Below are 57,671 nucleotides of genomic sequence, written 5' to 3'. Positions count from 1 at the left end.
TTGGCGTGGGTGGCCCGCCCGGCCTCGGTCGCGGTGTCGGTGAGCCGCTTGGCCTCCTGGAGCGCCTTGGCGTGCACCTCCTTGGCGGCATCGCGCAGATCGCTGGCCTCCTGCCGGGCGTTGGCCAGCGTCTCGCGGGCCGTCTCGCGCAGCTTGGTGGCCTCCTGCTGGGCCCGGGTGTGGATCTCCTTGGCGGAATCCCGCAGCTGGGTGGCCTCCTGCTGGGCCTTCGCCAGCGCGTCCTGCGCGGCCTTGCGCAACTGCGCCGACTCGTCCTTGGCCGACCGCAGGGCCGCGTCCGCCTCGGCCCGCTGGGCGGCGCTGTGCCGCTCCTCCTCCGCGCGTCTGGCGGCGAGGGCGATCTCGAAGTCCTTCAGAGCCCGCGCGGCCTGCTCGCGGGCCTCCTCGATGATGTGCTCGGCCGCGGCGCGACGGGCCTCGATCTCCCCGTTCGCGTCGGCGAGGATCTGCTCGGCCTGCTCCTCGGCGAGAGTGAGGATCGACTCGACCCGTGGGCCAAGGTGCCGGAACGACGCCCGGTCGACCACGTTCATCTGCTTGCGCACCTGGGTCAGGTCGCGCTGGAGAACCTCGACCTGGCCGGCGAGCTTGTGGATCTGTGTGTACGCCTGTTCCCGTTCGGAGGCGAGGGTCGCGATCTCGTGCTCAGCACGTGCGACATAACGGTCGACCTGTTTCTTCTCGTACCCCCGCAGAGCGGACTCGAAGCTGGGCTCCGTCGTCACGTCCCCGCCGAGAGCGAACAGTTCCTCGCCGTGCGACATGCCCCCATCCTCACACGCAACGGGCCCTGCTGGGGCGATACGGACGGGCCTTGTGGGAGCTACTTCACTCCGTTGCGGTCAGCGAATACCAGGGGTTAGGAAACGCATACGGCGCGAGGTGGCACCGGTTACCCGGTGTCACCTCGCGCCGTCGATGCCCCGACCTGACGCCTCGCGTCAGCCGGCGGTCTCCGCGGGAACCCGCTCCTGACCGCCATCGGTCTTCTTTGCTGCTTCCGGCTTGGCAGCCGGAGCGGCCTGCGCCGGCATTCCCGGAACGATGCCGGCGAGGCCGGAGAGCATCTGACCCAGCTGCGACGTGACAGCGTCCTTCTGCCGGGTGAGGTCCTCGACCTCGCGGCGGGCGGCCTGCGTGGTCAGCTCCGCCTCGGTGCGGGCCTCGGTGAGCAGGCGCTGCGACTCGGCCTTCGCCTCGTTGAGGGTCTTCTCCGAGTGGGCCTTGGCCTTGTCGACAGTCTCGGCGGCGTTGCGCTCCGACTCGACCCGCCGCGCCTCGGCGCGCTGCTCGATCTCCTTGGCCCGCTCCTGCGCGGCCCGGGCACGCTGCTCGGCCTCGCTGACCATCTTCTGGGTCTGCGCGACCTGGGCGGCGTGCCGCTCGGACTCCTCGCGCTCGGCCTTCTCCCGCCGCTCGGCCAGCTGGAGCTCCAGGGCCTGCAGGTCCTTGTCGCGCTTGTCGCGCGCATCGGTGAGCAGCTTGGTCGCCTCGGCGCGCTTCTCCTCAGCCTCGCGGGCGGCCTTCGCCCGCTGCTGGGTGATCTCCCGCTCGGCGGTGGCCCGCAGGGTGGCGACCTCGCGCTCGACAGTCGACTTCAGCTCGGCCACCTCGTGCGCGGTGACCGTACGCAGCTGCTTGGTCTCCCGGTCGGCGTCGGCGCGCAGCGTGTCGGCCTCGCGGCGAGCCTGCACCCGGACCTCGGCGGCCTCGCGCTCGGCGGCCGTACGCAGGTTGCCCGCCTCGCGCTCGGCGCTCGCCTTCATGGCGGCGGCCTCGGCGCGGGCCTTGTCGGTGATCTCGCGAGCCTCGAGGCGGGCGGCGGAGAGGATGCCCTCCGACTCGCGCTTGGCCTCGTTGCGGTGGTCGTTGGCCTGCTCCTCGGCGAGCCGGAGGATCTGCTCAACGCGCGTGCCGAGCCCGGAGAGGGTGGGTCGGCTGTTCTCTTCGAGCTGCTTGTTCGTGTCGGTGAGCTTCTGCTCCAGCGCACTCATGCGCTGCTCGGCCTGGCGGAGCCGACGCTGGGCGTCGTTCATCCGCTGCTCGGCCTCGGCACGGGCCTGCTCGGACTGGGTCAGCGCGGCGGTCATCCGGCCGAGGAAGTCGTCGACCTGATGAGTGTTGTATCCGCGCAGGCCAACGGTGAAATCTGGCTGCGAGTTCGCGTTATCGAAGAACGCGAGAGGGGAGGACTGCTGCTGGGGCATTGGGACATACTGGCAGACGCCCCAGGGTGCTTCGCAAGAGCGGTGCGAAGCTTTCGTGCCCTCTTTACATGGTCAACTCCCGCGATCGGCCAGGTTGGACCAATCGGCGATCTTGGCAGGTCCCGGCGGGTCGGACGCCACGCAGCGTGACGCGGAAAAGGGCCCCGGGGTTACCCCGAGGCCCTTTGTTCGATCCGGGTGGCTTATCCGCTAATGGGGGCGGAAGAACAATGAGCGATCAGCGCAATGGTCATCCGGCGTTCCACCGTCCGGCCGGGACCCGCCTCGGCGCTCCGGACGCCGGTCGGTGCCTCCGAGGGCCGGCGGCGCCGGTCAGTGACCCCGGGCCGGCGGCGCCGGTCAGTGACCCCGGGCCGGCGGCGCCGGTCAGTGACCCCGGGCCGGCGGCGCCGGTCAGTGACCCTGGGCCGGCGGCGCCGGTCAGTGACCCTGGGCCGGCGGCGCCGCTCAGTGACCCCGGAACCGGTTGATCGCGTCCTCGTGCCGGGCCCGCAACTCCCCGTCACGTACGCCCAGCCCGTCGGTCGGTGCGAGGCAGCGCACGCCGACCTTGCCCTGGTGGGCGTTGCGGTGCACCTCGTACGCGGCCTGGCCGGTCTGCTCCAGCGGGTAGGTGCGGGACACCGTCGGGTGCACCTTGCCGAGCGCGACCAGGCGATTGGCCTGCCAGGCCTCGTGGTAGTTGGCGAAGTGGCTGCCCACGATCCGCTTGAGGTGCATCCACAGGTAGCGGTTGTCGTACTGGTGCAGGAAGCCGCTGGTGGAGGCGCAGGTGACGATGGTCCCACCGCGCCGGGCCACGTAGACGCTGGCGCCGAACGTTTCCCGACCCGGGTGCTCGAACACGATGTCCGGGTCCTCGCCGCCGGTCAGCTCGCGAATCCGTTCGCCGAAGCGCCGCCACTCGTCCGGGTCCTGGGTCTCCTCGTCCTTCCAGAAGCGGAAACCCTCCGCGGCCCGGTCGATGACCAGCTCGGCGCCCATCTTGCGGCACAGCTCGGCCTTCTCCGGCGAGGACACCACGCAGACCGGAATCGCGCCGCCGTTGAGCGCCATCTGGGTGGCGTACCCGCCGAGGCCGCCGGACGCGCCCCAGATCAGCACGACGTCGCCCTGCTTCATGTTCGCGCCGTGGTGCGAGACGAGCTGCCGGTACGCGGTGGAGTTGACCAGCCCGGGACTGGCCGCCTCCTCCCAGCTCAGGTGCCGCGGCTTGGGCATCAGCTGGTTGGCCTTGACCACCGCCAGCTCGGCCAGCCCGCCGAAGTTGGTCTCGAAGCCCCAGATCCGCTGTTGCGGGTCGAGCATGGTGTCGTCGTGCCCGGCCGCGTCCTCCAGCTCGACGGAGAGGCAGTGCGCGACCACCTCGTCGCCGGGCGCCCAGCGGGTCACCCCGGCGCCGACGCGCAGCACCACGCCCGCCGCGTCCGAGCCGACCACGTGGTACGGCAGGTCGTGCCGGCGGGTCAGCTCGGAGACCCGACCGTAGCGCTCCAGGAACTTGAAGGTGGAAACCGGCTCGAAGATGCTGGTCCACACCGTGTTGTAGTTGATCGCGCTGGCCATCACCGCGACCAGCGCCTCGCCCGGCGCCAACTCCGGCGTCGGCACCTCCTGCACGTGCAGCGCCTTGCGCGGGTCCTTGTCCCGGCTGGCCATGCCGTCGAACATCCGGGCCTCCTCGGCGCGGACCACCACGCCTCGGTAGCTCTCCGGTACGGGCAGTCCGGCGAGGCCGGCGAGTTCGCGGTCCGGGTCGTTCGATTCCTCCGCCGCCATGATCGCTTCGAGGATGTCCTGCACGGTGACCTCCGGTTCATCCGCACCCGCACGGGCCCGGGTGCTGCCATCGTCGGCGCCGGTGGGCACGACCGCCATGTCGGCATTCGACACATCCGGCACCGGTCGCGCTCCTGTGGGGCCGGACGTTACTGAACGGTAGCTAGGCCGGGAAGTCCTCTGTGAAAAACTGCATCCGCCGATGCGTGAAGGTGTCCAACCGCCCCGCCAACCGCGCACTGACGTGCGCGCACCGGGCCTCCAACCGGCCACCACCCCTGTTGATCAAGAGCTTTCGGTCATCTGTGCGGCGCAGGATGACGCAAACCTCTTGATCAACGAGGGGTGGGGTGGGGTCGGGGGGTCAGTGGGGGGTGGGGGCGGGTTGGACCAGTTCGACGAGGACACCACCGGCGTCCTTGGGGTGGACGAAGTTGATCCGGCTGTCCGCGGTGCCACGCCTCGGAGCGTCGTAGAGCAGGCGCATGCCGCGCTCACGTAGCGCCGCGCAGGCCACGTCGATGTCCACCACGGTGTACGCGACCTGCTGCACGCCCGGCCCGTTGCGGTCCAGGAACTTCGCGATCGTCGACTCCGGGGTGAGCGGGGCCAGTAGCTGCACGCAGCCACCCTCGGTGGTCGGCCCGACGGCCAGCATCGCTTCCCGTACGCCCTGCTCGGTGTTGGTCTCCACGTGTACGCAGCGCATCCCGAACGTCCGCTGGTAGAAGTCGATCGCGGCGTCCAGGTCGGCCACGGCGATCCCGACGTGGTCAATCTTGCGAAGCCCGATGTCTGTGACGTAGTCCGCACCGGGCTCGACGGGGGAGTTCTCTGCCATGGCGCTAGTCTGGCCGAACAATCGTTAAGGCGTACAGCTCGGCACCCCTTCGGAGGCAGGCATGGCTTCGGTGATCGTCAGCGGCGCGCGGACCCCGATGGGCCGGCTGCTGGGCAACCTCAAGGACCTCCCGGCCACGAAGCTCGGCGGGATCGCCATCAAGGCGGCGCTGGAGCGTGCCGGCGTCAGCCCGGACCAGGTCCAGTACGTGATCATGGGGCAGGTGTTGCAGGCCGGCACCGGTCAGATCCCGGCTCGGCAGGCGGCGGTCGAGGCCGGCGTGCCGATGTCCGTGCCGGCGCTGACCATCAACAAGGTCTGCCTCTCCGGCCTGGACGCGATCGCCCTGGCCGACCAGCTGATCCGGGCCGGCGAGTTCGACATCGTGGTGGCCGGCGGCATGGAGTCCATGACCAACGCCCCGCACCTGCTGATGGGCCAGCGCACCGGCTACAAGTACGGCGACGTGGTGGTCAAGGACCACATGGCACACGACGGCCTCAGCGACGCCTGGGACTGCTGCTCGATGGGCGAGTCGACCGAGCGGCTCGGTGCCAGGCACGGCATCTCCCGCGCGGAGCAGGACGCCTTCGCCGCCGCCAGCCACCAGCGGGCCGCCGCAGCGCAGAAGAACGGCCACTTCGCCGACGAGATCGCCCCGGTGGTCATCCCGCAGCGCAAGGGTGACCCGCTGGTGATCACCGAGGACGAGGGCATCCGCCCGGACACCACGGTCGAGTCGCTGGCCAAGCTGCGCCCCGCCTTCGCCAAGGACGGCACCATCACCGCCGGCAGCTCGTCGCCGATCTCCGACGGCGCCGCCGCCGTGCTCGTGATGAGCAAGGCCAAGGCGAAGGAGCTGGGGCTGACCTGGCTGGCCGAGATCGGCGCGCACGGCAACGTGGCGGGCCCGGACAACTCCCTGCACTCGCAGCCGTCCAACGCCATCAACCACGCCCTGAAGAAGGGCGGCCTGAGCGTTGCGGACCTGGACCTCATCGAGATCAACGAGGCGTTCGCGCAGGTCGGTGTCCAGTCCACCCGGGACCTCGGGATCAGCCCGGACAAGGTCAACGTCAACGGCGGCGCGATCGCGCTGGGGCACCCGATCGGCATGTCCGGCGCGCGTCTCGTACTCACCCTCGCCCTGGAGCTGAAGCGGCGCGGCGGTGGCACCGGCGCGGCCGCGCTGTGTGGCGGCGGTGGCCAGGGCGACGCGCTGATCATCCACGTGCCGGGCAAGGCCGAGACCAGCCAGTGAGCGCGAGGAGTGAGCGGGTCCTGCGAGCCCCGCAGTCGCGAACAGGGATGACGCAGTGAGCGAGGCTGAGCACGTTCCGGCAGCGGGCACCACGTCGGTGCGCCGCAGCCGGGACGTACCGCTGCTGGTCGAGCGGTCCCGCGCGGGCGACCCCCGCGCGGTGGCTCGCCTGATCACGTTGGTGGAGAACGGTGACGCGCTGTTGCCGGAGATCGCCGCGGCGCTGGCGCCGTACGCCGGGCAGGCCCAGGTGGTCGGGCTGACCGGGTCACCCGGGGTGGGCAAGTCGACCACCACGAACGAGCTGGTCCGCGCGCTGCGGGCGCGCGGGCACCGGGTGGGCGTGCTGGCGGTCGACCCGTCCAGCCCGTTCACCGGCGGAGCGATCCTCGGTGACCGGGTGCGGATGCAGGACCACGCCACCGACCCGGGCGTCTACATCCGGTCGATGTCCAGCCGGGGGCACCTCGGCGGGCTGGCCGCGGCCACGCCGCAGGCGGTCCGGGTGCTGGAGGGCGCCGGCTGCGACGTGGTGCTGGTCGAGACTGTCGGCGTCGGGCAGGCCGAGGTGGAGGTCGCCTCGCTCGCCGACACGACGCTGGTGCTGCTCGCACCCGGGATGGGCGACGCGATCCAGGCGGTCAAGGCCGGCATCCTGGAGATCGCCGACGTGTTCGTGGTCAACAAGGCGGACCGGGACGGCGTCGACGCCACCGTCCGCGACATCCAGGGCATGATCGCGCTCGGTGAGCGCGGGCCGGGGCAGTGGCGGCCCCAGGTGGTCCGTTCGGTCGCCGCGCGGGGCGAGGGCATCGACGAGATCGCCGCCGCCATCGACAAGCACCGGGGCTGGCTGGTCGAGCACGGCGAGCTGCGCCGCCGCCAGGAGGCGCGGGCCGCCGCCGAGATCGAGGCGATCGCGCTCGGCATCCTCCGCGCCCGGATCGGCTCACTGCGCGACGGTACGGAGCTGGCCACGCTCGCCACCAAGGTTGCCGAGGGCGCGACCGACCCGTACACGGCGGCGGACGAGTTGCTCGCCCAGCTCGCGCGCTGACCCGGCGAACCGCCGACCGGCACGTCCACCCGGAGGAACCCGATCGGCACTGTCCGGTGCGGACCGACGCCGTCGCTCGTGCGCGCCGCACGCCCGCAAGCGAAGGCAGCTCTGGTTTTAGTAGGCTCGCCGCGCGTGGCCGCAAGCGGGGCTTTCGCGGAGCGGGCTGACGAGCCGGTCGGTCCACATTGCACCGGGACCAGGGGAGATGTGATCATGACGGACGCGGTGGAGAACGCTGGCGCAGTGCAGCCCGCGACGGGCGCGGCCCGGGGTGTCACGTCGGTTTCCGACGAGGTCGTGGAGAAGATCGCCGGTGCGGCCGCTCGTGCCGTCCCCGGTGTCGCCGATCTCGGCGGTGATGTCTCCCGGTTCTTCAACAGCGTGCTGGACAAGGTCGGCCTGGACGAGGTGGGCGACGCTCGGCGGGGCGTGTCGGCCGACGTGAAGGGCAGCTCGGCCGTCATCAACGTGGTCCTGGTGATCGACGCCGGGCACGTCGTGGCCGACGTGACCGAGGCGGTGCGGGCCGCGGTGATCGAGGCGGTGGAGAAGTACGGCCTGACGGTCACCCAGGTCAACGTCACTGTGGACGACATCGAGCTGAACCAGCCGGGGGCGGCAGCCGGAGCCTGAGGCGTAGCCGCCCGACGGCCTGACGACTGTCGGACCGCCCGCTTACCGTTCGCCAGGAACATCCCGGGACGCATCGTCCCAGTAGGCTCGCACCGCCCCATCTTCACCGGGGGCCGGACGTGCCCAGACGCGGTGGTACGAGGAGCAGGGAGCGACTGTGGACCTGGAAGCAACGCGGGAGCTGACCAGGGCGTCGGTGCCGGCTGGCGGGACGACCCAGGTCGCCGACGAGGTGATCGAGAAGATCGCCGTCGCGGCGGCCCGCGCGGTGCCCGGCGTGGCCGACCTGGGCGGGGACGTCGCCCGGTTCTTCAACGCGGTCCTCGACCGGGTCGGGCTGGACCAGGTGGGTGACGCCCGGCGGGGTTGCTCGGCCCACGTGACCGGGGACGCCGCCGTGGTCAACCTGGTGTTGGTGATCGAGGCGGGTCGGCCGGTACCGGAGATCACCAGTCAGGTACGCGCCCAGGTGACGGAGACGATCGAGGCGTTCGGGCTGCGGGTCGACGAGGTCAATATTCGGGTCGACGACGTGGCGATAGGTGGGCCGACCCCGTAGCGCGCGGCGGGCGTCCAGATCGCACGTTACTCGCCGGTACGGCCTGACTTAGCGATCGTTCAGGTAGGGGCCTTACACTCGACGTGCAGTCGAGGACCCGAGGAGGAGCCCTGCTCATGGACGCCGACGAGATCGACGCCGGACGGGCGCGCTGGCAGGCCCGGTACGACGCCGCGCGCAAGCGGGACGCGGACTTCACCACGCTCTCCGGGATGCCGGTGGAGCCGGTGTACGGGCCGCCGGAGGGCGCCACCTATCCGGGGTTCGAACGGATTGGTTGGCCGGGCGAGTATCCGTACACCCGGGGTCTGTATCCCACCGGTTACCGCGGTCGGACCTGGACGATCCGGCAGTTCGCCGGCTTCGGCAACGCCCAGCAGACCAACGAGCGCTACAAGATGATCCTCGGCGCCGGCGGCGGCGGGCTCTCGGTGGCGTTCGACATGCCGACGCTGATGGGCCGCGACTCGGACGACCCGCAGGCGCTCGGCGAGGTCGGCCACTGCGGCGTGGCCATCGACACCGCCACCGACATGCAGGCGCTCTTCGACGGCATCGACCTGGCCGGCGTGACCACCTCGATGACCATCTCCGGTCCGGCAGTGCCGGTGTTCTGCATGTACCTGGTCGCCGCCGAGCGGCAGGGCGCCGACCTGTCCAAGCTGGACGGCACCCTGCAGACCGACATCTTCAAGGAGTACATCGCGCAGAAGGAGTGGCTCTTCGACCCGGAGCCGCACCTGCGCCTGATCGGCGACCTGATGGAGTACTGCGCCCGGGAGATCCCGCGCTACAAGCCGCTGTCGGTCTCCGGCTACCACATCCGCGAGGCCGGCTCGACCGCTGCGCAGGAGCTGGCGTACACCCTGGCGGACGGCTTCGGCTACGTCGAGCTGGGTCTCTCGCGTGGGCTGGACGTGAACGTCTTCGCGCCGGGGCTGAGCTTCTTCTTCGACTCGCACCTCGACTTCTTCGAGGAGATCGCCAAGTTCCGCGCCGCCCGCCGGATCTGGGCCCGTTGGCTGCGCGACGTCTACGGCGCGACCAGCGAGAAGGCCCTGTGGCTGCGGTTCCACACCCAGACCGCCGGGGTGTCGCTGACCGCACAGCAGCCGGTCAACAACGTCGTACGCACCGCCGTCGAGGCGCTCGCGGCGGTGCTCGGCGGCACGAACTCGCTGCACACCAACGCGCTGGACGAGACCCTGGCGCTGCCCACCGACGAGTCGGCCGAGATCGCCCTGCGTACCCAGCAGGTGTTGATGGAGGAGACCGGTGTGGTCAACGTGGCCGACCCGCTCGGCGGCTCCTGGTACGTCGAGGCGCTGACCGACAAGATCGAGGCCGAGGCGGAGGAGATCTTCGCCCGGATCCGGCAGCTCGGCGGGGACGGGCCACACCAGATCGGCCCGATGACCTCGGGCATCCTGCGCGGCATCGAGGACGGCTGGTTCACCGGGCACATCGCCGAGTCGGCCTTCGTCTACCAGCAGGCCCTCGAAAAGGGCGACAAGAAGATCGTCGGGGTCAACTGCCACACCGGCACGGTCGCCAAGGAGCTCGAGATCCTGCGCATCTCGCACGAGGTGGAGCTGGAGCAGCGCCGGGTGCTCGCCGAGCGCAAGAGCGCGCGGGACGAGTCGGCGGTCCGCGCGGCGGTGACCCGGATGATCGAGGCGAGCCGTACCGACGAGAACATGATCCCCGCCATGCTCGACGCGGTCCGCGCCGAGGCGACCCTGGGCGAGATCTGCGACGCCCTGCGCGCCGAGTGGGGCACCTACCGAGAGCCAGCCCGCTTCTAACCCCAACCCCTCCGCGATCTTGCAGTTTCGGTGCCGACATAAGGCATGAATGCGGCGTACCGGCAACAGAATGTGCAAGATCGCGGGGGGTGGGGACCGGGCGTGAGAGTTGCAACGTCGGGGTTGCGGGTGACCTGAGATCCGGGGCTCACGTGCGAGACTAGGTAACCATGAGCGACCCACGGATCACCTCGTCGATCTTCACCCGCGGCGCGGTCGACCTCAGCACGCTGCGTGGCCCCGCACCAGCAAGTACCCGCCCCGGCACGCCCCCGCAGGGCGGCCCGTCCAACGGCGCCCCCGGCGCGCCCACCGCCGGCGGTGACACCGCCATCGTGGACGTCACCGAGGCGACCATCCAGTCCGACGTGCTCGAACGCTCGATGGCCACGCCCGTCGTCGTGTTCTTCGGCGCGGCCGGCTTCCCGGAGAGCGACGAGTTCGCCCCGGTCCTGGAGCGGCTGAACGCCGAGGGTGCCGGCACCTGGGTGCTGGCCCGGGTCGACGTGCAGGAAAATCCCCGAATCGCCCAGATGTTCCGGGTGCAGGGCATCCCCATGGTCTACGCGGTCGTCGGCGGCCAGCCGGTCGACGCCTTCTCCGGAGTGGTTCCCGAGGCGCAGCTGCGGCAGTGGATCCAGGCCGTACTCAAGGCCGGTGGCGTGACCGTCGCCGAGCCGGAGGACCCCCGCCTCGACGAGGCGGACGACGCGCTGATGAGCGGCGATCTGGACGCCGCCGAGCAGGCGTACCGGAAGATCCTCGCCGACGCCCCGGCGGACGCCGCGGCCACGGCGGGGTTGGCCCAGGTCGGGGTGGCCCGCCGGGTGGCCGGTGCCGACCCGTCCGCCGCGCTGGCCGCCGCCGAGAGCGCCCCCGACGACGTCGCCGCCCAACTGCTGGCCGCCGACATCGAGGTGCTCAGCGGCCTGGCCGAGCAGGCGTACGCCCGGCTCGTCGGTCTGGTCCGGCGCACCGCCGGTGAGGACCGTGAGACGGTTCGCCAGCACCTGGTCTCGCTCTTCTCCATCGCCGGCCCGGACGATCCGGCGGTCGCCTCGGCGCGTCGAGCCCTGGCCAGCGCCCTGTTCTGAGTTCGTAGCACGCCAGCGCGGGCCGGCGTTCCGGCCGGCCCGCCCGACCACCGAGGACGGGAGCTCATGATGCGCCGGATCGCCGTCCTCGACGCGCCGACAAATCTCGGTCTACGGCCGCCGACGCCCACGTCGGTCCCGGGTTGCGCCAAGGCGCCCGGGGCGCTGCGCGACCACGATCTGCTGGCCCGGCTCCGCGCCCGCGACGCCGGCTGCGTCACCCCTGCCCGGTACGACCCGGGCGACTGGCGGCCCGGCGACGGGGTGTGCCACGCCCGGGAGATCGCCGACTACTCGTTGGCCCTCGCCGAACGCATCGGCTCGATCATCGACCGGGGTGAGTTCCCGGTGGTGCTCGGCGGCGACTGCTCCGTGCTCCTCGGCTCGGCCCTGGCCATGCACCGCCTCGGCGAGGCCGTCGGCGGGCGGATCGGGCTGGTCTTCGTCGACGGACACTCCGACTTCCGGCACCCCGGCAACGCCTCCTACGTCGGCGCGGCCGCCGGTGAGGACCTGGCCCTGGTCACCGGGCGAGGGCAGGCCGACCTGGCCGCGCTGGAGGGCCGCCGGCCCTACTTCCGCGACATCGACGTGGTGGTGCTCGGCATCCGCGCCCAGGACGAATACCGGCTCGACCTCCAGGCCGCCGGGATCACCACCCGACCGGTGCCGGCTCTGCGCGCCGAAGGAGCCGCCCGGACGGCCCAGTGGGCGCACGAGCAACTCGCCGACTGCGCGGGCTACTGGGTGCACATTGACGTGGACGTGCTCGACCCGGCGGTGATGCCCGCCGTGGACGCCCCCGACCCGGGTGGAATCGCCTTCGCCGAGCTGGAGATCCTGCTCGCCGGCCTGGTCGATACCCCGCACTGCCTCGGCGTGGAGCTGACCGTCTTCGACCCCGACTACGACCCGGACGGCTCGTACGCGGCCGAGATCGTCAACACGGTGGTCGCCGGTCTGGCACCGGTGACCGCCCCGGAAGCCGTGCCGCCCCGACTGCTGTCGGCCCGGCCCACGCCCTCCCCGCGGCGCGGCAACGGCCGGGGCGCGACCGCCACCGAGCGGCTCGACCGTGCCGAGCGTCCCAACCGTGCCGAGCGGCTCGACGGGCTGGTTCGGCTTGACGGGCTCGACGGTGCTGAGCGGGTCGCGGGGCTTGAATTCCCCGCTGACATCGACGCCGCTGACATCGACCCCGCCGATGTCGGGCCTGCTGGGCTCGGGTCTGCCGATGTCGGGTCGGCCGATGTCGGGCCTGCCGGCGTCGGTTCGCCGGTGAGCGCGGTGCCGTACGACATCCCGGCCGAGGGGGAGTCGCCCGGCGCGGGCGGACGGGCCCACTCCGAGCCATCGGGCGTCGCGGGCAGTGTCGCGCCCCTGGTCGAGCGCGAACCGGTCGGCCCGCCGGCGTCGGCCGGCCCAGGGCTCCTGCGACGCACCGCCCCGTCGAGCCAGAACCCGCCGGAAAGGCACGAAGCCGACACCGCCTGACCCGGCCCTCGGCCCGCGCGCTCCGGCGGGGCCGCGGGTGGTGGGGTCAGGGGGTTGGGAGGGCGCGGAGGAAGCGCTCGGCCATCGGGACGGCCGAGGCGGTGCTGGCCCCGCCCTTCTCCACGAAGACGGCGAACGCCACGTCGCCCCGCCAGCCGACGAACCAGGCGTGGGTGTGCGCCGGGTTGTCGTCGTACTCGGCGGTGCCGGTCTTGCCGTACACCTCGCCCGGCACATCCTTGAGCGCGCTGCCAGTGCCGGCGGTGACCACCTCGCGCATCATCGTGCGCAGCGCCTTGACGGACTCTGGCTTGAGCTGCTCGCCTGCCGGGGCCGGCTTGGCCGGCGCCGGGTCGATCAGCAGCTTCGGCTGCTCGAAGCGGCCGCGGGCGACGGCGGCGGTGGCGCCGGCCATGGCGAGCGGGCTGACCAGCGTGGTGCCCTGCCCGAACGACGCGGCGGCCTGCTCGGCCAGGCTGCCGCCCGTCGAGACCTTGCCGGTGAAGGCGTCCGTGCCGAGGTCCCACTGACCCTCGAGGCCCAGCGAGCGACCGGCGGCGGCCAGCCCGTCGCCGCCGAGCTTCGGGGCCAGCGCGGCGAAGGCCGTGTTGCAGGACTTGGCGAAGTCGGTACGGAACGGCACTGAGCCGAGCTCGAAGTTGTCCGAGTTCTTGAAGGACCGGCCGTCCACCGTGAAGGTCTTCTTGCAGTCCACCGGCCCGTCCAGCGTGACCGCACCCCGGTCCAGCAGGCCCAGCGTGCTGACCATCTTGAACGTGGAGCCCGGAGGCACCTGGGCGTCGAAGGCCAGATTCTCCCCGGCCGGACCGGGGCCGTTCGCCGCGGCGAGCACGGCGCCGTCGCTGATCCGGATCGCCACCAGGGCGGACCGGCGCGGCTCGGCGCGCAGTGCCCCGTCGGCCGCGTTCTGAACGGCGACGTCCAGCGTCGTCTTCAGCGCCTGCCCGGGCTGCGGCTCCCGGCGGAACAGCTCGGCGCCGGTGGGTTCGAGTTTGCCGCCCTCGGCTGGACGCTCGACCACCACGGTCAGCCCGGGGCCGCCGCGCAGTCGTTCGTCGTAGCGGCCCTGTAGCCCGCCGTGCCCGACGAGATCGCCGACGACGTACCGGTCGGGGTGCGCGGCGAGGTCGTCGGCCTGCGCCTGGTCGACACTGCCGAGCAGTGCCCGGGCGAACTCGCGGGTGGGCGCCAGGTCGATCTTGTCGGAGATGAACTTGGTGCCGGGCAGGTCGTAGATCCGGGGCTTGATCTGCCGGTACGCCTCCTCGCGGAGCGACACCACCTCGACGAATGCGCCCGGCTCGGCCTTGGCCACCCGGTCGGGCAGGTCGGCCAGGTCGACGCCGGGGACCAGCGCCGGGCGGATGGCCTTGAACGCCGCGTCGAGGTCCTTGACGAGCTTCTTGAGGTCGGTGACGGCGTTGGGCTGCACGCCCACCCGGACCACCGGGCGCGGGGTCACCAGCGGCTTTCCGGCGTTGTCCAGCACGGCGGCGCGGGCACCGGGGTCGCGCCGCAGCGCCAACCGGTCGCCCTTGGTGAGCTGCTCGTGCACCACCTTCGGCTCCCAGATCACCTGCCACTGGTCGTCGTCGCCGTGGGCGAGCCGCACCTCCCGGTCGTACGCCCAGCGGGTCTGACCGGGCAGGGCCCACTCCACCTGGACGGTCGTGGTGGCGATGTCCTTCGTGATCTTCGGCTCGCCGTGACGCGTCAGCTTGGGCGGGGTGGCCGCCAGCTCACCGGAGAGGTCCTTGATCTCGCGCGCCACGTCGGCCGACGGCAGTTTCGAGCCGAGCGGGTCGATCAGACCGACCGCCTGGAGGTCACCGCTGCGCCAGCCCGCCAGGAAGGCGTCGACGGTGCGCTGCGGCCCGTCGTCACCGGAACAACCGACCAGGACACCCGCCGCGAGCAGCGCCGTGGTGACGGCGGCGGCGAGCCGGCGGGCGGGGTTCGGCCGGTGGGGCCGGGGGTACGACAAGGGCATGAAGCTGGTCCTTCCGATCTCGGACTGCCCTCGCACGGTAGTACGGGAACGCCGTCCCCAACGTCCCCCAGGTGCTCGGCCGCGCTCAAAGACGGGCCGCGCCCGTGTGATGAACATCGCGTGGCGGGGTATCCCGCAGCCGGCCAACCTCGGACCCGCAACGGGTGAAAGGACAAAGTCCCGATCCGGACGTCTGGCCAGTGGTCCGCCGACGAAGGCGCAGAGCGGCAGGGCCTAGGCTGGGCGGCAGAGTGACCCACAACGCGGTGGGTCGAGGGGAGTGGCACCGATGGACCGGCGTCCGGCGATCAAACCGGAACCCGACCTCCGGCAGGATGACTCCGGCCGGGACGATGACAGCTTCGATTCGGCGACCGACGGGGACGGCTACGGCCGACTCGACACGGGAGTCACCGGGCTGACCGGGTCGAGCATCGACACCATCTACGATCTGGGTCTGCCAGCCGAGGCGCTGGCCGACGACGTGGAGGACGCCGAGCTCGACGAACCCGTCCCCAACGCGGAGCGCCTGGTGGCCCAGGCCGTCGCGCTCGCGGGGGACGACCACGACGCGGCGACACTTGTCGGCCGTTTCTGGCGGTTCGCACCGGACGAGGAGCTGGTCGGCTTCACGGCGGAAGAGATGCTCGACGCGGCCCGGGCACACCGGGATCTCGCCCAGCAGCGGGTGCCGGGCGAGTTGAAGCTGCGGATCCACGAACCGCACGCCGACCAGCACCACACGGTCGTCGAGATTGTCACGGACGACATGCCGTTCCTGGTCGACTCGGTGACGGCGCTGCTCAACTCGTACCACCTCGACGTGCACCTGCTGGTACACCCGCTGGTGGTGGTGCGGCGGGAGCCGCTGGGCCGGCTCACCGAGGTCTCCGCGGATGTGGAACCGGACGACGCGATCGCCGGCGACATCATCGAGAGCTGGATGCGGGTCGAGATCGACCCGGTCCGGGACGCGGCCGAACGGGACCGGTTGCGCCGCGAGTTGCAGCGGGTGCTCACCGACGTGCGGGAGGCGGTGGAGGACTGGCCGAAGATGCGTCAGCGTGCCCTCGCGCTCGCCGACGAGCTGGCGTCCGCCCGCACCTCCGACAACCGCCCACCGGTGCCGGAAAAGGACATCACCGACTCGGTGGAGCTGCTGCGCTGGCTGGCCCAGGACCACTTCACCTTCCTCGGTTACCGCGAGTACCGGTTGGTGGACGCCGACGGCGGCGACGCCGCCGACCCGGTCGACGGCAAGGCGTTGGAGGCGGTGCTCGGCACCGGTCTGGGCATTCTGCGCTCCGATTCGCCGGACGCCCGGTCGCTGGCCTCGATGACGCCCGAGGCGCACGAGAAGGTGCTGGAGAAGCGCCTGCTGATCATCACCAAGGCCAACTCGCGTGCCACAGTGCACCGCTCGGCGTACCTGGACTACATCGGCTTCAAGATCTTCAACTCCGACGGTGACGTGATCGGTGAGCGGCGCTTCCTGGGCCTGTTCTCGACGGCCGCCTACCGGACCAGCGTCCGCGAGCTGCCGGTGGTACGCCGCAAGGTGGCCGAGGTGCTGGACCGCTCCGGCCTGAGCCAGCGCAGCCACTCGGGCAAGGACCTGATCCAGATCCTGGAGACCTACCCGCGCGACGAGCTGTTCCAGATCAAGACCGACGACCTGTACCACGCGGTGGTCGGCGTGCTGCGGATGGCGGGCCGCCGGCAGCTGCGGGTCTTCCTGCGGCGGGACGCGTACGGGCGGTTCATCTCCTGCCTGATCTACCTGCCCCGGGACCGGTTCACCACCCAGAACCGGCTGCGCATGCAGGACATCCTGCTGCGTGAGCTGAACGGTGTCGGGGTGGACTACACCACCCGGGTCACCGAGTCGATGCTGGCTCGGGTGCACTTCATCGTCCGTACCGACCCGACGCGGCCACCCGGCGACATCGACGCCGACCTGCTCGCTGAGGAGTTGGCCGACGCCACCCGGCTCTGGGACGACGACTACCGGTTGGTGCTGGAGCGCAAGCTCGGCGACGAGCAGGCCAAGCACCTGTTCACCCGGTACGCCGACGCGTTCCCGGAAGGCTACAAGGACGGGCACACGCCGTACGAGGCGATGAAGGACCTGGCGAAGCTGGAGCTGCTGGAGGAGCCCGGCCAGCTGGAGATGCACCTGTTCCGCAAGCAGTTGGCGCCCCGGCCGGGCACCCGGGTACCGGGAGCCGACCTGGCCGAGGCGATGGACATCCGGTTCAAGGTCTACCGGTACGGCGAGCCGATGATGCTCTCCGCGGTGCTGCCGGTGCTGCACTCGCTCGGCGTGCGGGTGGTCGACGAGCACCCGTACGAGGTGGACCGGATCGACGGTCGGGTCTACCTGTACGACTTCGGCCTCATGCTGCCCGAGGGGCATCACGAGCTGGCCGAGGTGCGCCCGCACGTGGAGAACGCCTTCGCGGCTGCCTGGCGCGGCGAGGCCGAGGTGGACCGGTTCAACGAGCTGGTGCTGCGCGGCGGGCTGACCTGGCGGCAGGTGGTGGTGCTGCGGGCGTACGCGAAGTACCTGCGGCAGGCCGGCACGGTCTTCTCGCAGGACTACATGGAGCAGACCTTCATCGCGTACCCGAAGCTCGCCGCGTTGCTGGTGGAGCTCTTCGAGACCCGGTTCGCGCCGGGCGAGTTGAGCACCGAGCAGCGGCAGCAGCGCAGCGGTGAGCTGGTGGAGACGATCCGGGGCGCGCTGGACGACGTGGCGAGCCTCGACCAGGATCGGATCCTGCGCTCGTACCTGACGCTGATCGAGGCGACCCTGCGGACCAGCTTCTACCAGAAGCGCGCCGACGGGCGGCCGAAGGCGTACGTGGCGTTCAAGCTCGACCCGCAGGCCATTCCGGACCTGCCCGCGCCGCGACCGAAGTTCGAGATCTTCGTCTACTCGCCGCGCTTCGAGGGTGTGCACCTGCGGTTCGGGCCGGTGGCCCGGGGCGGGTTGCGGTGGTCCGACCGTCGGGAGGACTTCCGCACCGAGGTGCTGGGCCTGGTCAAGGCGCAGATGGTGAAGAACACCGTGATCGTGCCGGTCGGCGCCAAGGGCGGCTTCGTGTTGAAGCAGAAGCCGGGCGACCGGGACGAGGCGGTCGCCTGCTACCAGGAGTTCGTCGGCGCGATGCTGGACGTCACCGACAACATCGTCAGCGGGCAGATCGTGCCGCCCGAGGACGTGGTCCGGCACGACGGTGACGATCCGTACCTGGTCGTGGCGGCCGACAAGGGCACCGCGACGTTCTCCGACATCGCCAACGAGATCTCCAAGAACCACAACTTCTGGATGGGCGACGCGTTCGCGTCCGGCGGTTCCGCCGGCTACGACCACAAGAAGATGGGCATCACCGCCCGGGGCGCCTGGGAGTCGGTCAAGCGGCACTTCCGTGAGCTGGGCCTGGACACCCAGACCCAGGACTTCACAGTGGTCGGCGTCGGCGACATGTCCGGCGACGTGTTCGGCAACGGAATGCTGCTCTCCGAGCACATCCGGCTGGTGGCCGCCTTCGACCACCGGCACATCTTCCTCGACCCGGAGCCGGACGCCGCCACCTCGTACGCGGAGCGTCGACGGCTGTTCGACCTGTCCCGTTCCTCCTGGGAGGACTACAACCCGGAGCTGATCTCGGCAGGTGGCGGCATCTTCCCGCGTACCGCGAAGTCCATCCCGATCACGCCGCAGGTCCGGGCGGCGATCGGCCTGGACGACGACGTCACGCAGTTGTCGCCGCAGGACCTGATGAAGGCGATCGTCACCGCCCCGGTGGACCTGTTCTGGAACGGCGGCATCGGCACCTACGTCAAGGCCTCCACCCAGACCAACGCCGAGGTGGGTGACAAGTCCAACGACGCGATCCGGGTGGACGGGCGCAACCTGCGCTGCCGGGTGGCGGGCGAGGGCGGCAACCTGGGCTGGACCCAGCTAGGCCGGATCGAGTACGCGTTGACCGGTGGCCGGATCTACACGGACTTCATCGACAACGCGGCCGGGGTGGACACCTCCGACCACGAGGTGAACATCAAGATCCTGCTCAACACGGCAGTGGCCGACGGTGAGCTGACCACGGCCGACCGGGACGAGCTGCTGGCCGGGATGACCAACGAGGTCGCGGAGCTGGTGCTGCGGGACAACTACGACCAGGCTCGGGCGATCAACAACGCTCAGGCCCAGGCCGCCTCGCTGCTCCCGGTGCACCGTCGGATGATCAACGAACTGGAGCGTTCGGGCGGGTTGGACCGCGCGCTGGAGGCGCTGCCGCCGGACGAGGAACTGGCGGTCCGCAGCGAGTCCGGGCTGACCGCGCCGGAGTTCGCCGTGCTGCTCGCGTACGTGAAGATCGTCCTGGAGCGGGAGATCCTCACCGAGGGGCTGGCCGACGAGGAGTGGACGACCGACGTCCTGGTCAACTACTTCCCGACGCCGATGCGCGAACGGTTCGCCGACCGGATGGGCCGGCACCGGCTGCGCCGGGACATCGTCACCACCGTGCTGGTCAACGAGGCGATCAACCGGGGTGGCATCTCGTTCATCTTCCGGGTGGTCGAGGAGACGGCGGCCAGCGCGGCCGACGTGATCCGGGCGTACGTGGTGGTCAGCGAGGTGTTCGGCCTGCGCGACCTGTGGGACGCGGTCGAGGCGCTGGACAACAAGGTGGCGCCGGAGCTGCAGACCAGCGTCTACCTGGACACCCGTCGGCTGCTCGACCGGGCGGTGCGGTGGCTGGTCTCCAATCGGCGTTCGCCGATCGACGTGCCGGGCGAGATCGCGCGGCTGCGTGACGGGGTCACCCGACTGCTGCCGGGGCTCGAGGAGCTGTTCTACGGCAACGAGCGCCAGGGCATCGCCGCGCACATGGACTCGATGACCGAGCGTGGGCTGCCCCGTGAGCTGGCGGAGCGGGCGACCCGGCTGATGTACAGCTTCGGTCTGATGGACGTGGTGGAGACCGCGAACGCCAGCGGGCGGGACGTGAGCGAGGTGGCCTCGGTCTACTTCGTGCTGTCCGACCTGTTCCGGGTGGACTCGCTGCTGTCGAAGATCTCCCTGCTGCCGCGGGAGGACCGCTGGCAGACGCTGGCCCGGATGGCGCTGCGGTACGACCTGTACGCCGCGCTGGCCGCGCTCACCGCGGAGGTACTCGACTCCACCCCGGGCGACCTGCCGCCGCACGAGCGGGTGCAGCAGTGGGAGCAGTCGAACGCCACCTCGATCCACCGGGCGCGGAGGGCGATGGGGGAGTTCGACGAGTCGCGGGCGGACCTTGCCGCCCTGTCGGTGCTGCTGCGTCAGATCCGCACCCTGGTGCGGACCTCCGCAGCCGCCTGATTCAGGTACGCCGGACGCGGTCCGGCCGGTCGGGGGTGACCCCGACCGGCCGGACCGCGTTTCGTTCGTCGTGGGTCACGCCGCCAGGGTGGCGAAGACGACGATGTTGTCCGGGTAGCTCTTCGCGGCCTGGTCGAACTGACCGCCGCAGGTGACCACCCGCAGGCTGGGCCGGTCACTCGGTCCGTAGACCAACTCGGTGGGGAAGGCAGTCTTCGGGTACGACTTCACCGAGTCGACAGTGAAGGTGGCCGGCACTCCGTCGGCGCGGCGCACGGTGACGGTGTCGCCGGAGACGAGAGCGCCGAGGTCGAAGAAGACGGCCGGGCCGAGCACCGCCGAGTCCACGTGCCCGACGATGACTGCGTTACCCGTCTCGCCCGGGCTCGCACCGGGCTCGTACCACCCGGCCTGGTCGGCCTTGTCCAGCGGAGGGACCTGGACGGTGCCGTCCGGGTTGGTGCCCAACGACATGATCGTCGCGTCGACACCGATCCGGGGGATCTCGATGCTGGTCGGTGCCGAACGGGCCAAGCCGGCCGCCGCCTGACCGGCCGGCTGCCCGCCGATCAGCGGGGCATCGTCGGCGGTGCTCGCCGGCGCCGTGGCCTCGGGGCCGGCCTGGGCCAGCGGCTGCGGCGGTCGCGGAGTGGGCGTGGTCTTCAGGGAGGCGCCGATCATGCCGGCACCGATCATGGCCAGGGTGACGACGACGGCCGTGCCGGCGGCACGCCACGGTTTCCCGTGGCGGCCGCCGGCCGGTGTCGCCGTCACGTCAGACGAGCGAACCATCGGTCCGCCGACGACGCATCAGCACGATCCCGCCCAGCGCGGCAGCGCCGAGCAGGCCCGCCCCGCCGGTAGCCAGACCCCGGTCGGTGCCGGTGCTGACGCCGCCGTCACCACCGTCGACACCGCCGTGCGGCAGCACGACGAGCTCGCCCTCGCCGCAGGAGCCCTTGAGCTCGTAGCGACCCGGCTTGGCGTCCTTGTCGACCTTGGCTTCGCCGTAGTAGACGAACTCGCGCTCCTCGTGCCGGCCACGCTCGTCCGAGCCACGCTCGTCCGAGCCGCGCTCGTCCTTGCCGTAACCGCCGCGCTCGTCGGAGCCGCGCTCGTCCTTGCCGTAACCGCCGCGCTCGTCCGAGCCGTACTCGGAGCCGTGCTCGTCCTTGGACTCCCAGCCGTTGTCCGAGCCGTATTCGGAGCCGTGCTCGTCCTTGTTCTCCCAGCCGTTGTCCGAGCCGTACTCGGAGCCGTGCTCGTCCTTGTTCTCCCAGCCGTTGTCCGAGCCGTACTCGGAGCCGTGGTCGTCCTTGGACTCCCGGCCCTTGTCCGAGCCGTAGTCCGAGCCGTGCTCGTCCTTGGACTCCCAGTCCTTCTTGTCTTCGTCCTTGGAGTCCCAGTCCTTCTTGTCACGGCCCTCTTCGGCGTCCTGGCCGTGCTCCTCGCCCTTCCAGTCCTTGCTGCCCTCGTCGCCGTAGGCGTCGGCGGCAGCGCCGCCACCCTGGCCACCCTTGCCGTTGTCGTCCTTGCCCTTGTCGTCCTTGCCGTGCTCGTCCTTGCCGTTCTCGTCCTTGCCTTCGTGGTCCTTGCCCTTGTCGTCCTTGCCGTGCTCGTCCTTGCCGTTCTCGTCCTTGCCTTCGTGGTCCTTGCCGTTGTCGTCCTTGCCGTGCTCGTCCTTGCCCTTGTCGTGGTCGGAGGAGTTCTCCTCCTCGCGCCACTCGCGGTCCTCACCCCGGTCTTCATGCGCCGGCTTGAGCTTGACCTTGCCGGTGACCTTGGACCACACGTACGCGTGCTCCTGCCGATCCGGGCAGATCTCGAGGAGCTTGACCTCGTCGCCAGCCTTGACGACGTGCGGCTTGGCGTAGACCTTGCCGTCGTCGTGGCCGTCGGCGAACGCGATCCCCGGTGCGAACACCAGGAGCGACGCGCCGCCGAGCGCGGCGCCCGCAACGACCTTCCCGAGCATCTTCTTAGCCATGACCTGCGTCACTCCATCCCTGTTGTCCTGAGCTCGGCGACAACCGAGCTAAGACCGACGTTAGACCGTTTCATGACTTATGAAGTGAAAGATTCGCGTTTTGACCTTTGATCGGAGTAAGAGGCGAAGGGGTGCTACGCGGCTTTCGCCGCGCCGAGCGCCGTGTCGGGCGTCGCGGGACCTTGTGGGTGCCGCACGGCGTTCCGCGCTCCCTGCGCCCGCCCTGCCCCGCTCATCGGGTTGCGACGGGCCCGGACCACCCGTGCCGGTCTGGCCCACCGCAGGTATCGTCCGAAACGGCTCCGGCAACGCATCGAGCCATTGCCATGGAAGCGCTCCCATGCAAGAATCGGCGAACGCGGTTCAGAGAGCCACACCGTGCAGGCAGGGGAGTCGAGGGCACCCGGGTAACCGGGCGACACACCCGCCGCCGATCGACCGGCCGACGCATCGGTCGGGCACCACCACCACCATCGCCCGTCCGGGTCGGGCGCCCCCCAAAGAATCCCGTGGCGCCGACGGCCGTCCGTGCAGGACGCCCATCGGGCCGTCCCGCCGGGCCGTACGTGGGCCCGGTCTCGCCCAAGGAGATCAGTGGCATGAATGTGTGGAGAAGGCTATCCGGCCCACGCCGGGCCCTCGCGCTCGCCGGCGCGGGTGCCCTGGTCGCCGGTGGGCTCGTAACGATTCCGGTTACCGCGGCGCAGGCCGCGACGCAGTGCGATATCGCGTACACGAGCAACGAATGGCCCGGTGGTTTCACCGCGAGCGTCACCATCAAGAACGTCGGCGACCCGCTGAACGGCTGGACGCTGGGCTGGACCTTCCCCAACTCCGGCCAGCGGGTGCAGCAGGGCTGGTCGGCCACGTTCACCCAGTCCGGCAGCCAGGTCACCGCCCGGAGCCTGTCCTACAACGGCACCCTGGCCACCGGCGCGTCGACGAGCATCGGCTTCAACGGCGCGTGGAGCGGCAGCAACCCGAAGCCGACCTCGTTCACCCTGAACGGCGTGGTCTGCAACGGTGGCACCACCCCGCCGACCACGCCCCCGCCGACCGACCCGCCGCCCACCACGCCTCCGCCCACCGACCCGCCGCCGACCACGCCGCCGCCCGGCACCAAGGTCGACAACCCGTACGCCGGGGTGCGCGGCTACGTGAACCCGGAGTGGAAGGCCAAGGCGGACGCCGAGACCGGCGGAAGCCGGGTCTCCAACAACCCCACCGCCGTCTGGCTGGACCGGATCGCCGCGATCAACGGCACGCCGGACAGCAGCTCCAACGGTGCCTTCGGGGTCCGTCAGCACCTGGACGAGGCGCTGCGCCAGGGTGCCGGCTACATCCAGTTCGTGATCTACAACCTGCCCGGTCGGGACTGCTCCGCGCTCGCCTCCAACGGTGAGCTGGGCCCGGACGAGCTGCCGAAGTACAAGGCCCAGTACATCGACCCGATCGCCGCGATCCAGGGTGAGTCGAAGTACAGCAGCCTGCGGATCATCAACATCATCGAGATCGACTCCCTGCCGAACCTGGTCACCAACACGTCCGATCAGGCCGGCGGCACGGTCATGTGCGACACGGTCAAGGCCAACGGCGCGTACGTCAACGGCGTCGGCTACGCCCTCGCCAAGCTGGGCGCTATCGGCAACGTCTACAACTACATCGACGCCGGCCACCACGGCTGGCTCGGCTGGGACTCCAACTTCGTCCCGACCTCCAACATCCTGAAGACCGCCGCGGTGGCCTCGGGCAGCACTGTCAACAACGTGCACGGCTTCATCACCAACACCGCGAACTACTCGGCGCTGACTGAGCCGTACTTCAAGGTCACGGACAACGTGAACGGCCAGACGGTGCGGCAGTCCAAGTGGGTCGACTGGAACTTCTACGTCGACGAGCTGTCGTTCGCCCAGGCGTTCCGCAACCAGCTGGTCTCGGTCGGCTTCAACTCCAACATCGGCATGCTGATCGACACGTCCCGCAACGGTTGGGGTGGCTCCGCGCGGCCCACCGGTCCGGGCGCCACGACCAGCGTCGACACGTACGTCAACGGGGGTCGCATCGACCGCCGGGCCCACCTCGGCAACTGGTGCAACCAGGCCGGCGCCGGCCTCGGCGAGCGGCCGCGGGCCAACCCGGCGACGGGCATCGACGCCTACGTCTGGGTGAAGCCGCCGGGTGAGTCGGACGGCTCCAGCAAGGAGATCCCGAACAACGAGGGCAAGGGCTTCGACCGGATGTGCGACCCGACGTACGGCGGCAACGCCCGAAACGGCAACAACCCGTCCGGAGCGCTGGCCAACGCACCGATCTCCGGTGCCTGGTTCTCCGCCCAGTTCCAGGAGCTCATGCGCAACGCCTACCCGGCGCTCTGATCGGGTAGCTCACGCACCAACCCGCTGCCAGTGGTTGGTGAGGCACTGTTGGCAGCAGGTTCCCCCCGGGTCCCCGGCTCGACCGTCACAGGTCGGGCCGGGGACCCCCCTTCGGCCCCGATCAGGGCACGGTGCGTTCGATCGCCGCCCGGCCCTGCTCGGCCAGGTCCCGGCGGGCCTTCTCCAGGTTCTCCGGTGTCAGATCCTGCCCGCGGGCCATCACCAGGTCCTCCGGCTCCCAGGGCTGTTCGCCCCCGGTGCGGATGTTGTCCCCGCCAGCGCCGGTGCCCGTCCCGGTCGCCCCGGTGCCGGCGGCGTAGGGGTCACCGATCAGCTCGTCGGTGTCCGGTGCGAGGTCGTCCGGTCGGCTGCGAGGCTCGGCGAAGCCCGGTGTGTCCCGGTCCGGGCCACCTCCGGTCCGCAACTGCGGCACGGTGGCGTCATCGTCCACCGCCGAGGCCACCTCGGGGCTGTCCTCCAGCGGCGGTTGGCGATCGCGATCGGTCATGGTGCTGCCTCCTGTGTCCGACACGGTGCCTGATTTCCCCCACGTACCCCTTCGTGCCGCGCTCATGCCGCACGGCCCGGCGGTCGGGCCGGGCAGTGCTCGTGCGTGCGGTCGGGGGCAGGTGGTCGGGCGGTCAGGCGTCGGGCTGCTGCTCGTTCGGGGCCGGCGCTTCCGCTGGGCGCCACCACTGCCAGAGCAGCATGAGCAGGCCGAACACGAGCATCGCCAGCCCGGCCCACAGGTTGATCCGTACGCCTTCGGCCTTGTCGATCTCGGCGCGGCTGTCGAAGATGCCGATCAGGGTCACGATGACCCCGTACGCGACGAAGAGGCCACCGATCACCCGGCGGATGTCGAACAGCCGGGCCGCGGCGGAACGCCGCTGCTCCGCCTGCGCCTTGTCGATCAGCGGGTCCTGTGCCGGCTGGCCATCGTTGCTCATCTGCCGACCCCTTTCCTTAGAAGACCGGGATGTAGAAGAGGGCGGCCAGCGCGACCGCGATCAGACCGAGCAGCACCGGGGAGCGGTACCAGGCGGCGTCCCCGACGAGCACGTCGCCCTTGAGGTCGACGCCGCCCATGCCGTACACCAACCCGCGCAGTTCCTCGTCCCGCTTGGGTGAGGTGAGCGGAGTGACGATCGCGGCGACCACCACCGCCGTGACGAACGCCAGACCGGCGCCCCAGAAGCTCTCCTCCAGGTCGGAGTTGAAATCGACCACCCCGCCCTTGTAGAGCAGGTAGAGGCTCAGCGACACCAGGGTGCCCAGCAGCAGCGACCAGAAGCCGGCCAGCGCGCTCATCCGCTTCCAGAACATGCCGATGATGAAGGTGGCGAACAGCGGCGCGTTGAAGACGGAGAAGAGCGCCTGGATGTAGTTCATGATGTTGCTGAACCCGGCCGCGATGAACGCGGTGCCGATCCCGATCACCACGGCGGCGACCGTCGCCCACCGGCCGACCCGCAGGTAGTACTCGTCCGACCGGTCGCGGCGGATGTACGCCTGCCAGATGTCGTAGGTGAAGACGGTGTTGAAGCCGCTCACGTTGGCCGCCATACCGGCCATGAACGAGGCGAGCAGGCCGGTGACCGCCACCCCGAGCACGCCGTTCGGGAGCAGGTCGCGCATCAGCAGCGGGATGGCGTTGTTGTACTGCAGGTCGCCGCTCTCGGCGCCGAGGCCCTTCACCGTCACCAGGGCCACCAGGCCGGGGATGACAGTGACCAGGGGGATGAACAGCTTCGGGTACGCGGCGATGATCGGCGTACGCCGGGCGGCGCTCATGTTCTTGGCCGAGAGGGCCCGCTGCACCTCGGCGAAGTTCGTCGTCCAGTAGCCGAACGACAGCACGAAGCCGAGGCCGAAGACGATGCCGATCCAGTGCGCGCCCAGCGGGTTGGCGGTGCTGCCGGTGTCCTGCCACGCGTGCAGGCCGGCCTCGCCGAGTTTGGTGTCGCCGACCGCGTCCATCAGGCCGTTCCACCCGCCGACCTTGACCAGGCCGATCACGGTGACCGGGATGAGGCCGGCCAGGATGACGAAGAACTGGAGCACCTCGTTGTAGATCGCCCCGGACAGGCCGCCGATGGTGATGTACGCCAGCACGATCGCCGCGCCGACCACGATCGCCGTCCAGAGCGGCCAGCCGAGCAGCGCCTGCATGACGAGGGCCAGCGCGTACAGGTTCACGCCGGCGATCAGCACCTGGGCGACGGCGAAGCTGATCGCGTTGAGCAGGTGGGTGGGTCGGTTGAACCGCAGCCGCAGGTACTCCGGCACGCTGCGGACCTTGGAACCGTAGTAGAAGGGCATCATGACGATGCCCAGGAAGACCATCGCCGGGACCGCGCCGATCCAGTAGTAGTGGACCGTCATCACGCCGTACTGGGCCCCGTTGGCGGCCATCCCGATGATCTCCAACGCGCCCAGGTTCGCCGAGACGAAGGCGAGACCGGTCACCCAGGCCGGCAGGGAACGGCCGGAGAGGAAGAAGTCGACGCTGGTCCGGATGGCCCGGCGCGCGGCGAAGCCGACCCCGAGGACGGTGACGAAGTACAGCGCCAGGATCAGGTAGTCCAGGCCGTTCATGTTGAGCCGAAGACCTTCGCCGTCCATCCCGCCACCCCTCGTCCCGACGTCCGCGCTGGTTGGTGCGCGCGCCCTATTACCCCGTCCGAGCGGTTTCACTCCTGGAGGTCGGGACCGCCGTGTTCGGGCCCTTCGGGCGGTCTGGGGGGCTCCGCGACGATCGGCACGCAAGACGGCGCCCCGGCCGTTTCGGCCGGGGCGCCAGTGTTGGTCGGGTGACTCAGCGACCGAGGACGCGGTCCAGGAAGTCCCGGTAGTTGCGGACCGCCATCCGCAGTTGCTCGGTGTCGGCCGAGCCGGCGTCCTGCCACCCGCCCAGCGTGTTCTTCTGAGCGGCCAGCGCCGAGGAGAGGGCCTGGATGGCCTCCTCCACCAGCGACTGCGCCTCGCCGGCAGCCGCCTGCGGGTCGTCGACGAAACGCAGCTGCACGTCCCGCCAGCGGTCCCGGAAGCCCTGCGCGGTGTCCGTGTCGAGGAGCGTGGCCGGCTCGGCGGCGACCGTCGACCCGGCGGGTCGGGATGTTCCGGCGGACTCCAGCGTGGGGCTGGTGTCGTCGCCGGGGACCGGTTCGCCGTCCGCATCCGGGTCGACCATCTCCGGTGTCGCGCTGCCGTAGCCGGCCGCGCCCGCTGCGGCGGCGTCCCGGTCGCCGGTCAGATCGCCGCGCCGCTCCGGGTCGCCGTCCGTGCTCCCCGGCGGGACGACGGTCCGCGCGGAGGTGTCCGCGTCGGCTCGGTCGTCCAGGTCGGCGGGGTCGTCGACGTCCGCGCTGTCGTCGACGTACGCGTCGCGGCGGTGCAGCTCCGCGGTGGGGTCGGCGCGCAGACCCTCCCGCTCACCGTCCTCGGCGCCGTCGCCCGGCTGGGCGGTCCGCTCGGCCCTCGGGTCCGGCTGATCCTGTGGGTGCGGGCTGGCCAGCGCGGAGGCGGCCACCGCGTCGGCCACCGTGGTGGCGCCGAATGTCGTCGGCAGCGGCCCCGGCTCGTGGAAACCGCCCTCGTCGGTGGACCGGTCGTCGCGCCGGTGGCGCGGGTCGGAGTCGTCGGTCAGCTCGTCGTCGGCCGGGTCGTACGCGGCGTCCCGGTCGGTGTCGTCGGCCCGCTCATGGACGGCGGCCCGGTCGTCGAAGGTGCCCCGGTCGTCGAGGGCGTCCTCCGGAACGTCGGAGCGGCCGGACCGGTCGCCGGCCGGGGGTACCGGCACGGGCTCGGACCGGACGGCCTCCGGGTGGTCGTTGCTCACCTGCTGCTCTTCCTGGCGCATCGGTGGCCTCCTCAGCGGCTCGTGGCGTCGTGGTCCGGGTGGTGGCGCTGTTCGGGCGTGCGTTGGCCGACCGGCTCCTCGCCCAGCAGGTCGGCGAAGAGTGCGCGGTAGTGCACGACCGCCTGCCGCAGCTCCTCGGTGCTGGCCTCGCCCCGGGAGTTGCGCAGGTGGATCTCGTGCGCGTCCCGGTAGTTGGTCAGCGTGCGGGCGTGCTCGACGGAGAGGTGGGCGATCTGGTCGGAGAAGTCACCGGTCGGGTAGCCCTGCTCCTCGATGAGCCGGGTGACCAGTTCGTCTGCGTCGCCCACGGTCTCGCCGGGGGAGTCGATGAAGCGGACCTGGAGTTCCTCCCAGGCGGCGGCGTACCGGGCCCGGGACTCCGGGGTGAGTGGGGTGAGCGTGAGCTCGGCATGCCGGCGTTCCCGGTCGCGCAGTTCGCGCTCCGCGGCGGACCGGCTGTCCTGTTCCGCCACCACCCGGTCGTACTCCGGTCCGAACCGGTTGCGCAGGGCCCGGCGGTTGTTGAGCGAGCGGGCGGCAACGGCCAGCACCGCGGCGATCACCAGCACGACGAGCACGATGACGACTATCTGCGTGGGCGACATGGGCTCCTCCTTCGTCATCTGGTATTCCCTCCGCGCAGTGATCGCCAATCCCGATCCGAGGCACTTTCCTGACGAGGGGCCCAACTACTCACCGGCCAAGACCTGATTCATGCCAGAAGAGGCGCTTGGGGCGGGGAAGACACGGTGAAGACACGGGCGGTAGTGAAACAGCCTCCGATTACGTATCCTGCCCAAGGCGCCCGCGCCGGTGCCCGGCGACGCGGCCGGGCGCGCAGCCGGCAGGCGCGGTGCCCGGCGGTGCCGGCACCCCTCCTGCCACCCTGTACGGGCGAGGTCTGATGAAAACCCGCGACTGGCCGATCCGCTCGAAGCTGACCGCGTTGGTCGTCGCGCCGGTGACCGCGCTCCTGGCGCTGTGGATCTTCGCGACCACGCTGACCTTCGGTCCCGCCCTGAACCTGCTCTCCGCCCGCACCCTGTTGTACGACCTGGGTCGCCCCGGCGAGACCGTGGTCACCGAGCTGCAACGGGAACGCCGACTCTCGGTGGTGCAGCTCGCCGGCAATACCGAGCTGCCCGCACTCGCCGAGCAGCGCGGACGCACCGATCGGGCGGTCGCCGAGCTGCGCCGCCGGGTGGACGGGGAACCGCTGCGCGACGCCGCGGACGACCTGCTGGAAACCCGGGTCGACCAGTTGGTCACCGCCCTGTCGGCGCTGCCCAACGGGCGGAAGTTCATCGACGAGCGCAAGGTGGACCGGGCCGGCGCGATCGGCCTGTACAGCGGCATGGTCTCCGCGGCCTTCCAGGCGTTCGCCGGTATGGCGACCCTGACCGACCCGGACATCAACCGGCAGGCCCTGGCGCTCACCGCGCTGGGTCGCTCCCGGGAACTGCTCGGCCAGAGCGACGCGCTGCTGGCCGGCGCGCTGACCGCCGGACGGTTCGCCGAGGGGGAGCACACCCAGCTCGTACAGGCCATCGGCAACCAACGGTGGCTCACCGAGAGCGCCGTGGCCGACCTGCCCGAGAGCAGCCGGGTCGCGTACCAACGGTTGACCGAGAGCGAGGCGTTCACCCGGCTGCGCAGCATGCAGGACGCGCTGGTCGTACCCAACCGGTCCGGCCGACCGACGGTCGACGCGGCGTCCTGGCAGGCCAGCCAGGACGCGGTGCAGCAGCAGTTGCGGGACTTCGAACTGTCCGAGGCCGACGCTCTCACCGACCGTTCGGTGCCCATGGCGGTCCGCATCCTGGTGCGGCTGGCCGCCGCCGGCGTACTCGGGCTCGTCGCAGTGGTCGTCTCGGTGCTGGTGGCGTTGCGGGTCGGCCGCACCCTGGTCCGTCGGCTCAGCGGCGTCCGCACCGCCGCGCTGGAGCTGGCCGAGCACCGGCTGCCCGACGTGGTGGCCCGGCTGCGCCGTGGCGAGCAGGTCGACGTCGCCCGGGAGGCGCCACCGCTGGAGTACGGCCACGACGAGATCGGCGAGGTCGGGCGCGCCTTCACCGAGGTGCAGCGCACCGCCGTCCAGGCCGCGGTGGACGAGGTCACCCTGCGTCGCGGGCTCAACGAGGTCTTCCTGAATATCGCCCGACGGAGCCAGAGCCTGGTGCACCGTCAGCTGCACCTGCTGGACCGGATGGAGCGGCGCAGCGAGGACCCGGACGAGCTGGCCGAGCTGTTCCAGGTCGACCACCTGGCCACCCGGCTGCGCCGGCACGCCGAGGATCTGGTCATCCTCGCCGGCTCCGCGCCGGGCCGGGGTTGGCGGAACCCGGTCGCGATGGTCGACCTGATCCGCGGCGCGATCTCCGAGGTCGAGGCGTACGAACGGGTGGACGTCAAGGCCGTGCACCCGGCCGGCGTGCTGGGGCGGTCGGTCGGCGACATCATCCACCTGCTCGCCGAGCTGGTCGAGAACGCCACCGCCTTCTCCCCGCCGGACACCCGGGTCACCGTCACCGGGGCGCAGGTGGCCAACGGGTACGCCCTGGAGATCACCGATCAGGGGCTGGGCATGTCCGAGGCGGCCCTGGAGAGCGCCAACATCCGACTGGCCAGCTCGCCCGAGTTCGACCCGGCGCAGAGCGCCCGACTCGGCCTGTTCGTGGTGGCCCGGCTGGCTGCCCGGCACGGCGTACGGGTGCGGTTGCGCCCATCCGGGAAGGGTGGCGTGACGGCCGTGGTGCTGATCCCCGGCGACCTGGTCACCACCGAGCCGCCGGCCGGCCCCGACCCCGCCACGCTCGGTACCGCGTCGGCCGACCCGAGCCGGCGGCTGGCTCGGACGGCGCGCCGGGGTGCCGTGACCCGCCCCCGGACCCGCCCGCCGACGGCCCCGTCCGCCAGCACAGCCCCGCCCGCCCCACCCACCGGAGCGCCGACCTCGGCCATCCCGCCCGCCAATGGGCGCGACGAGGGGTCGGCGACCTCCGACGAGCCGGACGATGAGCTGGATGGCCTGCCCCGCCGGGTGCGCCGTCGTACCCCCACCGCCCAGCCTCGATCGACCGTCACCGACACACCCTCGCCCCGCTCGCCGGAGGAGGTCCGCCAGGTGATGGCGGCGCTCCAGGCCGGCACGGCGCGCGGACGCGCCACCGCAATCACCCCGACGGCGCCAACCGGCCCGACGGCGCCAACCGGCCCGACGGCGCCGACAGGCCCGACGGCGCCAACAGGCCCGGCGGTCCAGGCGGCGCCCACCGACCCGCCGACGACCCCCGAACCCCCGACCGTGACTGAGAGGGACGCCTAGTGCGGCATTCGACGAAGCAGAGCGCCGGCCTGGACTGGCTGCTCGACGAACTGGTGCAACGGGTACCGGCCGCCCGCGAGGCGGTGGTGCTCTCCGCCGACGGCCTGCTGCTCGGCTACTCGGCCGAGCTGGAGCGCTCCGACGCCGAGCATCTCTGTGCGCTGGCCGCCGGCTTCTCCAGCCTCGCCCGAGGCGCCAGCCGGCACGTGGACGGCGGCCCGGTCCGGCAGACCGTGGTGGAGATGGAGGCGGCGTACCTCTTCGTCACCGCCGCCGGGCAGGGTGCCTGCCTGGCCGTGGTGAGTGACGCCGACGCGGACATCGGGCTGGTCGCGTACGAGATGGCGATGCTGGTGATCCGGGTGGGGGAGAGCCTGGCCGCGCCGGCCCGATCGGCAGCGGGTGCCGGAGATGCGGACTGAGCCGCCCGGGCCGCAGCACGAGTGGCTGGACGGTGAAGCCGGCCCGGTGATGCGCCCGTACACGCTCACCGGAGGCCGGGTACGCTCCGCCGTCGACGATTTCAACCTGGTCGCGTTCGTGTTGGCCGGTTCGGACGTCGATACGACAAGCCATTCCCATCTGCTGCCGGAGCATCGACGGCTGGTCACGTTGGCCCACCGGCCGGTGTCGGTGGCCGAACTGGCAGCCGAGCTGGACCTCGCGGTCGGCGTGGTCCGGGTACTGCTCGGTGATCTCCTCGCCGAGGGCCTGGTAGCGGTGCACGAGCCGCCGGCCGCCGGCATCCTTCCCGACGACGACATCCTCAAGGCGGTGGTCAGTGGACTCCGTGCGCTATGACCAGGTGGGCACCAGCACCACCATCCCGCTGGCACTGAAGATCCTCATCGCGGGAGGCTTCGGGGCTGGCAAGACGACCTTGGTGAGCGCCCTGAGCGAGGTCCGTCCGTTGCAGACCGAGGAGGTGCTCACCGGTGCCGGGATCGGCACCGACGACATCTCCGGCGTGGAGGGCAAGTCCACCACCACGGTGGCGATGGACTTCGGCCGAATCACCATCAACGACGACCTTCAGGTCTACCTGTTCGGCACGCCGGGCCAGGACCGGTTCTGGTTCCTCTGGGACGAGCTGGCCTTCGGCGCGCTCGGCGCGGTGGTGCTCGCCGACACCCGGCGGTTGGCCGACTGCTTCCCCTCCATCGACTACTTCGAGCAGCGGGGAATCCCGTTCGTGGTGGGCGTGAACTGTTTCGACGACTCCCGCCGGTTCAACCTGGAGACCGTACGCCGAGCGCTCGACCTGGACCCGGACGTGCCGATGGTGCTCTGCGACGCCCGGGACCGGCAGTCCGGAAAGATGGTGTTGATCTCTCTGGTGGAGCACGTCGCGCGACAGCGCGGCGAGCCGGTGCCGGCGGCCTGAGATCCGGGCCGGAAAGCCGGTTAACGGGCGGGCAACGCGGGCAGCCTCTGGTTGGATCAACGAAGGATGCCGGCGGAGGAGTTGGGCGTGAGCAGTCAGGGTGAGGTCGTCCACATCGGGGGTTACACCGCGCAGAGCGGCGGGCGGGGCAGCGGCATCGTCGCCGCTCGCCGCGACCCGCGGACCGGGGCGCTGACCCCGCTCGGCACGGTGGCGGTCACCCCGTCCCCCTCCTTTCTGACGCGGCACCCCACCCAGCCGGTGCTCTACGCGGTCAACGAGCTGACGGACGGCGAGATCAGCGCCTGGCAGGTCGGGGCGGACGGCGCGCTGGACCCGCTCGGCAGTCGGTCGACCGGCGGCGCCGAGCCCTGCCACCTGGCGGTGCTGCCCGGCGGGGGTCACCTGCTGGCGGCCAACTACGGCAGCGGCAGCATCGCGGTCTTCCCGCTCGACCCGCAGGGCGTGCCGGGCGAGCGCACCGACCTGGTGGTGCACGAGGGGCACGGCCCCGACCCGGAGCGCCAGGACCACGCCCACGCCCACATGGTCTCGCCCGGGGTGGGCCAGGGGCCGATCTTCGGCGTGGATCTCGGCACCGACTCGGTCTACCGGTACGACCTGGACGAGGCGACCGGACGACTGGTGCCGCGTGCGCCCCGGATGCGTACGAAGCCCGGCACCGGCCCCCGGCACCTGGCCCGGCACCCCGACGGACGGCGTTGCTACCTCGTCGGTGAGCTGGACGCCTCGGTCATCGCCTACGAGCTGACCGACGACGGCGCGTTGCACCAGCGCGGGCGGGTCGAGGCGAGCGAGCGCGCCGGTCACGTCCAGCCGTCGGAGGTCACTGTCGCGCCGGACGGCCGGTTCCTCTACGTCGCCAACCGTGGGGTGGGGACCGTGGCGGTCTTCACACTGGCCGGGGAGCTGCCCGAGCTGGTGGCCGAAGTGGACACCGGCGGGGAGTGGCCCCGGCACTTCGCCCTCATCGGGGAGCACCTCTACGTCGCCGACGAGCGGGCGGACATGGTGCGGGTGTTCCGTCGCGACGCCGACACCGGCGTCCCGGAGGCGGTCGGCGAGCCGGTGCCGGTGCCGAGTCCGACGTGCGTACTGCCCTGAACGATGACTTAGAGACGTGAGGGCGACACTGATTTGGCAACGCCGTGAGGCTGCCGCATCACTCTCTGTTGCAAAAAAGTGGTCAACTGTTTCTCCTCCGTAACTTTAGTCCGAACGGATGTGGCAGAGACGGCACCTAGTACGCAAGATGGTCACCGTGTCAGCAGGCCGCCATCGCATGCGTTCGAAACTCCACCTAGCCGCCGCCGCCGCAACGGCGGGGGTGCTCGTCGTGACGACGGGCGCGTGGTTCGGCTATCAGGAGTTGATCCAGCCCAGCTGCTCGGGAGAGATCCGACTCGCCGTAGCGGTCGCCTCCGAACTCGCGCCAGCGGTGGACGCCGCCGCGTCCCAGTGGGTCAAGGATGGCGCCGCGGTGGGCCCGACCTGCATCCGCGTCGACGTGTCCGCGTCCGACCCGGTCGACGTGGCGGCCGTGGTGGCGGCCAAGCACGGCGCTGTGCTGGCCGGCGTGGGGCAGGCCAGTGGCACCGCCGTCAGCCCGGACGTCTGGGTGCCCGACTCCTCGACCTGGCTGCTGCGGTTGAAGAAGGACGCGACCGCGTTCGCTCCGACCAACGGCGCCTCCATCGCGCGCAGCCCGATCGTCGTCGCGATGCCCGAGCCGATCGCCACCCGGCTGGGCTGGCCGGACAAGAAGTTCAACTGGACCGACCTGCTCAAGCAGGTCATCAACACCGGCACGCCGCTGCGGACCGGGATCGTCGAGCCGACCCGCGACGCGGCGGGCCTGTCCGGTCTGCTCTCGCTGACCGCGGCCGCCAACGGCGCCGGTGGCGACGCCCAACGCAACACCGTCGGCGCGCTCCGCGCACTGGCCATAGGGCGTTCCTCGCTCCGTAACGACCTGCTGGCCCGCTTCCCCACGGCCAACGACGCCACGTCCATCGCCAGCGGTCTCGGCGCGGCGGCCCTGTCCGAAGAAGACGTGATCGCGTACAACAGCAAGAAGCCGCCGGTGCCGCTCGCCGCGCTCTACATGGAGCCGGCGCCGATGCCGCTGGACTACCCGTACGCGGTGCTGCCGGGCATCGAGCCGACCAAGGCGTCGGCGGCCAAGGTGCTGTTCGAGCTGCTCACCAGCCCGACCTTCCGCAACCGGCTCGCCGCGCAGTCGCTGCGAGCGCCGGACGGCAACTGGGGCGAAGGTTTCAAGGCGCCGCAGGGTGCTCCGAGCCCGTCCGGCGGCGCGCCCACCGCACCGGCGAACGGCGGCACCGCGGCGGGTGGCCTCGACCCGGCCGCCATCCAGCGGGTCGTCTCCAGCTGGTCGATCGCCACCCAGTCCGGTCGGATGCTCGCCGTCATCGACGTCTCCGGCTCGATGAAGGACCCGGTGCCCAGCGCCAACAACCGCAGCCGGGAGGAGGTCACCGTCGACGCGGCCCGTCGCGGCCTCGGCCTCTTCGACGACTCCTGGTCGATCGGCCTGTGGACCTTCTCCACCAAGCTCGTCGGCAACCGGGACTACCGGGAGCTGGTCCCCATCGGGCCGCTCTCCGGCCAGCGGGCCCAGTTGGAGGGCGCGCTCGCCACCGTCAAGCCTTCCAGCGGTGACACCGGCCTCTACGACACCATGCTGGCCGCGTACCAGGCGGTGCAGGAGAACTGGCAGCCCGGCCGGGTCAACTCGATCGTGCTGTTCACCGACGGCAAGAACGAGGACGACAACGGTCTCAACCAGCAGCAGCTGCTCAGCAAGCTCAAGCAGATCGCCGACCCGGAGCGGCCGGTCCAGGTCATCATGATCGGTATCGGCGAGGGCGTCAGCAAGGCAGAGCTGGAGTCGATCACCAAGGTGACCGGTGGCGATGTCTTCGTCACCAAGGATCCGAGCGAGATCGGCAGCATCTTCCTCAGCGCCATCGCACGGCGTCCGCCAGCCCCGCGCTGATCCGACGCTCAGACGTCCAGGGGCCTGCCGTACCGTCGATTCGGTGTGGCAGGCCCCTTTTCGGCCACCAGGTTGTTGAAGAAAAGTGACGGCAATACGTCGGAAGCAATCGGCAGTCATAGTTGTCAAGGCAGGATGTCGACTGTTCCGGCATAGTCGGTCCGCCTCCGGTCCGAGCCGTCGGCCGGGGCCATCCTGTACAGAGTGGGAGGGCCGGTGAGCGTGGCGACACTGTTGACCCCCGCCACGTCGGCGGAGCCGGACGGTCGACGCGCCGGGCTGGTGGCGCGCGCCGACGAACGGTCCTACGTCCGGGTCCTGGTGGTGCTGGACACCACCATTCTCATCATCGCGCTGCTGATCGGGTACGTCGCCCGTTTCGGTGACGACGAGCCGACCGGCTCGGAGATCCCGTACGTGCTGGTCGCCCCCGGGTTGGTGCTGGCCTGGCTGATCTCGCTCAAGGCGCTCGGCTGCTACGACGACCGGGTGATCGGCTACGGGGCGGACGAGTACCGGCGGGTCAGCTCCGCCAGCCTGCGCCTGGCCGGGGCGATCGCCATCATCGGCTACATCGCCGACGTCGGCGTCTCCCGGGGCTTCCTTGGCATCTCCTTCGCCGTGGGCACCGTCGGGCTGGAGGTGGCGCGGTTCGCCGCCCGCAAGCGACTGCACCGGGCCCGCTCGCTGGGCGCCGGCTGGTCCCGCAAGGTGCTGGTGGTCGGCGACACCGCCCACGTGTTGGAGTTGGTCCACACGCTGCGCCGTGAGCCGTACGCCGGCTACCAGGTGGTGGGCGCCTGCATCCCGGACGCGCTGCTCGCGCCGGTGGCGCAGCGGCTGGGTGACGTGCCGGTGGTGGGGTCGTTCCGGGGTATCCCGGAGGCCGCCACCGCGATCGGCGCGGACACTGTCGCGGTGACCGCCTCCGGTGAGCTGACCGCGACCCGGCTGCGCCGCCTCGGCTGGCAGTTGGAGGGGACCGGCATCGACCTGGTCGTGGCACCCGCGCTGACCGACGTCGCCGGCCCGCGCATCCACACCCGTCCGGTCGCCGGCCTGCCGCTGATCCACGTCGAGGCGCCCGAGTTCCGCGGGGTCCGCAAGCTGGTGAAAGGTTTCGTCGACCGGTTCGTCTCGTCGCTGGCGCTGGCGGTGCTGCTGCCGCTGATCGCGTTCATCGCGCTGGCCATCAAACTGGACAGCCGGGGCCCGGTGCTGTTCCGGCAGGTCCGGGTCGGCCGGGGCGGGCAGGAGTTCGGCGTGTTCAAGTTCCGCACCATGGTGGTGAACGCGGACGCGCTGCTCGCCGAGTTGACCGCGCGCAACGAGACCGACGGCCTGATGTTCAAGATGCGCCACGACCCCCGGGTGACCCGTGTCGGCCGGCTGCTGCGCAAATGGTCACTGGACGAACTGCCGCAGTTGGTCAACGTGCTGCTGGGGCAGATGAGCCTCGTCGGGCCCCGCCCGCCGCTGCCCTCGGAGGTGGCCCGCTACGACGGCGACGTGGCCCGGCGGCTGCTGGTCAAGCCCGGCATGACCGGTCTGTGGCAGGTCAGTGGCCGTTCCGACCTGAGCTGGGAGGACGGCATCCGGCTCGACCTCTACTACGTGGAGAACTGGTCCCTCGCCGCCGACCTCACCATCCTCTGGAAGACCTTCGGCGCGGTGCTGAACGGCCGCGGCGCGTACTGACCACGGCTCACGCCTGCGGGCCGGTCCAGTCCAGGCAGACGACCACCGCGTCGTCGACCAGGTCACCGGCCACGAACGCGCGCAGATCACCGATCAGCGACCGGACGGCGTCCAGGGGGGCCATCGGCCCGGTCCGCCGCAGGAACCGGTCCAGCGCCGTCTCGCCGTAGCGCATGTGCTGACCGGTGGCCTCCACCACCCCGTCGCTGACCACGAAGAGCCGGTCGCCGCGCTGCAGCGCGAACTTCTGCTCGTGGTAGTCGGTCGCCTCGAACATGCCCAGCGGGAACTGCGCCTCCAGGGGCTGCTCGGTGACGTCCCCGTCGCGGAGCAGGACCAGTCGGGGTGACCCGGCGTCCACCACGGTCATCATCCCGGAGCGCAGGTCCAACTCCATCAGCAACGCGGAGAGGTGCTGCTCGCCCCGGTACAGGTCGTAGATGGCCTGATCGGCGAGGGCGGCCTGGTCGGCCAGGCTCAGCCCGGCCCGACGCGCGTTGCGCAGCGCGTGGGTGGCCAGCGAGGTGAGCAGGGAGGCGGCCACCCCCTCACCGGTGCCGTTGATGGTGGACAACCAGACCCGTTCCCCGTCGTCGGACCAGTCGAAGCTGTCGCCGCGCACCGCGTACGCCGGCTCCAACTGCCCGGCCAGGCTGAACGAGGGACGGATCCGACTGCGGCCGGGAAGCAGGTCCCACTGCATCTCGGCGGCCAGGGTGAGGCGTTGGGTGCGCCGGGCCGCCAGATAGACGTCGGTGCCGGCGGAGACCGCCGCCACCTCGTGGGCGAGCGCGGTGGCGATGTCGGCCAGGTCGGCGACGATCTCCCGGTCGTCCGGAACGGGCGACAGGCACAGCACCCCTCGACGCTCGCCACGCATGGTGACCGGGAACCAGGCGGTGCCGTCGGTCAGTATCGGCGACTGGTGGTCGAAGGCGCGCCAGGCCGGGTGCCCGGGGTTCGTGATCGAGTCACCGTCGGTGAGTGGCAGTAGTTCCGCGAGTCGGTAGTCGACCTGGTACAGCTCGACGTCGGTGATCCCGTACGCCTGGGCGAGCACGTCCCCGATCCCACCGACGAGCCGGTCAGCTGGTGTCTCGTTCAGGGCACGTCGTGCCCGATTGACCGGTTCGCTCATCGTCAGTCCTTCACTGAAAGCTCGACCACCAGGAGGTTCGGAGTACTCTCGGGCCACCATGGCCGAACTGAACCGTCCGACGGACCCTGAGACGAGTATGGCTGCCGCGCTGGATGCGGCAGCCGCTGCCCTGCTGGGCATCTGGGAGTCTGCCCGGGAGGGCACCGCCAACCGCGTGTCCGGAGCCCAGTTACGCGCGGTGATGGTGGTGGAGCAGTACGACGGGATCAACCTGCGTCGGCTCGCCACCCGACTCGACATGCTGCTCAGCTCCGCCAGCCGCCTCTGCGACCGGCTGGTCGCCGCCGGCATGCTGGAGCGCGAGCCGGGCCGCTTCGACCGGCGGGAGATCTCGCTGCACCTCACCCCGGAGGCCCGCCGGCTCCTCGCCCAACTGCGGGCCGATCGCCAGGCCCAACTCGCCGCCGTGTTGGCCGGGATGAGCCCGGAGGGCCGCGACGCGCTGCTGAGCGGGATCCGGGAGTTCGACGAGACCGCCCGCCGCCAGCAGACGCAGAACGCGCCGACGCCGGATGAGCCGACGGGCCAGGGGGACTGGCCGAACGACCCGGACCGGCCCGGTGGGCGGTCGGGGGACTGGTCGGGCGATTCGGGTCGGCAGATCCGAACGGGGTGGACGGGTTCGTCGGGCGGTCCGGAAGGATCGGTCGGCACCACCAGGGAATGGTCGGCCGGCGACCCGCCGGTGGCGCGTACCGCCTGATCAAGCCGGCCGGGCCGGCACCCGCCGGTCATGCCGACGTCGACGCGCCCACGGCCAGCATCGCGATGTCGTCGTGGGCCTGCCCGCCCAGCCAGTCGTCGACCGCGCGGAGCACCCGGTCGATCAGCGCGGCCGGCGGTTGCCCGGCCGCCGACGCGAGCGTGGCCCGCAGCCGGGCCTCGCCGAACATCGCGGCGTCGCGCGGGCCGCGAGCCTCGGTCACCCCATCGGTGTACGCGAGCAGCAGATCGCCCGGGTCGAGGTGCACCCGGGTCTCGGCGAACCGTGCGGCCGTCAGCGCCCCCACCGGCATGCCACCGACCGGAACCGGGGTTACCGTGCCGTCGGCGGTGACCAGCAGTGGCGCCGGGTGACCCCCGCCGGCGACGCGGACGTCCAGCCCGGCCGGCCCCCGGTCCAGGGAACCGAGCAACAGGGTGGTGAACTGGTTACGCCGTGCCGCGTCCGGCGCGTCGAACAGCGCCTGGTTGAGCAGGTGGATCAGCTCCAGCGGGCGTTGCTCGACGAGCCTCAGCGTCTGCAACGACTGGCGGACCCGGCCGGTCAGCACCGCCGCGCCCACGCCCTTGCCGCACACGTCGCCGAGCGCGAACAGGGCGCCGCGCGGGTGCGGAAACACCTCGTAGAAGTCGCCGCCGATGCGCAGGGTGTCGCCCGCTGCCCGGTAGCCGCCGGCCATGCTCACGCCGGGCACGACGGGCAGCTCGGGCGGGAGCAGACTGGTTTGCAGCACCCGGGCCAGGTGGGCCTGCTCGCCGTGCAGGTCGGCGGTGGCCAGCGCGGCACCCGCGCGGGCGGCGAACTCCCGGGCCAGCTCCACGTCGCGCCTGTCGAAGCCGGCCCGCCCGGACCGGCGGATGAGCAGCAGCGCACCGGCCGACCCGCTGGCGCTGAGCAGCGGGCTGACCAGCACCATGCCCGGGGGGCCGAACTCGGGCGGCAGCAGGTCGGCCAGGTCGGTGAGCGGGGCGTCCGGCCAGGGGCCCGGCTCGACCCGGCCGCCGGCCAGCGCTTCGGCCAGCCCGGGCACGGAGCTGGTCAGCGCGGGGCTGGCCGGCCCGGTGATCGGGGCGGGCTCGCCGTCGGCGTACCGGATCCATCGGGGGTGCGGCTCGGCCGGCACTGTCGGTCGGGGCAGTGCCACGGCGACGTCGGCCAGGTAGGGAACGGCGAGTGTGGTGGTGGCCAGGAGAACCTGGTCCCGGTGCAGGGCCAGCGCCAGCCGACTGCCGGCCTGGGCGAGGAACGCGGTGCGGGAGCGTTCGGCGAGCAGGGCGTCGGCGCGGGCATGCTCCTCGGTGACGTCGCGGACATACCACGCCCACCGGGAGCCGGCGAGTTGCCGTCGGACGCCGCGCAGCCGCCGGCCGTGGTGGTCGGCGTCGAAGCGGTCAGCGCCGCTGGCGACCGCCCGGGCCAGGGCTGCCACCGAGCAACCGGCCAGCTCGGTGCCGGCGGCGATCTCCGGGATCAACTCGGCCGCCATGGCGTTGACCAGGGTGACCCGACCTGTCCCGTCCGTTGTCAGCACGGCCTCGGCGAGCCCGTCGAGCAGCTCCCGGGCCAACCGTTCGTCGGCTGGCAACGGGGTGCCGCCGGGTTGCTGGGTCGTGGTCACCGCCGGACGCCGGCTCGCGTCTGACGACGTGTGCGCATGCTGCTTCTCGACTCCTCACCGGGGATCGTTGCCTGAGAGCAAGGGTACCGATTCTCTCCGACAGCGGCGCACGGCGCGGGGTGGCGATCAGCCGGCGCGGGCCAGCCAACCGGCGGGCTGGGCGACGATCCTGCGCACCACCGAGCCGGCGGCGCCTACCGCGGCGGCCTCCGCGCCGAGCGTCGACGGACGGACCGTGACCGGCGACCAGGCTGCGGTGAGCACCCGGGCACCGATCTCGGCGAGGACCGGGGGGCACAGCCAGGGTGCGAGCGCCGCGTAACCGCCACCGAGCACCACGGTGTCCAGGTCGAGCAGGTTGACGACGCCGGCCACCGCGACGCCGAGTGCCGTTCCGGCGTCGTGCAGCGCCCGCAGCGCGTCGGCGTCGCCGGCCTCGGCCAACTCGGCCAACCGGGCCGTCGCGGTGTCCGCGGGAAGCTCCGCCCGGGCCAGCCCGGCGGCGGCCACGATCGCCTCCTGGCCGGCGTACTGCTCCAGGCAGCCCTGCCCACCGCAGCGGCACGGACGGCCCTCGGGGTGCACCGGAAGGTGCCCGATCTCGCCGCTCCACCCGCGTACGCCGCGAAACAGCGCGCCGTCCAGCACGATGCCGGCGCCGATGCCGACCTCTCCGGAGATGTGCAGGAAGCTGGACGGGCCGGGTGGCAGAGAGTGCAGCTCGCCGAGCGCGGCGAGGTTGGCCTCGTTGTCCACTGTCAGCGCGGGGATGCCGGGCACCTGCTCGATCATCGGAGGGTGCTCGGCGAGCAGCGCCGGCACCGGAACGTCACGCCAGCCGAGGTTCGGCGCGAGCCGGACCAGCCCGGCGTCGTCCACCAGGCCGGGCACCGCGAGCGCGGCCCCGACCAGGGTGAGGCCGCGCCGGGCAGCGTCCTCGCGGGCTGCCCCGGCCATCTCGACCAGGCGGGCCAGGGCGTCGGCGGGGGCCACCGGGCGCAGGTCGGCCCTGTGCACCGTGCGGTGCCGGACCTGGCCGGCGAGGTCCACCACGCAGACCGCCAGGTAGTCCACGTTGACCTCCAGGCCGAGTCCGGCCGGCCCCTGATCGGCCAGGACCAGTCCGCGGGCCGGTCGGCCGGCGCCCGAGCGGGGCGCGGGATCGGACTCACTGACGAGCCGGCCGGCGAGCAGGTCCTCGACCACCGCGGACACGGTGGCTCTGGTCAGGCCGGTCGCGGTCGCCAGGTCGGCCCGGGAGGGAGGTCGGTCGGCCATGGCGATCCGACCGAGGACCAGGGCGAGGTTGAGCTCGCGAAGGCTGCCCTGACGGACTGCGCCGGCCGGGGCGTGGGTGAGGCTCACCCCTTGACAGTGCCATAGGGTGGGCAAATAATTCAATCGCTGAACAAATAGATGACAACACCACCCCGGAGGTTGCTCATGGCACCCCGTCCCACCCCCGCCGACAAGTTCTCCTTCGGGCTCTGGACCGTGGGCTGGCAGGCCCGCGACCCGTTCGGTGACGCCACCCGTCCCGAGCTCGACGCGGTCGAGGCAGTGCACCGGCTCGCCGAGCTGGGCGCGTACGGCATCACCTTCCACGACGACGACCTGATCCCGTTCGGCGTCGACGCGGCCACCCGTGACCAGCACATCGCCCGGTTCCGCAAGGCCCTCGACGAGACCGGCCTGGTGGTGCCGATGGTCACCACCAACCTCTTCACCCACCCGATCTTCAAGGACGGCGGCTTCACCAGCAACGACCGCGACGTCCGCCGGTACGCGCTGCGCAAGGTGCTGCGTCAGGTCGACCTGGCCGCCGAGCTGGGTGCCAGCACCTTCGTCATGTGGGGTGGCCGCGAGGGCTCCGAGTACGACCTCGCCAAGGACGTCCGGGCCGCCCTGGACCGCTACCGCGAGGCCGTGGACCTGCTCACTCAGTACTCCATCGACAAGGGCTACAACCTGCGGTTCGCCCTGGAGCCCAAGCCCAACGAGCCGCGCGGCGACATCCTGCTGCCGACCATCGGGCACGCGCTCGGTTTCATCTCCCAGCTGGCCCACCCCGAGTTGGTCGGCCTCAACCCGGAGGTCGGCCACGAGCAGATGGCCGGGCTCAACTACGCCCACGGCATCGCCCAGGCGCTCTGGCAGGGCAAGCTGTTCCACCTGGACCTCAACGGCCAGCGCGGCATCAAGTACGACCAGGACCTGGTCTTCGGCCACGGTGACCTGATGAACGCGTTCGCCCTGGTGGACCTCCTGGAGAACGGCGGCCCCAACGGCGGGCCGGCCTACGACGGCCCCCGGCACTTCGACTACAAGCCGTCCCGCACCGAGGACATGGAGGGGGTGTGGGCCTCCGCGGCGGCCAACATGAGCACCTACCTGCTGCTCAAGGAGCGGGCAGCGGCGTTCCGCGCCGACCCCGAGGTGGTCGAGGCGCTCGCCGCCAGCAAGGTCGGCGAGCTGAGCACGCCGACGCTCGGCGACGGCGAGGGCTACGAGGAGCTCCTGGCCGACCGCTCCGCGTTCGAGGACGTCGACGTGGACGCGGTGGCCGCCCGGGGCTTCGCCTTCGTCCGGCTCAACCAGCTCGCCGTCGAGCACCTGCTCGGCGCCCGCTGAGGCCCCGCCATGCCGTTGGTCGCAGGCGTTGACTCGTCCACCCAGTCCTGCAAGGTGGTGATCCGGGACGCGGAGACCGGAGCCCTGCTCCGGCAGGGCCGGGCACCGCACCCGGACGGCACGGAGGTCGACCCGGAAGCCTGGTGGCAGGCGCTACGTAGCGCCGCCGACCAGGCCGGCGGGTTGGCCGACGTGGCGGCGATCTCCGTCGCCGGCCAGCAGCACGGCATGGTGTGTCTCGACGAGGACGGCCGGGTGGTCCGCCCGGCGCTGCTGTGGAACGACACCCGATCCGCCGACGCCGCCGCCGACCTCATCGAGGAGGCCGGCGGCGGCTCGGCCGGGAGTCGGTTCTGGGCCGAGGCCACCGGCAGCGTTCCGGTGGCCAGCTTCACCATCACCAAGCTGCGATGGCTGGCCAGGCACGAACCGGAGCTGGCCGCCCGGGTTGCCGCCGTCTGCCTGCCACACGACTGGCTGACCTGGCGGCTGGCCGGCGCACCGGGGTTGGGCGCGCTGCGCACCGACCGGGGCGACGCCAGCGGCACCGGTTACTGGTCGCCAGCGACCGGCGACTACCGACTGGACCTGCTGGAGCGGGGCTTCGGTCGGCGGTTGGTGGTGCCCGAGGTGCTCGGTCCGGCCGAGTCGGCGGGCAAGCTCGCCGACGGCCTCGGCGGGCCGGGCGGAGCACTGCTCGGCGCGGGCACCGGCGACAACGCCGCCGCCGCGCTGGGCGTCGGCGCAGGCCCTGGTGACGTGGTCGTCTCGATCGGCACCTCCGGCACCGTGTTCAGCGTCGCCGACGTGCCGGCCGCCGACGAGAGCGGCACCGTAGCGGGCTTCGCCGACGCGTCCGGCCGTTTCCTGCCCCTGGTCTGCACGCTCAACGCGGCCCGGGTGCTGGACGCCGCCGCCGCGATGCTCGGCGTCAACCTGGACGAGCTGGCCGAGCTGGCGCTCTCCGCGCCAGCCGGGGCGGACGGGCTGGTCATGGTGCCCTACCTGGAGGGTGAGCGGACGCCGAACCGACCGTTGGCCACCGGTGCGGTGCACGGCCTGACCCTGCGCACGTCGACCCCCGCGCACCTGGCTCGGGCCGCCGTGGAGGGCATGCTCTGCGCGCTCGCCGACGGACTGGACGCGTTGACCGCGCAGGGTGCCACCGCCCGCCGGGTCATCCTGGTCGGCGGCGGGGCCCGGTCGGCCGCGGTGCGTCAGATCGCCCCGCAGGTCTTCGGCTGCCCGGTCGTCGTCCCGCCAGCCGGGGAGTACGTCGCCGACGGCGCCGCCCGCCAGGCCGCCTGGGTCGCCCTGGGCGGCGCCGCGCCGCCGGTCTGGGCGGTCGAGGGCACCGAGGAGTACGCGGCGGCGGCCGTCCCCGCCGTCCGCGACCAGTACGCCGCGGCGCGCGGGTTGGTACTCGACCGGCGCTGACCGTCGGGATCGACGCGGATGGGTGCCGGTCGCCGTCGACCGGCACCCACCCGCGTGACGACCTCCTCTACGCGGTCTGGTTGGCTGCCGGTCATGACGGTGACCAGCGGCGGGCCCAGCCTGCGCCCGCACGGTCGAGGCGGTGGGCCGGCCCACCGGTTGTACAGCGTCGTGGTGTTCGTGCTGCTCGCCTCGCTGGACAACGTGGCGATCGGGCTGGTCCCCCCGCTGTACGGCCCGATCTCCGACGCGTTCGACGTGTCCGGTCGGCTGCTCGGCGTGGTCACCGCGGTCAGCTTCCTGGTCAGCGCGGTCGCGGCGGTCGGCTGGGCATACGTCGGGGACCACACCAACCGCAAACCGCTGCTCATGGTGGGCACGCTGCTCTGGGCGGCGGGCACCGGCGGGAGCGCGCTCGCCGGCGGCTACCTGACGTTCCTGGCCGCGCAACTGGTCGCGGCGGTCGGCCTCGGCGCGGTCGGTTCGGTGGGCTTCTCCGTGGTCACCGACCTGATCTCGCCGACCCGGCGTGGGCTGGTGATGAGCTTCTGGGGGCTCTCCCAGGGGGTCGGCACCCTCGCGGGCACGCTCGTCGGCGGGCTGCTCGGGGCTGCCGACTGGCGGCGGCCGTTCCTGCTGCTGACCGGTGTCGGCCTGGTCGCCACGCTGGCCTACCTGTTCACGTACGACGTCCGGCGTGGCCAGAGCGAGCCGGAACTGGCCGGCAGGTTGGACGCCGGCGCCGAGTACGACTACCGGATCAGCCGCGCCGACCTGCCGCGCATCCTGGCCCGGCGGACCAACCGGTGGCTGATCCTGCAGGGTCTGACCGCGCAGGCCGCGTTCGGCTCGCTGGTCTGGCTGCCGGTGCTCTTCGCCGAACGGGCCGAGGCCCAGGGCTACTCCACGTCGACAGCGGTGGTGGTGGGCAGCGTCTTCGCCACCCTGTTCCAGCTCGGTGGGGTGCTGTCCATCGTGGGCGGGCTGATCGGTGACGCCGTGCAACGGCGTACCCCACGAGGGCGGGCACTGGTCGCCTCGATCGGCATCCTCGCCGCACTGCCGTTCTACCTGGTGTTGTTCTTCGTTCCGGTGACCATCGACGTGCCGGACGGCGCGAGTGGCGGCGCGGTCGTCGGTGCGGTACTGGCCAGTGTGTTCACCGAGCCGTCGGTCGGGCTGAGCCTGCTCACCGCCATCGTGGCGCTCGCGTTGACGTCGGCGAACTCGCCGAACTGGTTCGCGTTGATCGCCGACGTCAACCCGCCGGAGCATCGGGGCACTGTCTACAGCCTGGGCAACCTGGTCAACGGGGTCGGTCGCGCGGCCGGCAACGGGCTGGTCGGGGTGGCCTTCCAGGCGCTGCGAGCGGCATTCCCGCCACCGCTGAACTTCGCCGTCGGGCTGGCCGCGTTCCAGCTCTTCTTCATCCCGACCGGTGTCATGTACTGGCTCGCCTCGCGAACCTCACCGGCGGACATCGACAACGTGCACGACCTGCTACACACCCGAGCCGACCGCCTCTGACGCCGCCGCGCTGCTCGCGCCCCGGCGCTGCTCGCGCCGCCCGCCCCTCAAGATCGCGCTACTTCCTGGTTCTAGTTGCCTTCCGGTGGGCCGAGGCCACTACATCCTGGAAACAGCGCGATCTTGAGGGGCGGGCGGCGCGGTGCGGGTGCCGTAGACGAGCGCGCGCAGGGCGCGGGGCGTGAATCGTTTACGACATCAGCTCCACAGCGAGGTGGTCCGCCCCAACCGGCCCGCCCGCTGGTACCGCTCGGCGGGGCGGGCCGGTCGGCGCGAGATCAGCCTCGCAGCCAGACGGTCACGTCGGCCGGGACCGCGCCGTCGTCGTCCAGGGGTGCGCTGGCGGCGAGCACCTCGGCGCCGGCCGGCAGCGGCACCGGGGCGGCACCGAAGTTGGTCAGCACGGTCAGCTCACCGTTGCGGAAGCTCAGCACCTCGTCGCCGGAGGACAACCACTCCAGGGTGCCGCGACCCAGCCCGTGGGCACGCCGCAACCGCAACGCCGCGCGGTACAGCTCGTACGTCGAACCGGGCACGTCGCGTTGGCGGTCCAGCGCGTACTCCGCCCAGAGCGCGGGCTGCGGCAACCAGCTCGCGTCGGTCGGCCCGAAGCCGTATGACGGCGCGTCGGCCTCCCACGGGATCGGCACCCGGCAGCCGTCCCGGCCGCGCTGGGTGTGCCCGCTGCGGACCCAGGTCGGGTCCTGTCGGGCCTCGTCGGGCAGGGTGGTGTGCTCGGGCAGCCCCAGCTCCTCACCCTGGTAGAGGTACGCCGAGCCGGGCAGCGCCAGCATCAGCAGGGTGGCCGCCCGGGCCCGGCGCAGACCGAGTGCGGCGTCCGGCTGCGGGTCGCCGATGCCGATGCCGTTGGGGCGTACGGTGCCGACCGGCAGGCCGAGCCGGGAGGCGTGCCGCACCACGTCGTGGTTGGACAGCACCCAGGTGGTCGGCGCGCCGACCGAGTCGGTCGCCTCCAACGATCGGGTGATCACCGCGTACTGGGCCGGTGCGCTCCACGCGGCGAGCAGGTACTCGAAGTTGAACGCCTGGTGCATCTCGTCCGGGCGGACGTAGCGGGCCAGCCGCTCGGCCGGTTCCACCCAGGCCTCGGCGACCAGCACCCGCTCGCCGGGGTAGCTGTCCAGCACCTGCCGCCACTGCCGGTAGATCTCGTGCACGCCTTCCTGGTCCCACATCGGCGGGCGGGGCTTGTCGATCTCGTTGCCGGAGAGGATCTCCTGCGGCTCCTGCCAGTCGGCCAGGTCGGCCTGCTTGATGAGACCGTGCGCCACGTCGACCCGGAAGCCGTCCACGCCGCGGTCCAGCCAGAAGCGCAGTACGTCCAGGAACTCCGCGTGCACCTCCGGGTTGTCCCAGTTGAGGTCGGGCTGCCCGGTGTCGAACAGGTGCAGGTACCACTGGCCGGGCTGTCCGTCGGCGTCGACCGTCCGGGTCCAGGCCGGACCACCGAAGACGCTCTGCCAGTCGTTCGGCGGCTGGTCGCCGGTCGGACCGCGGCCGTCCCGGAAGATGTACCGCGACCGTTCCGCGCTGCCGGGCGCGGCCGGCAGCGCGGCCTGGAACCAGCGATGCGCCGAGGAGGTGTGGTTCGGGACCAGGTCGACGATCACCCGCAGGTTGCGGGACCGGGCCTCGGCGATCAACTTGTCCGCGTCGGCGAGGGTGCCGAACAGCGGGTCGATGTCGCGGTAGTCGGCCACGTCGTAGCCGGCGTCGGCCTGCGGCGAGGGGTAGAAGGGAGAGAGCCACACCGCGTCCACGCCCAGCTCGACCAGGTGGTCCAGGCGGGCGGTGATGCCGGGCAGGTCACCGATTCCGTCCCCGTCCGAGTCGGCGAACGAGCGGGGGTAGATCTGGTAGATGGCGGCCTCCGTCCACCAGCCGGTGGCCGGGTGACCGGAAGGGGTCTGCTGCGTCGGGTCGGTGTTCAGGGTCGTCTCCCGTGTTGCGGTGTTTGGAATTCAGTGTGCCCGGGGCGGTGCGGTCGAGTCCCGGACCACCAACCGGGTGGGCAGGACCACCGGAGTGTCGCAACCGGCGCCCCGTTGACTGACGATGGGGCCCGGCGGTCGGGCCCCGAGCGGGTCGAGCAGCATCTGGGCGGCCAGCCGGCCCTGCTCGGCGGCGGGCTGGGCGACGGTGCTGAGCCCGAGCACACCGGCCAGGTCGTGGTCGTCGATGCCGACCACGCTGACGTCCTGCGGCACCCGCAGTCCGACGTCGCGCAGGGCGGTCATCGCGCCCATCGCCATCTCGTCGCAGGCGGCGACGATCGCGGTCGGTGGCTCGCCGCGGGCCAGCAGCTCGGCGGTGGCCCGGTTGCCGCCGTCGATGGTGAAGGTGGACTCGATGTCCAGGGTGGGGTCGGGTCGCAGGCCGGCGGAGCGCAGCGCCGCCTGGTAACCCCGACGTCGGTCGAGGTGGGTGGTGAAGGCCAACTCGTCGTCCGGGTCGCCGGAGATGTGGGCGATCCGGTGATGACCGAGGTCGATCAGATGCTTGGTGGCTACCCGCGCTGCCGCCACGTCGTCGATCCGTACGCACGGCCAGTTGGGCACCCTGCTGCCCGAGCTGATGGTGACGCCGGGCAGTTCCAGCGTGGCCAGCGCGGTCAGGTCGGCCGGACGCAGGGGCGTGGCGACCAGCATCATGGCGTCCACCCGCTTGTGCAGGTTCGCCGTACGCAGGACCCGCTGGCGGACCTGCTCCCGGCCGCCCAGGTTGTAGAGCAGCAGGTCGTAGCCGGACTGGTGGAGGTACTCCTCGACCGCCTCGACGACGGTGCTGAAGAACCAGCGGGTGATCCGGGGGACCACCACCGCTACCGTGCCGGTCCGGCCGCCGGCGAGCCGGGACGCGCTCGGTGAGACCTCGTAGTCGAGTTGCTCGGCGGCGGCGAGCACCCGACGTCGGGTGGCGGCCGAGACCGTCGGTAGTCCGCGCAGCGCCCGCGAGACGGTGGCCGTGGACACTCCGGCCAGCCGGGCCACATCATCGATCCTCGTCACGGTTTCCCCCGCTCGGTCCCGGAGCGTCCGCCGCCGCCCGAGGGGCCAGGCGGCGGCGGACGCGCGGGTCAGCCCTTGACGCTGCCGGCGAGCAGACCTCGCACGAAGAAGCGCTGGAGGGACAGGAACACGATGAGCGGTACGACGATGCTGACGAACGCACCTGCGGTCAGGCGCTGCCACTCGTTGCCCCGGGTGCCAGCCATCTCGGCGAGCCGGACGGTGAGCGGGGCGGTCTCGTCGCCGCCGCCCGCGAAGATCAGGGCGACCAGCAGGTCGTTCCAGACCCAGAGGAACTGGAAGATGCCGAACGCCGCCAGCGCCGGGGTGATCAGCGGCAGCACGATGGTGCGGAAGATCTTCGGGTGGGTGGCCCCGTCGACCCGGGCCGCCTCCATCAGGTCCCCCGGCAGTTGCGAGATGAAGTTGTGCAGCAGGAAGACGGCGAACGGAAGCGCGAAGCAGGTGTGGGCGAACCACACCTGGGCGAACTTCTGCTCGTCGACCAGGTCCCAGGCCGGCATCAGGGTGACGCCGCCGAGGGTGACGCCGGTGGAGAAGAACCTCAGCAGCGGCACCAGGGCCATCTGCAACGGCACGATCTGCAACGCGAAGATCGCGATGTAGACCCAGTCCCGGCCACGGAAGTTGATCCACGCCAGGGCGTACGCGGCGAGGCAGGCGAAGGCGAGCGGGAAGAGCACCGACGGGATGGTGATCGCCAGCGAGTTGATGAAGGACCCGGCGAGCTGTCCGGAGGACGACGACCGCCCGAACAGGACCTGCTGGTAGTTCTCGAAGGTGAACTGGGGGTTGGTGAAGGCCGTCCACCAGCCGGTGGTCTTGATCTCGTCCTCCGGTCGGAGGGAGGAGACGAGCAGGCCGAAGGTCGGGATGGTCCAGACCACCGCGATGACGATCGAGACGAGCGTCGCGGTGCGGCTGTTCAACCGCTTGCGGACCCGGCCGGCCGTGGTGGTCGGGGTGCCGTCGGTCTTCTGGGTGCCTACGGCGACGGTGGGCGTTGCGGTGGTCATCTCAGCCCTCCCGCTGCTGACGGAGGTTGCGGATCTGGTAGATCACGACCGGGATGACCAGGATGAAGAGGAACACCGCGAGCGCGGAACCCCGCCCGTTCTCGCTGTACCGGAACGCCTGGTTGTACATCTCGTTGGCGATCACGCTGGTGTCGTAGTTGCCGTTCGTCGAGGTCCGGACGATGTCGAAGACCTTGAGCGTGGCGATCGTGAGGGTCACCATCACGACGATCAGCGCCGGTCGGATGCTCGGCATGGTGATCTGCCAGAACATCTGCCACGGGCTGACGCCATCGAGCCGGGCGGCCTCGACGATGTCGCCGGGGATCGCCTTGATCGCGGCGGAGAGCACCACCATGGCGAAGCCGGCCTGGATCCAGACCATGATGACGATCAGCAGCAGCGTGTTCAGGGGCGATTCGAGCAGCCACTGCTTGGGCTCACCGCCCAGGCTGACCACGATCTGGTTGAGCAGACCGATCTGGTCGCCCTCACCCCGGTAGGCGTAGACGAACTTCCAGATGATGCTGGCGCCGACGAAGGAGATGGCCATCGGCAGGAAGATCAGTGACTTGGCCACCGCCTCGAACCGGGCCTTGTCCACAAGTACGGCGTAGATCAGGCCGAAGCCGGTCGCCACCAGCGGGACCAGGAGCACCCAGATCAGGGTGTTGATCAGGACCCGGACGATCGCGTCGTCGGAGAACATCCAGCCAAAGTTGTCCAAGCCCACCCACTCCGTGCTGGTCCTGTTCATCAGGGAGAGCAGCACGGTGCGGATGGCCGGCACGACCAGACCGATGGTGAGCAGTAACAGCGTCGGCAGCAGGAAGAAGAGCGCGAAGATCCCCTCCCGCTGCTTGGGCCGACGGGGCAGTGGAGCACCACTCGCCGAGGCGGCGACGAGCTGCGCCTCCCGTCGCCGGGCGAACCAGGCCGGCACCACGTCGAGCAGCAGCAGGAGACCACCCACCACCAGCACGAAGGCGACCAGCCCGTACATCAGCATGAGGAGCTTCGGCTGCTGATCGGCGAAGTCGAACTCCATCAACCCTCCCTTCCGGGTCCACCTCGGCCGGTGGCCCGGTCCGCGAACGCGGACCGGGCCACCGCCGGGATCACTTAGGCCAGCTGCTCTCGATGCCCTGGAGCACCGGGGCGGTCGCCTTGCCGTTCAGCCACTCGACCATGCCCTTCCAGAACGTTCCCGCGCCGACGGCGGCCGGCATCAGGTCGGATCCGTCGAAGCGGAAGGTGCCCGTCTTGTCCTGGAGGATCTGGACGGAGAGCTTGTCGATCGGGCTGGCCACGTTGGCGATGTCCAGCTTGTTGTTCGCCGTGACCCAGTTGCCGAGCTTCGCGCGGCTGTTCACGTACTCGGCGGAGACCAGGTAGGTCTGCACCGCCTGGACCTCGGGACGGTCGGCGTAGCCGACGACGAACTCGCCCGCGCCCAGCACCGGCTTGCCCTTGGCCGGGTCGATGGCCGGGAGGTAGAAGGCGAACGCGTCGCCGTCCTCGGCCACCTTGGTGCCCTCGGGGAACTGGTTGGCGTAGAACGACGCCTGTCGGTGCATCGCGCACTTGCCGGTGGTCACCGGCAGGCCCGCCTCCTGGAAGGCGGTGGTGGTGATGCTCTTGACGCCGCCGAAGCCGCCGTTCATGTACTTGTCGTTCTTGAGGATGCTGCCGGCGCGGTCAACCGCGTCGACGACCTTCGGGTCGTTGAACGGGATGGCGTGGGTGGTCCACTGGTCGTAGACCTCGGGGCCGCCCGTCCGCAGCAGCACGTCCTCGATCCAGTCGGTGGCCGGCCAGCCGGTGGCGTCACCGGACTCGACGCCCGCGCACCACGGCTTCATGCCACTGGCGGCGATCTTGTCGCTCAGGGCGATGAGCTGGTCCCAGGTGGTCGGAACCTCCCAGCCCTTCTCCTTGAACGTCTTCGGCGAGTACCAGACGAAGGACTTCACGTTGGCGCCGAGCGGAACGCCGTAGAGGGTCCCGTTCACGGTGCCGTACTTCAGCCAGTCGGCCGGCATGTTCTGCTCGGCGAGGGCCTTGGTGTCGGCGCTCAGGTTCTTCAGCTTGCCGGCGTCCGCGAATCGCTTCACCAGGCCCGGCTGCGGCACGAAGGCGATGTCGGGGGCGTTGCCGCCGTCGACCCGGACGGGGAGCTGCGCCTCGAACTCGCCGCTGCCCTCGTAGTCGATCTCGATGCCGGTGCACTCGGTGAACTGCGACCACGACCGCTCCAGCAGGTCGGCCTCGGCGTCACGGATGGACGCGTAGATGGAGACCTTCTTGCCGTCGTGGCCCTCGTACTTGTCGTATGCGGCGCACTCCGCGGAGCCCGCGTTGTTGCTCTTCTTGTCGTCGCCGGTGCCGCAGGCGGTGGCGCTGAGCGCCAGCCCGAGTACGCCGGCGATCACGAAGGCCTGGCGTGGTCTGGTAAAGACCGCCATGCCGTCCTCCTTCCTAGCCGGCGCGGTCGTGCTGGTGACCCGTCGCCGGTCCGATTGGGCGTGCACACATGTAAGCGCTTGCATCCGGCCCGGTCCACCCCCTGTCAGACACGAGCGAGTAACAATCCGGAAACCTGCGGGCTGCCTGGTGGGCGCGCTCCCGGGACAAGCTGGGGACTCTTTCGAAGATTGACGATATCTGTCAGGCTAGCCACCTCGGATCGAAGGTTTTCGACATAGGAGGAGCTGTATGCGAAAGCGGTGGATCAGCCTGCTGGTGACGGGTCTCTTCGTCGGGGGAGCTCTGGTGCCGGCGACCCCGGCCCTGGCCGCGCCGACCTTCAAGGTGCCGTTCCCGTGCGGCCAGTCCTGGTCCGGGCAGACCCGGTCGGACCACAGCCCGGCGTACGCCGTCGACTTCAACCGCACCGACGACCTCGGCGACCCGGTGGTCGCCAGCGCCCCCGGCACTGTCGACCGGGTGACCGACCTCGGCGGCACCAGCTACGGCAAATACGTCCGAATCAACCACGGCGGCGGTTACAGCACCTACTACGCGCACCTCAACGGCTTCAACGTCTCGGTCGGGCAGACGGTCGGGTACGGCAAGGTGCTCGGCTGGGTCGGCAGCACCGGCGGATCGACCGGCCCCCACCTGCACTACGAGCAGCGCCTCAACGGGGCCGACATCCAGGTTCGGTTCAACGGCACCCTCGCCCTGTACTGGGGCACCAAGAGCTACACCAGTAACAACGGGTGCTCTTCGGGCAGCGGCAACGGCACTGTCGACACCGCTGGCACCCCGCTGACGGTCCGCTCCGGCCCCGGCACCGGGTACGCCTCGGTGGGCACCGTCGCCGACGGCACCCGGGTGACCATCGCCTGTCAGACCAGCGGCACCACTGTCACCGGCACCTTCGGCACCAGCTCGATCTGGGACCGGATCGGCTCCGGCCGCTACATCGCGGACGCGTACGTGTACACCGGCTCCGACGGATACATCCCCGGCGTGCCCCGCTGCTGACCCGGTGACGGCCACGGTCCCCGGCGGAAACCGCCGCCGGGGACCGTGCGGTCAGTTGTTCAGCTGCCAGATCGACAGGTTCAGCGCGGCGGCGAAGGTGACCCAGGCCCAGTACGGCAGCATCAGCGCCGCCGCCACCCGGGACACCCGGGCGAAGAGCACCACTGTCAGACCGATCGCCAGCCACATCAGCACGATCTCGGCGAACGCCAGCCCGTACTGCCCCGCGCCGAAGAACAGCGGGGTCCAGATCGCGTTGAGCACCAGTTGGGCGGTCCACGCCCAGAGGGCGGGGGAGAAGCCGACCCGGCGCCAGACCAGCCAGCCGGCCACCGCGATCAGCGCGTAGAGCAGCGACCAGACCGGGCCGAACAGCCACGAGGGCGGGGCCCAACCGGGCTGCCGCAGGTTCGCGTACTCCGCGGTGGTGCCCTGCACGCCCAGCCCGCCGATCGCGGCGGCGACGAACACCGCCGCCGCGAAGCCGGCGAGGGCCCCCCACGCTCGCCGCCCGGTGGTCGCCGGCGCGTCCCGAGATATCTCCATGGTCGAGATATTTCCTCTCGGGGTCGGCTCAAACCGTCGAGCGGGAGGGCGGTCGGGGGCCGGACGACACGAAAAAGCGCCGGGATCGCCACGGCCGGTGCTTCTGTCGGGAGGACGAAGCTCCGGTCGCGGCGACCCCGGCGGGTCCCGGTTTTAAGGAGTGCGAGCGCTAATTGAAGATGCTGACACCACCCGGGCCGACCAACAGCCCGACAACGATGAGGACGATGCCCCACAGGATCTGCCGGCGGAACAGCGCGAGGATGCCGGCGACCACGAGTACGACTGCGAGAATCCAGAGAATCAGCTCCATGACCTCTGACTACCCGACTGGCCGATCGGGGAAACCTGGTCGGTGTCGAGTTGATCGCCAACGTGAAAGACGCTGTACGCCTGCTTGATCACCGGGTGCGCGACGTTGCGGACGCGTACCCCGCCGGGGGTCGTGCCGCGCTCGGTGCCGGCGTGCGCGTGCCCGTGCACGGCCAGCGCCGTGGGCGCCGAGTCGATCGCCTGCCCCAACTGGTACGACCCCAGGAACGGGTAGATCTCCAACGGCTCGCCGGCCAGCGTGTCCGGCACGGGCGAGTAGTGCGTGAGCGCGACCAGCATGTCGCAGTCCAGTGAGCGCAGCGCCGCACCGAGACGGTCCGCGCTGTCGGTGGTGGTCCGCACGAAGGCCTTCATCTCCGGCTCGCCGAAGTCACTGGCGCACCGCCCGGCGAACCCGCCGCCGAAGCCCTTGACGCCGGCGATGCCGAGCCGGCCACCAGCGCAGTCCAGCACGACGCCGTTGCCCTCCAGGACTGTGATGCCCGCGTCCTCCAGCACCTTGACCACCTGTGGCACCTGGTCACACTGGTGGTCGTGGTTGCCCAGCACGGTCACCACCGGTACGGCCAACCCGCCGAACTCCTCTGCCACGCAGCGCGCCTCGGCCTCGGTGCCGTGCCGGGTCAGGTCCCCGGCCAGCAGCAGCACATCGGCGCACTCCGGCAGCTCCTCCAGCGCCGGTCGGAACCGGCCGACCACGTCCTCGTCCAGATGCACGTCGCCCACAGCGGCAATCCGGATCACCATGGAACCTCCCTCAGGGCAGTTGCTCGATCTCCGTGGGCGCCTGGGCGCGGATCACCCCGATGTCGCTGGTGATCGGCACGTCCGGGAAGCGCTCGGACACCCGACGCAGGATCTCCTCCCGCCGGTGCGGACTCTCCACCTCGCCGTAGAGCACGAGGGCGCGTTCCCGTCGAACCACTGTGATCCCCTGTTCGGCGACGGCGGGGTCCTCGACGAGCAACCGTTGGATCTCCGCCTCGACGTACTCGTCCGGTGGCCCGGCGCCGATGTCGCGATGGTGGGTCACGATGTCCCCTCTCCTGGCTGGGTGCCGGCGGCCGGCACCACCTCCAGCCGGTCCAGCAGCACCAGGAACGCCTCGGCGTACGGCGAGTGCTGCGTCTCCTTGCGTACCCGTTCCCAGTCGATCTGCTCCCGCAGCGAGCGGGCCAACGGCAGACCACGGGCGAAGTCGCAGTAGTGCTGGGAGAAGCTGAGCAGTTTGTGCACCATCAGCTGGGTCGCGGACAGCACCGGCATGTGAATCGCGTCCACCGGTCGGATGACCGTGTCGGCGAACGTCTCCTCGGTCACCGGCGTCTCGATCGGCCGGTGGATCAGGTCCACCATCCGGCCGTCGTCGAAGACCTTCACCAGCCAGTCCTCCGGTGGACGCTCGGCGACGAAGCCGGCGGCCACCAGTGCCTCCAGTGCCTCTTCCACGTCGGCCTCCCGGATCAGGAAGTCGACGTCGTGATCACTGGAGTGGCCCCCGTGGGCGTAGACGGCGAAGCTGCCGCCCAGGGCGAACGGAATCTCGGACTGCTTGAGCACGGCGGCGACCTTCTTGAGGGTGTGCACAAGACTCTCGTCTCCGCGCTCAGCCATCTGGTTCCTCCGTCGTCGTGTTGGTGGACCGGCGGTTGGATTTCAAACTCCGGTACCCGGCATTCCGGTCGTCCACACCTGCTGGTGTCTCGGTCGGGCGTCAACAGGGATGAAGCACCACAAACCTCGCGGACCAGGTGCGTGGGTCGGATAACCTGTGGAGAGTGGCCAGATCATCGGGGATGCGACGACGCAAGGCCCGATTGCGCACCGTCGCCCTGATCGGGATCGACGGTTCGGGCAAGACCACACAGGCACACCGGCTGGCCGACGCACTGACCGCCGCCGGACGCCCCGCCACCTACCGCCGCAACGCGAGTGGCCGCCGCTGGCTCGGCCGGCTCGCCCAACGCCTCGGCCGGCCGGACGCGCAACGGCTCGTCGGTCGCGACGGCGTGCTGGCCGTGGAGTCGGTGCTGCGCTGGCTGGCCATCGCCATCGCCCTGCTCAGCTGTCTGCTCACCGGCCGGACGGCGGTGATGGACCGCTACTCGGCCTGCCAGTACGCGAGCATCCGGGCGCACGGCGGGCAGCGCTGGGAGCGGCTCGCCCGGGCCGGCTACCGGCTGTTCCCGACGCCGCAGGTGACCTTCCTGCTCGCCGTCGACCCGGCGGAGGCGTACCGGCGCATCGAGGAACGCGGCACCGACCACGAGACGATGGGGTGGCTGACCGCCGCCGACACCGCCTACCGGGCAC

General features: G+C 71.1%; 46 protein-coding genes and 1 pseudogene (2 of these 47 only partly in view). 22 read left to right on the top strand and 25 right to left on the bottom strand.

The features are described from left to right. From GA0070561_RS24770 to mce, 4 genes are all read right to left on the bottom strand, one after another. Positions 1 to 785: the beginning of a coiled-coil domain-containing protein gene (locus GA0070561_RS24770; RefSeq protein ID WP_091405821.1), read on the bottom strand. The gene continues 1,303 nt to the left of window position 1, outside the view; the window shows 785 of its 2,088 coding nt (coding positions 1–785); it begins with the start codon at positions 783 to 785; its stop codon lies off the left edge, out of view. Positions 786 to 962: 177 nt separating this feature from the next. Continuing rightward, positions 963 to 2,228: a DivIVA domain-containing protein gene (locus GA0070561_RS24765; protein ID WP_091405818.1), complete on the bottom strand. Its 1,266-nt coding sequence runs from the start codon at positions 2,226 to 2,228 to the stop codon at positions 963 to 965. 468 nt (positions 2,229 to 2,696) lie between these two features. Beyond that, complete coding sequence (ccrA, locus tag GA0070561_RS24760) at positions 2,697 to 4,052, bottom strand: crotonyl-CoA carboxylase/reductase (protein WP_091406466.1); 1,356 nt, start codon at positions 4,050 to 4,052, stop codon at positions 2,697 to 2,699. A 340-nt stretch (positions 4,053 to 4,392) separates the two neighbouring features. Then, positions 4,393 to 4,869 carry a methylmalonyl-CoA epimerase gene (mce, locus tag GA0070561_RS24755; protein WP_091405814.1) on the bottom strand — a complete coding sequence of 159 codons (477 nt, stop codon included), beginning with the start codon at positions 4,867 to 4,869 and terminating at the stop codon, positions 4,393 to 4,395. Between the two features lie 61 nt (positions 4,870 to 4,930). Between mce and GA0070561_RS24750 the strand changes: the two genes are divergently transcribed. The 7 genes from GA0070561_RS24750 (at position 4,931) to GA0070561_RS24720 (ending at position 12,775) form a co-directional block, all read left to right on the top strand. Further along, a complete protein-coding gene (locus GA0070561_RS24750) occupies positions 4,931 to 6,130 on the top strand; it encodes an acetyl-CoA C-acetyltransferase (protein WP_091405811.1) in 1,200 nt (399 codons plus the stop codon). Between the two features lie 55 nt (positions 6,131 to 6,185). Continuing rightward, positions 6,186 to 7,187, top strand: coding sequence for a methylmalonyl Co-A mutase-associated GTPase MeaB (gene meaB, locus GA0070561_RS24745; protein WP_091405808.1), 1,002 nt, complete (start codon positions 6,186 to 6,188; stop codon positions 7,185 to 7,187). A 216-nt stretch (positions 7,188 to 7,403) separates the two neighbouring features. Further along, positions 7,404 to 7,823, top strand: a complete 420-nt coding sequence (locus GA0070561_RS24740; RefSeq protein WP_091405803.1) for an Asp23/Gls24 family envelope stress response protein — start codon at positions 7,404 to 7,406, stop codon at positions 7,821 to 7,823. A gap of 157 nt (positions 7,824 to 7,980) precedes the next feature. Beyond that, positions 7,981 to 8,382, top strand: a complete 402-nt coding sequence (locus GA0070561_RS24735) for an Asp23/Gls24 family envelope stress response protein (protein WP_091405799.1) — start codon at positions 7,981 to 7,983, stop codon at positions 8,380 to 8,382. A 116-nt stretch (positions 8,383 to 8,498) separates the two neighbouring features. Further along, positions 8,499 to 10,187: a coenzyme B12-dependent isobutyryl-CoA mutase large subunit gene (gene icmA, locus GA0070561_RS24730; RefSeq protein WP_091405796.1), complete on the top strand. Its 1,689-nt coding sequence runs from the start codon at positions 8,499 to 8,501 to the stop codon at positions 10,185 to 10,187. A gap of 170 nt (positions 10,188 to 10,357) precedes the next feature. Further along, positions 10,358 to 11,281: a tetratricopeptide repeat protein gene (locus GA0070561_RS24725; RefSeq protein WP_091405793.1), complete on the top strand. Its 924-nt coding sequence runs from the start codon at positions 10,358 to 10,360 to the stop codon at positions 11,279 to 11,281. A gap of 66 nt (positions 11,282 to 11,347) precedes the next feature. Then, complete coding sequence (locus GA0070561_RS24720; protein ID WP_091405790.1) at positions 11,348 to 12,775, top strand: arginase family protein; 1,428 nt, start codon at positions 11,348 to 11,350, stop codon at positions 12,773 to 12,775. 46 nt (positions 12,776 to 12,821) lie between these two features. On the opposite strand, the gene GA0070561_RS24715 is transcribed toward GA0070561_RS24720, so the two are convergent. Then, positions 12,822 to 14,786, bottom strand: a complete 1,965-nt coding sequence (locus GA0070561_RS24715; RefSeq protein WP_091405787.1) for a penicillin-binding transpeptidase domain-containing protein — start codon at positions 14,784 to 14,786, stop codon at positions 12,822 to 12,824. 289 nt (positions 14,787 to 15,075) lie between these two features. Here GA0070561_RS24715 and GA0070561_RS24710 point away from each other — a divergent pair, with 289 nt between their 5' ends. Beyond that, positions 15,076 to 20,157, top strand: a complete 5,082-nt coding sequence (locus GA0070561_RS24710; protein ID WP_091405783.1) for an NAD-glutamate dehydrogenase — start codon at positions 15,076 to 15,078, stop codon at positions 20,155 to 20,157. Positions 20,158 to 20,232: 75 nt separating this feature from the next. Here GA0070561_RS24710 and GA0070561_RS24705 read toward each other — a convergent pair whose 3' ends face one another. Both GA0070561_RS24705 and GA0070561_RS33265 read right to left on the bottom strand, forming a co-directional pair. Continuing rightward, positions 20,233 to 20,931, bottom strand: a complete 699-nt coding sequence (locus GA0070561_RS24705) for a class F sortase (protein WP_091405780.1) — start codon at positions 20,929 to 20,931, stop codon at positions 20,233 to 20,235. 1 nt (position 20,932) lies between these two features. Then, entirely contained in the window at positions 20,933 to 22,144 is a 1,212-nt protein-coding gene (locus GA0070561_RS33265) for a hypothetical protein (RefSeq protein ID WP_141710451.1), read from the bottom strand. 599 nt (positions 22,145 to 22,743) lie between these two features. Between GA0070561_RS33265 and GA0070561_RS24695 the strand changes: the two genes are divergently transcribed. Continuing rightward, the gene (locus GA0070561_RS24695) at positions 22,744 to 24,519 is read left to right on the top strand and encodes a glycoside hydrolase family 6 protein (RefSeq protein WP_091406463.1); all 1,776 of its coding nucleotides are present in this window, start codon (positions 22,744 to 22,746) and stop codon (positions 24,517 to 24,519) included. Between the two features lie 121 nt (positions 24,520 to 24,640). Here the strand turns inward: GA0070561_RS24695 and GA0070561_RS24690 are convergent, their stop codons facing one another. The 5 genes from GA0070561_RS24690 to GA0070561_RS24670 form a co-directional block, all read right to left on the bottom strand. Then, the gene (locus GA0070561_RS24690) at positions 24,641 to 25,027 is read right to left on the bottom strand and encodes a hypothetical protein (protein ID WP_091405768.1); all 387 of its coding nucleotides are present in this window, start codon (positions 25,025 to 25,027) and stop codon (positions 24,641 to 24,643) included. Positions 25,028 to 25,160: 133 nt separating this feature from the next. Then, the gene (locus GA0070561_RS24685) at positions 25,161 to 25,469 is read right to left on the bottom strand and encodes a hypothetical protein (protein ID WP_091405763.1); all 309 of its coding nucleotides are present in this window, start codon (positions 25,467 to 25,469) and stop codon (positions 25,161 to 25,163) included. A 16-nt stretch (positions 25,470 to 25,485) separates the two neighbouring features. Continuing rightward, on the bottom strand, positions 25,486 to 27,144 hold the full coding sequence (locus tag GA0070561_RS24680) for a sodium:solute symporter family protein (RefSeq protein WP_091405759.1): 1,659 nt from the start codon (positions 27,142 to 27,144) through the stop codon (positions 25,486 to 25,488). Positions 27,145 to 27,337: 193 nt separating this feature from the next. Further along, positions 27,338 to 28,381, bottom strand: coding sequence for a hypothetical protein (locus GA0070561_RS24675; RefSeq protein WP_091405757.1), 1,044 nt, complete (start codon positions 28,379 to 28,381; stop codon positions 27,338 to 27,340). A gap of 11 nt (positions 28,382 to 28,392) precedes the next feature. Beyond that, positions 28,393 to 28,986, bottom strand: coding sequence for a hypothetical protein (locus GA0070561_RS24670; protein ID WP_091405754.1), 594 nt, complete (start codon positions 28,984 to 28,986; stop codon positions 28,393 to 28,395). A 299-nt stretch (positions 28,987 to 29,285) separates the two neighbouring features. Here GA0070561_RS24670 and GA0070561_RS24665 point away from each other — a divergent pair, with 299 nt between their 5' ends. The 7 genes from GA0070561_RS24665 to GA0070561_RS24635 all read left to right on the top strand — a co-directional run bounded on the left by GA0070561_RS24665 (position 29,286) and on the right by GA0070561_RS24635 (position 37,828). Next, positions 29,286 to 31,706, top strand: coding sequence for a sensor histidine kinase (locus GA0070561_RS24665; RefSeq protein ID WP_091405751.1), 2,421 nt, complete (start codon positions 29,286 to 29,288; stop codon positions 31,704 to 31,706). Further along, positions 31,706 to 32,128 carry a roadblock/LC7 domain-containing protein gene (locus GA0070561_RS24660; protein WP_091405748.1) on the top strand — a complete coding sequence of 141 codons (423 nt, stop codon included), beginning with the start codon at positions 31,706 to 31,708 and terminating at the stop codon, positions 32,126 to 32,128. Before GA0070561_RS24665 ends, GA0070561_RS24660 begins: the two co-directional genes overlap by 1 nt. Further along, complete coding sequence (locus GA0070561_RS24655) at positions 32,118 to 32,507, top strand: DUF742 domain-containing protein (protein ID WP_091406461.1); 390 nt, start codon at positions 32,118 to 32,120, stop codon at positions 32,505 to 32,507. Before GA0070561_RS24660 ends, GA0070561_RS24655 begins: the two co-directional genes overlap by 11 nt. Then, positions 32,488 to 33,090 (top strand): GTP-binding protein, encoded by a 603-nt coding sequence (locus GA0070561_RS24650; protein ID WP_091405745.1) that lies wholly within the window; start codon positions 32,488 to 32,490, stop codon positions 33,088 to 33,090. The genes GA0070561_RS24655 and GA0070561_RS24650 overlap by 20 nt, the downstream gene beginning before the upstream one ends. A gap of 66 nt (positions 33,091 to 33,156) precedes the next feature. Beyond that, positions 33,157 to 34,215, top strand: coding sequence for a lactonase family protein (locus tag GA0070561_RS24645; RefSeq protein ID WP_091405741.1), 1,059 nt, complete (start codon positions 33,157 to 33,159; stop codon positions 34,213 to 34,215). 157 nt (positions 34,216 to 34,372) lie between these two features. Further along, the gene (locus GA0070561_RS24640; RefSeq protein WP_091406459.1) at positions 34,373 to 36,130 is read left to right on the top strand and encodes a substrate-binding domain-containing protein; all 1,758 of its coding nucleotides are present in this window, start codon (positions 34,373 to 34,375) and stop codon (positions 36,128 to 36,130) included. Between the two features lie 216 nt (positions 36,131 to 36,346). Further along, on the top strand, positions 36,347 to 37,828 hold the full coding sequence (locus tag GA0070561_RS24635; protein WP_091405738.1) for a sugar transferase: 1,482 nt from the start codon (positions 36,347 to 36,349) through the stop codon (positions 37,826 to 37,828). Positions 37,829 to 37,835: 7 nt separating this feature from the next. Here the strand turns inward: GA0070561_RS24635 and GA0070561_RS24630 are convergent, their stop codons facing one another. Then, on the bottom strand, positions 37,836 to 38,966 hold the full coding sequence (locus tag GA0070561_RS24630; protein WP_091405734.1) for a PP2C family protein-serine/threonine phosphatase: 1,131 nt from the start codon (positions 38,964 to 38,966) through the stop codon (positions 37,836 to 37,838). A gap of 97 nt (positions 38,967 to 39,063) precedes the next feature. Between GA0070561_RS24630 and GA0070561_RS24625 the strand changes: the two genes are divergently transcribed. After that, positions 39,064 to 39,690, top strand: coding sequence for a MarR family winged helix-turn-helix transcriptional regulator (locus tag GA0070561_RS24625; protein WP_091405729.1), 627 nt, complete (start codon positions 39,064 to 39,066; stop codon positions 39,688 to 39,690). A gap of 28 nt (positions 39,691 to 39,718) precedes the next feature. Here GA0070561_RS24625 and GA0070561_RS24620 read toward each other — a convergent pair whose 3' ends face one another. Further along, positions 39,719 to 41,329, bottom strand: a complete 1,611-nt coding sequence (locus tag GA0070561_RS24620) for a PP2C family protein-serine/threonine phosphatase (RefSeq protein ID WP_244166424.1) — start codon at positions 41,327 to 41,329, stop codon at positions 39,719 to 39,721. Between the two features lie 126 nt (positions 41,330 to 41,455). Further along, on the bottom strand, positions 41,456 to 42,694 hold the full coding sequence (locus GA0070561_RS24615) for an ROK family transcriptional regulator (protein WP_181539352.1): 1,239 nt from the start codon (positions 42,692 to 42,694) through the stop codon (positions 41,456 to 41,458). 78 nt (positions 42,695 to 42,772) lie between these two features. Here GA0070561_RS24615 and xylA point away from each other — a divergent pair, with 78 nt between their 5' ends. From xylA to GA0070561_RS24600, 3 genes are all read left to right on the top strand, one after another. Next, on the top strand, positions 42,773 to 43,960 hold the full coding sequence (gene xylA / locus GA0070561_RS24610; protein ID WP_091405721.1) for a xylose isomerase: 1,188 nt from the start codon (positions 42,773 to 42,775) through the stop codon (positions 43,958 to 43,960). 9 nt (positions 43,961 to 43,969) lie between these two features. Next, complete coding sequence (xylB, locus tag GA0070561_RS24605) at positions 43,970 to 45,397, top strand: xylulokinase (protein ID WP_091405717.1); 1,428 nt, start codon at positions 43,970 to 43,972, stop codon at positions 45,395 to 45,397. A 93-nt stretch (positions 45,398 to 45,490) separates the two neighbouring features. Then, positions 45,491 to 46,924 carry an MFS transporter gene (locus GA0070561_RS24600; RefSeq protein ID WP_091405713.1) on the top strand — a complete coding sequence of 478 codons (1,434 nt, stop codon included), beginning with the start codon at positions 45,491 to 45,493 and terminating at the stop codon, positions 46,922 to 46,924. A 278-nt stretch (positions 46,925 to 47,202) separates the two neighbouring features. On the opposite strand, the gene GA0070561_RS24595 is transcribed toward GA0070561_RS24600, so the two are convergent. From GA0070561_RS24595 to GA0070561_RS24575, 5 genes are all read right to left on the bottom strand, one after another. Continuing rightward, positions 47,203 to 48,876, bottom strand: coding sequence for a glycoside hydrolase family 13 protein (locus GA0070561_RS24595; protein WP_091405710.1), 1,674 nt, complete (start codon positions 48,874 to 48,876; stop codon positions 47,203 to 47,205). Positions 48,877 to 48,906: 30 nt separating this feature from the next. Further along, positions 48,907 to 49,953 carry a LacI family DNA-binding transcriptional regulator gene (locus GA0070561_RS24590; RefSeq protein ID WP_091405707.1) on the bottom strand — a complete coding sequence of 349 codons (1,047 nt, stop codon included), beginning with the start codon at positions 49,951 to 49,953 and terminating at the stop codon, positions 48,907 to 48,909. Between the two features lie 68 nt (positions 49,954 to 50,021). Beyond that, on the bottom strand, positions 50,022 to 50,990 hold the full coding sequence (locus GA0070561_RS24585; protein WP_091405704.1) for a carbohydrate ABC transporter permease: 969 nt from the start codon (positions 50,988 to 50,990) through the stop codon (positions 50,022 to 50,024). A gap of 1 nt (position 50,991) precedes the next feature. Then, complete coding sequence (locus GA0070561_RS24580; protein WP_091405699.1) at positions 50,992 to 52,038, bottom strand: carbohydrate ABC transporter permease; 1,047 nt, start codon at positions 52,036 to 52,038, stop codon at positions 50,992 to 50,994. 70 nt (positions 52,039 to 52,108) lie between these two features. Further along, positions 52,109 to 53,455, bottom strand: a complete 1,347-nt coding sequence (locus GA0070561_RS24575; RefSeq protein ID WP_091405697.1) for an ABC transporter substrate-binding protein — start codon at positions 53,453 to 53,455, stop codon at positions 52,109 to 52,111. 250 nt (positions 53,456 to 53,705) lie between these two features. Between GA0070561_RS24575 and GA0070561_RS24570 the strand changes: the two genes are divergently transcribed. Beyond that, a complete protein-coding gene (locus GA0070561_RS24570; RefSeq protein ID WP_091405694.1) occupies positions 53,706 to 54,479 on the top strand; it encodes a M23 family metallopeptidase in 774 nt (257 codons plus the stop codon). Between the two features lie 51 nt (positions 54,480 to 54,530). Here GA0070561_RS24570 and GA0070561_RS24565 read toward each other — a convergent pair whose 3' ends face one another. From GA0070561_RS24565 to GA0070561_RS24550, 5 genes and pseudogenes are all read right to left on the bottom strand, one after another. Further along, positions 54,531 to 55,025 (bottom strand): TspO/MBR family protein, encoded by a 495-nt coding sequence (locus GA0070561_RS24565; RefSeq protein ID WP_091405693.1) that lies wholly within the window; start codon positions 55,023 to 55,025, stop codon positions 54,531 to 54,533. A gap of 169 nt (positions 55,026 to 55,194) precedes the next feature. Further along, positions 55,195 to 55,338, bottom strand: coding sequence for a GPGG-motif small membrane protein (locus tag GA0070561_RS33745; RefSeq protein ID WP_007464364.1), 144 nt, complete (start codon positions 55,336 to 55,338; stop codon positions 55,195 to 55,197). Further along, on the bottom strand, positions 55,329 to 56,105 hold the full coding sequence (locus tag GA0070561_RS24560; protein WP_091405690.1) for a metallophosphoesterase family protein: 777 nt from the start codon (positions 56,103 to 56,105) through the stop codon (positions 55,329 to 55,331). Before GA0070561_RS24560 ends, GA0070561_RS33745 begins: the two co-directional genes overlap by 10 nt. 10 nt (positions 56,106 to 56,115) lie before the next feature. Next, positions 56,116 to 56,391, bottom strand: a complete 276-nt coding sequence (locus GA0070561_RS24555) for a hypothetical protein (protein WP_091405686.1) — start codon at positions 56,389 to 56,391, stop codon at positions 56,116 to 56,118. Beyond that, positions 56,388 to 56,975, bottom strand: a pseudogene (locus GA0070561_RS24550) (nucleotidyltransferase family protein); the annotation flags it as partial. The gene GA0070561_RS24555 and the pseudogene GA0070561_RS24550, both read right to left, overlap by 4 nt. 179 nt (positions 56,976 to 57,154) lie before the next feature. Between GA0070561_RS24550 and GA0070561_RS24545 the strand changes: the two are divergent. Continuing rightward, positions 57,155 to 57,671: the 5' portion of a dTMP kinase gene (locus GA0070561_RS24545; RefSeq protein ID WP_091405680.1), read on the top strand. It continues 152 nt past the right edge of the window; the window shows 517 of its 669 coding nt (coding positions 1–517); its start codon is at positions 57,155 to 57,157; its stop codon lies beyond the right edge, outside the window.

Origin of the sequence: Micromonospora saelicesensis (genome assembly GCF_900091575.1) — a bacterium.
Taxonomy (GTDB): domain Bacteria; phylum Actinomycetota; class Actinomycetes; order Mycobacteriales; family Micromonosporaceae; genus Micromonospora; species Micromonospora saelicesensis.
The sequence above is the reverse complement of the archived record's forward strand: the minus strand, read 5'-3'. Positions and strand labels throughout refer to the sequence as shown.

Coding starts and splice junctions, on each gene's coding strand:
- mce (WP_091405814.1), bottom strand. CDS start 4,869: ATGGCAGAGAACTCCCCCGTCGAGCCCGGTGCGGACTACGTCACAGAC.
- GA0070561_RS24630 (WP_091405734.1), bottom strand. CDS start 38,966: ATGAGCGAACCGGTCAATCGGGCACGACGTGCCCTGAACGAGACACCA.
- GA0070561_RS24685 (WP_091405763.1), bottom strand. CDS start 25,469: ATGAGCAACGATGGCCAGCCGGCACAGGACCCGCTGATCGACAAGGCG.
- GA0070561_RS24680 (WP_091405759.1), bottom strand. CDS start 27,144: ATGGACGGCGAAGGTCTTCGGCTCAACATGAACGGCCTGGACTACCTG.
- GA0070561_RS24560 (WP_091405690.1), bottom strand. CDS start 56,105: ATGGTGATCCGGATTGCCGCTGTGGGCGACGTGCATCTGGACGAGGAC.
- GA0070561_RS24625 (WP_091405729.1), top strand. CDS start 39,064: ATGGCTGCCGCGCTGGATGCGGCAGCCGCTGCCCTGCTGGGCATCTGG.
- xylA (WP_091405721.1), top strand. CDS start 42,773: ATGGCACCCCGTCCCACCCCCGCCGACAAGTTCTCCTTCGGGCTCTGG.
- GA0070561_RS24750 (WP_091405811.1), top strand. CDS start 4,931: ATGGCTTCGGTGATCGTCAGCGGCGCGCGGACCCCGATGGGCCGGCTG.
- GA0070561_RS24655 (WP_091406461.1), top strand. CDS start 32,118: ATGCGGACTGAGCCGCCCGGGCCGCAGCACGAGTGGCTGGACGGTGAA.
- GA0070561_RS24675 (WP_091405757.1), bottom strand. CDS start 28,381: ATGCGCCAGGAAGAGCAGCAGGTGAGCAACGACCACCCGGAGGCCGTC.
- GA0070561_RS33265 (WP_141710451.1), bottom strand. CDS start 22,144: ATGGCTAAGAAGATGCTCGGGAAGGTCGTTGCGGGCGCCGCGCTCGGC.
- GA0070561_RS24740 (WP_091405803.1), top strand. CDS start 7,404: ATGACGGACGCGGTGGAGAACGCTGGCGCAGTGCAGCCCGCGACGGGC.
- GA0070561_RS33745 (WP_007464364.1), bottom strand. CDS start 55,338: ATGGAGCTGATTCTCTGGATTCTCGCAGTCGTACTCGTGGTCGCCGGC.
- xylB (WP_091405717.1), top strand. CDS start 43,970: ATGCCGTTGGTCGCAGGCGTTGACTCGTCCACCCAGTCCTGCAAGGTG.
- GA0070561_RS24665 (WP_091405751.1), top strand. CDS start 29,286: ATGAAAACCCGCGACTGGCCGATCCGCTCGAAGCTGACCGCGTTGGTC.
- GA0070561_RS24720 (WP_091405790.1), top strand. CDS start 11,348: ATGATGCGCCGGATCGCCGTCCTCGACGCGCCGACAAATCTCGGTCTA.
- GA0070561_RS24690 (WP_091405768.1), bottom strand. CDS start 25,027: ATGACCGATCGCGATCGCCAACCGCCGCTGGAGGACAGCCCCGAGGTG.
- icmA (WP_091405796.1), top strand. CDS start 8,499: ATGGACGCCGACGAGATCGACGCCGGACGGGCGCGCTGGCAGGCCCGG.
- GA0070561_RS24570 (WP_091405694.1), top strand. CDS start 53,706: ATGCGAAAGCGGTGGATCAGCCTGCTGGTGACGGGTCTCTTCGTCGGG.
- GA0070561_RS24580 (WP_091405699.1), bottom strand. CDS start 52,038: ATGGAGTTCGACTTCGCCGATCAGCAGCCGAAGCTCCTCATGCTGATG.
- GA0070561_RS24670 (WP_091405754.1), bottom strand. CDS start 28,986: ATGTCGCCCACGCAGATAGTCGTCATCGTGCTCGTCGTGCTGGTGATC.
- GA0070561_RS24565 (WP_091405693.1), bottom strand. CDS start 55,025: ATGGAGATATCTCGGGACGCGCCGGCGACCACCGGGCGGCGAGCGTGG.
- GA0070561_RS24725 (WP_091405793.1), top strand. CDS start 10,358: ATGAGCGACCCACGGATCACCTCGTCGATCTTCACCCGCGGCGCGGTC.
- GA0070561_RS24600 (WP_091405713.1), top strand. CDS start 45,491: ATGACGGTGACCAGCGGCGGGCCCAGCCTGCGCCCGCACGGTCGAGGC.
- GA0070561_RS24765 (WP_091405818.1), bottom strand. CDS start 2,228: ATGCCCCAGCAGCAGTCCTCCCCTCTCGCGTTCTTCGATAACGCGAAC.
- GA0070561_RS24710 (WP_091405783.1), top strand. CDS start 15,076: ATGGACCGGCGTCCGGCGATCAAACCGGAACCCGACCTCCGGCAGGAT.
- GA0070561_RS24575 (WP_091405697.1), bottom strand. CDS start 53,455: ATGGCGGTCTTTACCAGACCACGCCAGGCCTTCGTGATCGCCGGCGTA.
- GA0070561_RS24645 (WP_091405741.1), top strand. CDS start 33,157: ATGCCGGCGGAGGAGTTGGGCGTGAGCAGTCAGGGTGAGGTCGTCCAC.
- GA0070561_RS24715 (WP_091405787.1), bottom strand. CDS start 14,786: ATGCCCTTGTCGTACCCCCGGCCCCACCGGCCGAACCCCGCCCGCCGG.
- GA0070561_RS24585 (WP_091405704.1), bottom strand. CDS start 50,990: ATGACCACCGCAACGCCCACCGTCGCCGTAGGCACCCAGAAGACCGAC.
- GA0070561_RS24695 (WP_091406463.1), top strand. CDS start 22,744: ATGAATGTGTGGAGAAGGCTATCCGGCCCACGCCGGGCCCTCGCGCTC.